The organism is endosymbiont of Riftia pachyptila (vent Ph05) (assembly GCF_000224455.1).
GTDB lineage: Bacteria > Pseudomonadota > Gammaproteobacteria > Chromatiales > Chromatiaceae > Endoriftia > Endoriftia persephonae.
Genome location: NZ_AFOC01000020.1, coordinates 1 through 40962 on the forward strand (window position 1 = coordinate 1; position 40962 = coordinate 40962).

Below are 40962 nucleotides of genomic sequence, written 5' to 3' on the forward strand. Positions count from 1 at the left end.
GTGATGTCACGCATGGTGCCATCTTTATAGCGCGAGAGTTCTGCCACGCGAGGGCGCATACTACGCATGATAAACAGCATGATCGAGAGGATTACACCCACCAGAATGCCGTACTCGATATGCGGTGCAATATAGAGGGTCAGGGCAAACGTAATGACCGCCACGACGGCATCCTGGGGCTCAGCCTTCCAGGCATGAATAATCGGCCCGACCTTCACCAGATTGGCCACTGCCAAGATGATTACCGCAGCAAGGGTCGCCAGCGGCAAATGGTAGAGCAGTGGGGTCAGAAACAGCAGGGCCAGACCCACCATCAGGCCGGTGACCACAGAGGAGAAACCGGTCACTGCACCAGCATTGATGTTGACTGCAGAACGAGAAAAGGAGCCGGAGACCGGATAGCCAGAGAACAGGCCGGCCGTGATGTTCGACAGTCCCTGACCGATCAACTCCTGGTTGGCATCGAGTCGCTGACGGGTTTTGGCTGCCATCGCCTTGGCAATGGCGATCGCCTCCATGAAGCCCACCAGTGCGATAATAATCGCGTAAGTGGCGAGCTGGGCGAGAATCTCCAGATCAAAACCCGGCATGCTAATGCCCGGCAATCCCTCAGGGATCGCACCCACAACCTTGCCACCGCTCTCGCTAAAACCGGTGTACCAGGCAAGCAGTGTGGTGGTCACCACTGCCACCAGCACATTTGGTATCTTTGGGTAGAAACGCTTCAGACCGATCATGATCAGGATTGCTAAAGCCGCCATCCATAAGGTCGGCAAATGCGTATGATCGATCGCCGAGTTGATGATGTTGATCACCGTCTGGTAGTGGTGTTCACCAGCGACCTTCTCCACACCGAAGACCTTGTTCAGCTGGGATGTGGCGATGATCAGTGCACCGGCGTTGGTGAAGCCGACAACAACAGGGTGGGAGAGCAGGTCCACCAGCACACCAAGCCGCAACATGCCCAGCGCAATCTGGAACACACCTACCATCAGCGCCAGACCAAGAGCATAGGCGAGAAATCCATCGCCACCTTGGGTTGCCAATGGCTCCAACGCGGTGGCTGTCATCAATGAGACCATCGCCACCGGCCCTGTGGCCAGCTGGCGGGAAGAGCCGAAGATAGCGGCAACCATCGGCGGCAGGAAGGAGGCGTAGAGGCCGTAGTAGGCGGGCAGTCCAGCGAGCTGTGCGTACGCCATTGATTGGGGAACCAACACCAGTGCAACCGTGATGCCCGCGATGATATCGGCTTTTACGACCTTGCCGTCTCGCAACTCGCCGATCCACCCCAAGAAGGGAAGAAAACACTGCCTAAGATAATCGACAACCTGTTTTGCCCCAAACACGGAAACCCCCTTAACTTAGAATGCGTTATGTAACTGCCCGGCAGCATGCAAAGAGACTTCAATGACAAGAAGCGCCAACTTTGGTGCCTCTTGCACACCGGCTGCCCTGCGAAAATACCGCCCATTTACAGCGCATGACAAAGACCAACCACCATCTTGTCCAAGCCGCAAAAGAAAACCGAATGAGCTTATCCTAATCTACTTCTTAATTCGACCCTCTCTGCCCCTCCCCCAAATAGAACTAAAGTGGTATAAACGACAGCCGTTACTCTAGATAAATACGCACTCTTCGGCATCTGCTGTCATGATGTCATGACTCATCCACCTTGATTGAATCTTGTTCACCTTAGGAGTTCCAGATGGCGAGTAGACTTATCCCTCTGCTGATGTTGTTGCTGGTACCAGGCCTTGCCCTTGCCACCGGCAACGACCAACACAGCTTGGACCTGACAGACCACTGGGTCGGCTTTACCGCCATCGCAATCTTCGTCCTGGCCTATGCGCTGGTGATGGCGGAGGAGTTCACCCACCTGCGCAAATCAAAACCGGTAATCCTCGCCGCCGGTCTCATCTGGGGCATCGTCGCCTGGTACTACCAGAGCCACGGCCTGCCTGATGCCGCGGAACTCGCGGTACGGCACAACCTTCTGGAATATGCAGAGCTGATGCTCTTCCTGCTGGTGGCGATGACCTATATCAACGCCATGGATGAACGCAACGTCTTCGAGGCGCTGCGCTCCTGGCTGATCAAAAAAGGCTTCGGCTTCCGCCAGCTGTTCTGGATCACCGGCACACTCGCATTTTTTATCTCCCCCATCGCCGACAATCTAACCACCGCTCTGCTGATGTGCGCGGTAGTGCTGGCAGTTGGCGGCGCAAATACCAAATTCATCCTGCTCGCCTGTATCAACATCGTGGTGGCAGCCAATGCCGGCGGCGCCTTCAGCCCCTTCGGCGACATCACCACACTGATGGTCTGGCAGAAGAACATCGACACCCCTCAAGGCACTGTGGACTTCTTCCAGTTCTTCTACCTGTTTCTCCCTGCGATCATCAACTGGGTGGTGCCGGCAATCATCATGAGCTTCGCCGTGCCCAATGAGAAACCCCAGGGCGGCGGTAAAAGTGTGAGCATGAAACGTGGCGCCAGACGCATCATCACCCTGTTCCTGCTGACCATCATTACCGCTGTCAGCTTCCACAACTTCATCCACCTGCCTCCGGTGATCGGCATGCTCACCGGCCTCGCCTACCTGCAGTTCTTCGGCTACTACCTGAAGAAGACCTATCACCGGGAGCTGGCCAACACCAATGGCGAAGCCAATACCGAGTTGGAGCACGATGGCCAGATGGGCGACCCCATCGCTTTCGATGTATTCAGTAAGATCGCCCGCGCAGAGTGGGATACCCTGCTGTTCTTCTACGGTGTGGTGCTCTGTGTCGGTGGCCTTGGCTTCATCGGTTATCTGGCCCTGGCCTCTGAGGTAATGTACACCGAATGGGGCACGTTGCTGGGCCTCAGCGCCGAGATGAGCGCCACCCCAGCCAACGTGGCGGTGGGGCTGCTCTCTGCTGTCGTCGATAACATCCCTGTCATGTTCGCAGTGCTCACAATGATGCCCAACATGTCGGAGGGCCAATGGCTGCTGGCCACCCTCACCGCTGGTGTCGGCGGCAGCATGCTCTCCATCGGCTCTGCGGCCGGTGTCGCGCTGATGGGCCAGGCCCGTGGCAAGTACACCTTCTTTGGCCATCTGAAGTGGGCCCCGGTGATCGCGCTAGGCTATATCGCCAGCATCCTTACCCACCTCTGGCTCAACAGCAACCTCTTCTGACAGGGCTTGATCCCCGACAGACCCGCCAGCGGCTCTCCGCCGCGGCGGGTTTTTGTTTGCCATAACAAGCCACCAGCTCTCGACCTGCAAACCCTCCCATCTCGTTGCCACTGCGCTAGAATGGCACGAACCGCGAATCTTCAACGCTGGAGGTCGATACCGATGCGGTTCAATGCAGTACCCATCACTCTGGCTGTTATCAGCTTGCTCCCGCTTGCTGTCCACGCATCCACTCCTGTCCACTCCACTGCCACCCCCACTTTCGATTGGCCCAGCTGGCTGGCCCTGATCATCTTCTGCGGAGCCATGCTTCTGGCGATCCTTGAGGAGAAGACCGACCTGCACAAATCGAAGCCGCTGCTGCTGGCAGCCGGTCTGATCTGGGCCCTCATTGCCTGGCACTATCAGGGCAACCCCCAGATGCCTGATGCGGAATCGGTGGTGAGAAACCACCTGCTGCAGTTTGCCGAACTAATGCTGTTTCTGCTGGTGGTGATGACCTACATCAACGCCATGAATGAGCGCCGCCTGTTCCTTGCACTGCATCACTGGATGGTCTTCAAAGGATTCAGCTATCGCCAGCTTTTCTGGTTGAGCGGCGCCATCAGCTTCTTTGCTTCACCCTTTCTTGACAACCTGAGCACCCCCCTGCTGGTCGGCACCGCCATCCTAACCCTGGCACGGGAGCACAACCGGTTTGTCGGTCTGGCCTGTATCAATATTGTGGTCGCCACTAACGCCGGGGGGGTCTTCACCCCTTCTGGGGATCTCTCAACACTGATGGTCTGGCAACACAGAATCCTGACCCCGCAAGGGATGCTCGACTTCCCCAACCTACTGAGCCTCGCGCTACCTGCCCTGCTGGCCTGGCTGGTACCAACTCTGCTGATGCACCCCTTCGTTCCCCGGGGAAGACTCCCCCAACAACACCCCGAGCCCTGCCTGCGGCGAGGCGCATTTATCGTTCTACTACTGCTGCTTGCCACCATCGCCACAGGCATCACCTTCGCCCACTATCTCGACCTACCCGCCGCAATCGGCATGATGACCGGCCTCGCCTACCTGCAATTCTATGGTTACTACCTGAAACGCACCCACCAGTTACCTGAGCACAACGGTGATCTACAATCCGGACCGATCGACTCACCCGATCCATTCGACTTTTTTCACGGCGTCGCTCGCAGCCAGTGGGACAGTCTGTTGTTCCTGGCCGGACTGGTACTGTGTATCGGCGGCCTCGCCCACCTCGGCTGGCTTGCCAGCGCGGAGTCACTACTCTACGGCAATTTCGGACCGACCACCGCCAACATCATGATCGGTCTCTATTCTGCAGCCATCGAAAACGTCACCACCATGCTTGGCGTGCTGGCGATGGAACCACAGATGTCGCTTGGCCAATGGCAATTGATCACCCTCACCACCGGCACCGGTGGCAGCCTGTTGGCCATAGGTTCGGTCGCCGGTGTGGTGCTGATGGCCCAGGCAGGAGAGCGCTACACATTTTTCAGCCACCTCAAGTGGACCCCCGCCATCGCTCTCGGCTATTTCATCGCTATTGCCGCCCATGTTTGGCTCAACGCCGCACTCTTTTGAGCGCGCTGGACCAGTCCGAGGGGTTGAGCTGAATGCCACCACTATTCCATCTGGTTCGCTGGAAAAGCGGAATCGCCGTGGTATAGTTGGCCCCATTCTTTCAGCCGCCCTCCGGTAGTTACCGGGAGATCGGGCATAAATTCGGATTATTCCGGGACTATTCAGAACGAATACCAAGGGGAGTTATTCATGTCTAAAAAGCATCCGATCGTAGCGGTGACCGGCTCTTCCGGTGCCGGCACCACCACCGTCAAGCGTGCCTTTGAGCACATCTTCTTTCGCGACGGGATTACCCCTGCAGTCATCGAAGGTGACAGCTTTCACCGTTACGATCGCGCCCAGATGCGCGAAAAAATTGCAGAGGGCATGAGCCACTTTGGCCCCGAAGCCAACCGCTTCGACAAAATCGAGGAGCTGTTCAAAACCTACGGCGAAACCGGTTTGGGCCAGAAGCGCTACTACCTGCACAGCGCGGAAGAGGCCGCCGAACACAATGCACGCCTTGGCATCGACAAAAAACCTGGCGAATTCACCCCCTGGGAGTCGGTTCCAGAGGGCACCGACCTGCTCTTCTACGAAGGTCTGCACGGCTTGGCGGTGGACGGCGATGACGATGTCGCCCAGCATGTTGACCTGGGTGTCGGCGTAGTACCGATCGTCAACCTGGAGTGGATCCAGAAGATCTTTCGCGACAACGCCGAGCGTGGTTACAGCGAGGAGGCAATCGTCGACACCATCCTGCGTCGCATGCCCGACTACATCAACCACATCACGCCACAGTTCTCGCGCACCGACATCAACTTCCAGCGCGTTCCCACCGTGGATACATCCAACCCCTTTATCGCCCGTGATATCCCAACTCCGGACGAGAGCTTCGTGGTGATCCGCTTCAAGGATCCAAAAAAGTTTGACACCGACTTCCGCTACCTGCTCTCGATGATCGACGGCTCCTTCATGTCTCGTCGTAATTCCATCGTGGTGCCCGGCGGCAAGATGGGCTTCGCCATGGAGATCATCCTGCAGCCGATCATCGAGCAGATGATGGACTCACGTCACGTCTGAGCACTCACTTCAGACTAGCAAGAAGCCGCGGCTGCGTAGGCACCGCGGCTTTTTTGTGCCCGTCATCTGGGGATGACATGCCACATCCAGACAAACAGTCATAGCAAACAACACACAAAGAGATGTGACAGCCTCCGCAAAAAACGATTTATTTTCCTAACACAATGCGCTAGTTTACGGAACGCACCCGCATCGACAGACCACAGCCCCAGCAGAAGTAGAAGCAGGAGAGAGGCCATGGGTTACGGCTTGAGCATTGTTAAACCACCAATTCCACTCGATAGTGACGCGGCTTGGGACGTCTATGACGAGATCCTGGATGAGATGGATCAGCTGCCAGGCGACCCGGCAGAGGAGTTTCTCAGCCTGATCAACGAACTCACCAGCTACTACCCCGAACAGACCAAAGGGAGAACAGAGACCGCCGAACGTTGCCCATGGGTCTCCCTCCCAATAGAACGCTATGCCGGCTGGGATATGCTCGACCTCACCATCTCCTTCTCCATGGCCTCCGAAGTCGTCCCATTCGTCATCAAAAAAGCCAACCAACAAGGGCTGGTGGTATTCGACAGGCTGAGCGAAAAGGTGCACCACCCCTGAACCGCTCCCGGAGCACGCCGCTCTCAAGGCTTTTGGCAAACCAGGCCCTACCAAACTCACCCGGCACACTATCTCAGCAAGACCCGCTATCGAAGGATAGCTGCGTGGCTTACTCTGGTTGATGGCCGTAGTATTGGTCGCTCGGTTTTTCTCACATAGACAGAGAGGAGTGAGTCATGCAGATCTGGGTCGATGCCGATGCCTGCCCCAAAGTGATCAAAGAGATCCTGTTCCGCGCCGCAGAGCGCACCGGCACCAGCTTGACGCTGGTCGCCAACCAGCCAATGCAGACACCACCCTCGCGGCTGATTCGCTCGATCCAGGTCTCCGCCGGCTTCGACGTGGCCGATGACGAGATCGTCAGGCTGGTCAACAGTGGCGATCTGGTGATCACCGCCGATATCCCACTAGCTGCCGAGGTGATCGAAAAGGGAGGGTGCGCCCTCAGCCCCCGCGGGGAACGCTTCACCCCCGAGAACATCAGACCACGCCTCAACATGCGCGACTTCATGGACACCATGCGCGCCAGCGGCGTCAATACCGGCGGACCACCGCCCCTCAGCCAGAGCGATCGCCAGGCCTTCGCCAACCACCTCGACCGGCTACTGGCAGAAATGGCCAAGGGTTGAGTTCAGCCCAGCCGGGACTCGAACCAGGGAAGCAACTCATCAATGCCCGTAGCGGCTACTGGCGCCGCCTTCGGCAGTTGCCAGAGCCGCTCCAGAGTATCCCCGATTGCCCCCCGCAGCAGCGCTTGCGGTTCAATATCCAGCACCCTGCCGTGACGCCGCAGCCACTGCAACAGGTAGGGCTGCTCCGGCCAGTCGCCGCGCGACATGCAGAGCACCGGCAAACGGTTGATTACCGCCTCACTAATCATGCCGTAGCCTGGCTTAAGGATCACCGCATCACAACTGCCAAGCACCGAACCAAAACGCTGTTCAAGCGCCTCCCACACCAGCACATCGCGGCGACGGACCTGCCAGCTCTGCGGCACGATCCAGCGAATCCCCTCGCGTTCCGGCCAGTGCTGAAAATCAATCCGAGTGTCAAAGCCGCCCAGACTCACCAACACCAGCCGGGTCTGATCAGACAGGTCACATGCCTTGAAGAGTTGCCGTCGAACTGAGGCGTGTGGCACCACTAGCGGCCCCACGTCGACACCATTCTCAAGCCAGGGCATCGGCATCGACGGCGTGAAACGAAAGAAGATATCAGCCTGCTGATAGCTCTCCTCAATCTGCCCCCGGATCACCTGACCACCCGGCTTACGGCCGCAGAAGTGACCGTAGATATCCGCCCAGTTGAGAGAGCACCCAGCGGCACAGGGTAGCCCTTCCAGGCGTGCTGCACTGAGCACCGTATAAGGCGCATCGGCAAACACTAGATCGGGGCGCTGTCTGCGCAGCAGTGCACGCCAGCTCTGCAAGTGACTCTGCCAGTCGCGATGGTACTCACGATAGGCGTAATGCGCCGCGTCAACATCAACCTGCAGAGCAGAGTGCATCGGCATGCCAGGATCACAAGCGATGCGCAGCAGTTCGAAGTGGCCGGCAAACCGACGCCGCAGGAACGGCTCGGGAAGGTCGGTGGCAAGGGTCAGTCGCAGTCGGGGCAGCCGCTGCCGCAGTGCATTCACCAGCACCGAGGTCTGTGCCGCATGTCCAAAGCCATGACCGGAGATAGCCGCAAGCAGATGTACCATGCTGCTCAGCCTGGCAAAGCCGCTTGCGCTTCAGCCATCACCCGACACCATCCAACTCGACCTGCCATCTTGCCAGACTCCTCCCTTGTAACTTCTTAATATTCGATTAGATTTCTAGAAACAGGCCGCATCAAGACGGCAACAAAAAACATCACAAAGCGTTGCTTGGGGAGGCCCCATGGATATCTCACTCGATAGTGTACTCTTCTGGAGCGGACTGGGACTGCTGCTGGTCGGACTGTTTGTCTTTCTCACCGGCAAAAGCACGGCAGACGGAAAGAAAAAGAACAACAACCGCTTCGAGGCATTTGGCATCAAGGTCGATGTCAACAACCCTTCGCTGGTGCTGATCATCCTCGGCGGCGTGATGATGCTCGCCCCGATCATGATGCAGCAGGAGAGAGCGGAGACCACGCAGTACAGTCCCCCACCCCTGGAGCCTGTCAGCCAGACAGAACAGGCCCTTGCCGAGGCCCCACCGCCGCCGACCATAGCAGCCCCACCACAGCAAACCGCCCCCCAAGCCAGGCAGAAAACCACTGATAAGATCAGCCCCCCAGCCGAACCAAAACCCGCCAAACTGGAGAGCAACAAGCCGCTGGATGAAGCAACAGCCAGCGCCATCTCGGCCCATCCAAACAACCACCAAGCCCGTCAAAAAAATAGCGACACCGCCCCCAGCCTCACCCTCGATCGCCAGCGCGAGCGCACAGAGAGCGAAATCCAGCGCCGCCAAACTGCCGGCGAGCACCCCACCCGCCATACCGGTTCCAGCGCCTGCACCCAAGATGATGCTGGTGCTGGTCCAGGCCGATGTCAGTTACGAGGCCGGCATCCGTGATGAGACGCCCAACAGCTACGCAAACAAGATCGCAGCGGAACTGGCGGCACGGGTCGAGCAGCAGATCGATGCCCCACTACGCATCAAGTCGATGGCACGTGATCAGCTGAGATCGCAGCTGCGCGGAGGTAAAAAGCCTACCGGCAACTCTGCCGCTCCCATCAGAGCGACCTGCTCTACTCGGAGATCTAGAGGTGCCGTTCGGCTGGTCCGACATCGAATCCGCCTACTGGCCCGACCTGACGCTGCATCTGGTCAACTGCGACAGCACGCGCAACCGCAAGCGCAAGCATGCCCATCTCAATCCCGCACATAACGACCGCTTCCCATTTCAGGTGGAGCTGAGCAGGTACACAAATGAGTTTCTGGCAGACAACCGCTCGATGCTGGAGCGCTGAGCCGGGAGAGGACGACCGAATCAGTCGTACTCGCGATCTTTCCAGTTGCGCAGCGCGGTGAAGATCGCCTCTTGGCTCGTCAAGGCGTGCCCCGCGTAGCGTCCGGCAGCGGTCCGCACCTGCGCCTGATCGCCGCGCAGGAAGGGGTTGGTGGCAAGCTCCAGCTGTAGCGTCGAGGGCAGTGTCGGCAGACCTCGCTCTCGACGCGCCTGCTCATCGCTGATGCGCTGTTTTATCGCCTCATTCTGAGGTTCCACCCATTCGGCAAATCCCAGGTTGGCCAGGGTGTACTCATGAGCGCAGTAGATACGCGTTTCGGCGGGCAGCGCAGCGATCCGCAACAGGGAGTGGGCCAACTGCTCGTGGGTACCATCGAAGACCCGGCCGCAGCCGGCGGCAAACAGAGTATCGCCGCAAAATAGCGCCCCTTCACCCAGATAGGCGATATGGGTAGCGGTGTGGCCAGGCACATCCATCACCTCAAGCGTCACACCCAACCCGGGCAGTTCGAGCCGATCCGCCTCGCGCAGCGGGTGATCGAGGGCATTGATCGACGCCCCAGCCGGCCCATAAACCGGGATGCCGGGATAGGCCTGCAGCAGCTCTGGCACGCCACCGATGTGGTCGTAGTGATGGTGGGTGAGGAGGATCGCCCCCAGCTGCAGGCCATCGGCCTGCAGCCGCTCCAGCACCGGCGTCTCATCACCGGGATCAACCAGCGTGACCAGCGCCGAATCCTCTGAGCTGAGCATCCAGATGTAGTTATCATCAAAGGCGGGAATCGGTTCTATCTGCAGCATTGCGCGAGAGAATCCTGGAATCAGGCGGAGGTCTGATAGACGCTGGCGGGTAACTCTTTCAGCGCCCCGCTCACCGAATCGAGCACACCCCGCAGATCGAGGCCACACTCGGCCAGTTGCTGCTGTTGGGTGGCATGGTGGATAAATCGGTCGGGCAGCCCCAGGTTGAGCAGCCGCACACTATGGCCGATGTGCGCCAGATATTCGTTGACCGCGGAGCCGGCACCGCCCTGGACCTNGATTCTCCTCCAGCGTCACTAGCAATTCGTGGCGGCTGGCCAGATCCAGGACCAGTGCCTCGTCCAGGGGTTTGACGAAGCGCATGTCGGCGACTGTCGCATCGAGCTGCTCGGCCGCCGCCAGCGCGGTCTGCAGCAGACTACCGAAGCTGAGCAGCGCTACCCGGCAGCCCTCGCGGCGCAGCCGCCCCTGTCCCAGCTCGAGGGGCTTGGCCGGCTGCTCCACTTCCGCCCCGGTACCACCGCCACGCGGATAGCGCACCATTGCCGGCCCCGGATAGTCGTAGGCGGTCTGCAGCATGCGGCTGCACTCGTTCTCATCTGAGGGCGCCATGATCAGCATGTTGGGCAGCACCCGCGCATAGCTAAGATCAAAACTCCCCGCATGGGTCGCCCCGTCCGCGCCCACCTGGCCGGCCCGATCCACCGCCAGGGTGACATCCAGGTTCTGCAGCACGACATCGTGGATCAACTGATCGTAGGCGCGCTGTAGAAAACTAGAGTAGATCGCCACCACCGGCTTGGCCCCCTCGCAAGCCATGCCCGCCGCCAGAGTCAGGGCATGCTGCTCAGCGATGCCGACATCGAAATAGCGTTTCGGAAAGCGCCGTGCAAACTCCACCATACCGGAGCCCTCGCACATCGCCGGGGTGATCGCCAGCAGGCGCTCGTCCTTTTCCGCCGTGGCGCAGAGCCAATCGCCAAAGATCTGCGTATAGCTGGGGCCGCCACCACCCTTTGTCATCTCGCCAGTGGCCGGATTGAAGGGGGTCACGCCATGGTAGGCAATCGGGCTCTCCTCTGCCGGCTCATAACCGCGCCCCTTCTGGGTCACCACGTGCAGCAAGCAGGGCCCGCTCAGTTTGCTCATGTTGCGCAGGGTCGGCACCAAAGTATCCAGGTCGTGGCCATCGATCGGGCCGATGTAGTTGAAGCCCAGCTCCTCGAACATGGTGCCCGGCAGTACCATGCCCTTCATGTGCTCCTCCCAGCGTCCCATCAGTTCACTGACTTGGGAGGGCAAATGGCTCAGTAGTGATTTGCCACCCTCACGCATGCCGGTGTAGAGCGTGCCGGAGAGCAACCGCGAGAGGTGATTGCTGAACGCACCCACCGGTTTAGATATCGACATCTTGTTGTCGTTGAGCACCACCAACAGATCCTGATCCAGCACCCCGGCATGATTTAACGCCTCAAATGCCATGCCGGCGCCGATCGAACCATCGCCGATCACCGCTACCACCTTGCGCGACTCACCCTTGCGCCGGGCTGCCACCGCCATCCCCAAAGCGGCGCTGATGGAGGTGCTGGAGTGGCCAGTGCCGAAGGTGTCATAGTCACTTTCGGAACGTTTTGGAAAGCCGGATGGCCCGCCCTGCTGGCGCAGTTTCGCCATCTGCTCACGTCGACCGGTGAGGATCTTGTGTGGATAGGCTTGGTGACCCACATCCCAGATCAGGCGATCCTGCGGGGTGTTGAAGACGTAGTGGAGGGCGATGGTCAACTCAACCACGCCGAGCCCGGCCGCCAGATGACCGCCGGTGCGGGAGACGCTTTCGATCAGGAAGCGGCGCAGTTCCAGGGCCAGCAGAGGCAACTGCTTGGGTTCGAGCCGTCGCAGATCCTGCGGCAGATCGACCTGTTCAAGCAGGCTGTAGCTCCCCTGCTCCGTATCGCTGTGATGATTGGACACGCCAACCCCGCTCCTGAATTGATGGTGTGATCCCGCCCGCCGACTGAGCCGAAACCAGGCAGATGGTAATGACCCAGTTTAACCCAGTGGAAAGAGATAAGCATTCACACCGGATCAGATCGGGCTCTCACTGATCTGTTTTGCCTGGGCGAGCACAAAATCGTGGAACGCCGTCGCCGCCGGCGAAAGCCGCTTGCCGCGCCGGTAAACCATGTACCACTGCCGCTGGATTGGAAAGCCCTCCACATCGAGCACCAGCAGACGACCGGTCTCGAGTTCCAATTCAATGGTGTGCCGCGACACGACCCCCAGCCCCATGCCAGCCCGCACCGCCTGTTTGATCGCCTCGTTACGGGTCATCTGCATGCCACCACGCAGCACCAGACCACGATCATTAAAAAAACGTTCCAGCGCCAGGCGGGTACCCGATCCCGCCTCACGCATCACGAAGGTCTGTTCAGCCAGCCGTTCAAGCGGGATCGGCTGCTGAGACTCCAGCGGATGGCTGGGTGGCGCAACCACCACCAGCGGGTTCTCCATAAACGGCTCAGACTCCAGATCAAGCGCCTCCGGCGGGCTTCCCATCAGTACAATATCGGTCTCGTTGGCCTCCAGCAGCTCCATCAGACACTTGCGATTAGTCACGTTGAGGCGCAGTTCGATGCCGGGATAGTGGCGGTGAAACGCCGCCAGCAGGCGTGGTGCAAAATAGTTGACGGTACTCGCCACCGCGATATCAAGATGGCCGGTCTCCGCCCCTTTCAGCGCATCCAGCACCTCCTCCATCTCCTCAAAAGTCTGAAAGATGGTGCGGGCATATTGGGAGACCTCGTGGCCCGCCTCGGTGAGCTGGATCTTTTTCCCCATCTGCTCAAACAGCGGCAGCCCCACCGACTCTTCCAACTGCTTGACCTGCATCGACACCGCCGGCTGGCTGAGGTGGAGGGAGCGAGCCGCCTGGGTATAGTTAAGGTGCTGCGCCACCGCCTGAAACACTTTTAGCTGACGCAAGGTTAGATGCATCATCGTCCTGCTCCTGTCTAGATAAACCGCCCTGCCACCAGCCAACAAGACAAGCAGGGATGGTCAGACCAAGCACTCCAGTCTAACCATAAGATTTACCTTATCATGCTGATCAAAACATTTTAGTTTATTTATATGTGCACCGAGGGTAAGGTCACACCCCAGTTCCCACCATGATGTGGAATCGATAGGCAGAGACCTCGCGGTTTCGCCGACAATCAACACAATCGACTCGATATGGAGTAGATCAACATGGCATTAGACCAAACCAATCGTTATTCAGACCTGAGTCTGAAAGAAGACGAGCTGATCGCAAGCGGTGACTACGTACTTTGCGCCTACCTGATGAAGCCAAAGTCCGGCTACGGTTACCTGGAAGCTGCTGCTCACTTTGCAGCTGAGTCCTCCACCGGCACCAACGTGGAAGTCTCTACCACTGATGACTTCACCAAGGGTGTTGACGCGCTGGTCTATGAGATCGATGAAGCCAAAGAGCTGATGAAGATCGCCTACCCCGTTGACTTATTCGATATCAACATCATCGACGGGCGTGCCATGCTGGCATCGTTCCTGACCCTGACCATCGGTAACAACCAGGGTATGGGCGATATCGAATACGCCAAGATGCTCGACTTCTACATGCCACCCAAATACCTGCGCCTGTACGACGGTCCTGCGGTCAACATCCAGGATATGTGGCGCATTCTGGGGCGTCCAATTGAGAATGGTGGTTACATCGCCGGCACCATCATCAAACCCAAACTGGGCCTGCGTCCCGAGCCCTTTGCTGAAGCGGCATACCAGTTCTGGCTGGGCGGTGACTTCATTAAGAACGACGAGCCCCAGGGTAACCAGCCCTTCTCCCCCATGAAGAAGACCATCCCGCTGGTGGCAGACGCCATGCGTCGCGCCCAGGATGAGACTGGCGAAGCCAAGCTCTTCTCCGCCAACATCACCGCTGATGATCCAGCCGAGATGATTGCCCGTGGTGAGTTCGTCCTCGAGACCTTCGGTTTTGAGGCCTCTCAGGTTGCCTTCCTGGTTGATGGTTACGTAGCCGGTCCTACCGCTGTTGCCACCGCCCGTCGCAACTTCCCCAACCAGTTCCTGCACTTCCATCGTGCCGGTCACGGTGCGGTCACCTCTCCCCAGAGCAAGCGTGGTTACACCGCTTTCGTACACATCAAGATGACCCGTCTGCTGGGTGCATCCGGTATGCACGTCGGCACCATGGGCTACGGCAAGATGGAAGGCGAAGCCAGCGACAAACTGATTGCCTACATGATCGAGCGTGACAGCGCCGATGGTCCTTTCTACCATCAGGAGTGGGCTGGCATGAAACCCACCACCCCGATCATCTCCGGCGGCATGAACGCCCTGCGTCTACCCGGCTTCTTCGAGAACCTGGGCCACGGCAACGTGATCAACACCGCAGGTGGTGGTGCTTACGGTCACATCGACAGCCCGGCGGCTGGTGCTGTCTCCCTGCGTCAGGCCTACGAGTGCTGGAAAGAGGGTGCAGACCCGGTCGAGTACGCGAAAGAGCACAAAGAGTTCGCTCGCGCCTTCGAGTCCTTTCCGCACGATGCGGACGCTATCTTCCCCGGATGGCGCGACAAGCTGGGCGTACACAAGTAATCGAACGGTTACTGTACATCCAGTGCAAAAAAGCCCCGCTTCGGCGGGGCTTTTTTTATCCCCTGACTTTACTCGCGCGCGCCCAGCCACACATCTGCTACCCTTTCTTCCCCAAACACAGGGCGGCCAAGCAGCACATTGAGCACAGACCACAAAAGCAACCAACGCATCCTCCGGGCGGGTGAACGCGCCGCTCACTATTTCACCGAGGGTTACTGCTGTTCCGAAGCGATCATGCTCGCCATGAGCGACGTTTATCCCAACGGCGCCAAGGCCGAGATTGCCGGCGTTGGCAGCGGATTGTGTGGTGGCATGGGCAACAAAAAGGCCACCTGCGGCGTCTTCACTGGCGGGGCGGCGGCACTCGGGCTAGTGGCGGGAAAAGCTCCGCAGAAAGGCGGCAACAAACAGATCCGGGAATTGGCCTCGCGCTACCACGAGACACTAGAACAGGAGGCCGGAGGGCAGATCTGCGAAGAGATCCTCAAGCAGATGGGCATACGTAACCTGAACAAACGCCTGTGCAGAAAACTGACCCGCCGCGGCAGCGAACTACTGGCCCAACTGATCGAACAGAGCGAGCTATCAACGCGCCCCAATTCAGGTAAATAAAAACCTGCCGGCAGACAATGCCCAAAAGAAATAATTTATAGCTGTGATAAAAAAGTCTTGCTAATTTAGTATTTGCTTATATACTACTCATCCATCGGATCACTGAGACCAACAACCTAAACAACAAGCTTTTTAACCTTACTTAACAGGTAATCAATCATGAAAAAAATCATCGCTATCGCTGCTCTGATCGCTTCCACCCAGGCCAACGCTTTCTGGGGTTTCAACGACAACAACGGCATGTTCGACGGCATGGGTGACGGAGACATGGCCTTCAACATGAGCTTCTCCGGTAACACTCGCGGCAACGCCAACAACAGCTACCGTGGTTACGGCTACAACGCTCCCTACGGTTACGGCTACGCCCCCTACTACGCACCTGTCGCTCCGATGGCTCCGACTGCACAGCCTGAAGCTGTAAAATAAGATCGGGGCTCCTCCCTCCTGATCGAAAGGGCGCTCATTGCGAGCGCCCTTTTTTATTGCCTCCAGCCCATCACCAAGCTACACGCTTTTTCACGCCTGCTTCACTGAGTGAATCCGAACGTCTTGAGCACCAAGGGCCATTCAGTTCGATTTTTTAACGAACTTGGTCAGAATGACGATCTGCTGTCCATTCACACGCCCCTCAATCTGCTCCGGATTATCCGCCACCAGAGAGATACCACGCACAGCCGTGCCGCGTTTGGCGGTAAAGTTCGCCCCTTTTACGTTCAGATCCTTGGTCAGGGTTACCGTGTCACCCGCCTCCAGCAGCGCACCGTTGCTATCGAGATGTCTGACGCCAGACTCGTCGCTCTCACCTTCGCCCGTCGCCTGCCCCCAGGCCAGGGTCTCCTCATCCAGATAGAGCATATCGAGCAGCTCCTGGGGCCAGCCCTCGCCACTCAGGCGGGTCAGCATCCGCCAGGCCATCACCTGCACTGCCGGCACCTGGCTCCACATGCTGTCATTCAGACAACGCCAGTGATGCACATCGACCCTATCCGGGTTTTCGATCTGCTCACGACAACTGTTGCAGATCAGCACACACTCATCGACACCACCAGTTGAGGTAGGCGGCACGGCATAGACCCCCAGCCCCTCCGTTGCGCCACACAATTCACATTTCGATTCGCTACGCGCGTGTAATGCCTTCTCTGTACTCATCTATTTCGACCGTTCAAAAGGAAAAACCCATTATGCCAAAAGGGCGCGGAGCTGGCTGGAATGACCTGGAATGGCTGTCAGGGAACAATGCGGTTCAGTCTTCGCCAAGCGTCTGGTCGATCAGTTCGATCCAATGCTGCACCGGCTGTTCAGAGGCAGAGCCGAGATGGAGCTGACACCCCACGTTGGCGGTGACGACCCGCTCGGGATCGTCGCCGCAGAGTGCCGCCAGCTTGTTATCACGCAGGCGTCTGCTCATCTCCGGCTGGAGGATCGAATAGGTGCCTGCCGAGCCGCAGCAGAGGTGGCTATCCTTTGTGGTCGCCAGATCGACACCAAGACGGGTCAGAATCCCCTCCACCACGCCAGATAGCTGCTGGGCGTGCTGCAGAGTACAGGGGCAATGCACTGCCACCTTACCTGGATCGACCTGCAGCTTGAGTAGTGTGAGATCCTCAGCCTGCACCACCTCGCTCAGATCCTTTGCCAGCGCAGCAACCCGTACTGCCCGCTCCGCATAGTGCGGATCGTTGACCAGCAGCTCACCATACTCCTTGATCATCGCACCGCAGCCAGAGGCGGAGATGACGATCGCCTCGGCGCCTGCCTCGATCTGCGGCCACCAGGCGTCAACATTGCTGCGCACCTGGTCAAGGCTATCCCGGTGGGCACCCAGATGGTAGTCGACCGCGCCGCAGCAACCCGCCGCTGGCGCCACAACCAGCGAGATGCCGAGCCGGTCGAGCACCCGGGCGGCGGCGGCATTGGTATTTGGTGTCGTCACCGACTGGACGCACCCCTCCAGCAACAGCATGCGGCGCGGATGGCGTAGCGCAGGACGAAGTCCGGCTGACTGTTTGACTGGCACCTGCCGCTGCAGCCCGACGGGCAGTAGCGGACGCAGCCACTGGGCGGGGCGCAGCAGAGCGGCAAACCGTTTCGGATAGGGCAATACTCTACGCAACCCCCAGCGCTTCAGGCGATCAATCACACCACGTCCGACCCGCTTTTCGGTGATCTCCCTGCCGATCTCCAGCAGCCGTCCATAGCGCACCCCGGAGGGACAGGTGGTTTCACAGGCGCGACAGGTGAGGCAGCGGTCGAGGTGAAGCAGGGTGCATTCACTGACCGGCTCCCCCTCCAGCAGCTGTTTGATCAGATAGATACGCCCGCGCGGGCTATCCAGCTCATCCCCCAGTAGTTGATAGGTGGGACAGGTGGCGGTGCAGAAACCGCAGTGGACGCAGGCACGCAGGATCTGCTCTGCCTCCTGGCCCTCAGGGGTTGCCAAAAAGGTGCTAAGAAGAGAGGTCTGCATCAGAGTTCCCGGTAGAGCCGGCCTGGGTTGAAGATGCCTTGAGGATCGAAACCCCGCTTCAGATGACGCTGGAGTTGCATCACCGCCGGAGGCAGCGGATGGAATACCTCGCCACTGCGATCACCACCACGGAACAGACTGGCGTGGCCTCCAGCCTGACTCGCCATCTGCCGAATCGATACGGCATCCGCATCAGCGCGCAGCCAGCGCTGCGCCCCACCCCAGTCGATCAGCTGCTTGCCGGGCAACGCCTGAGGCGGTGCAGCAGACGACAGGGAGAGGCGCCACAGCGGCAGCGTCGACTGGAAGAAGCCGTAACGCTGCTCGCGCATCTGGGTCCAAAAATCGACGCCCTCAAGCCGCTCCCCACCAAGCCGATCAGCGCCAGCACGCACCACCGCCGATGCGCCGGAGAGACGCAGATAGAGCTGCAATCCATCATGGCAGGCGGCGCTGATCGGCAGCGGCTGAGCCGCCCACTGGTTCATCAATCGGATCGCCTGCTGCGGTGTCTGCTCCTGCACCAGGGTGATCTCCTGTTCCGGACGCGGCAGCACCTTGAGGCTGACATCGAGGATCAGTCCGAGAGTGCCCATGGCACCGCACATCAGCCTCGAGATGTCGTAACCAGCAACATTTTTCATTACCTCGCCACCAAAACGCAGCCGCTCACCCCGGCCGTTGATGATGCGAGTACCGAGAACAAAATCGCGGGCCGCCCCGGCGAAGGGACGACGCGGCCCGGAGAGACCACAGGCGATGGTGCCGCCGAGGGTGGCGGTCTCGCCAAAACGGGGCGGCTCGAAGCCGAGCATCTGCTCCTGCTCCGCCAGCGCCGCCTCGAGCTCGACCAGCGGAGTGCCGGCGCGGGCGGTAACCACCAACTCCTTCGGCTCATAGTTGATGATACCGCTGTGGCCACTGATCTCCAGCGGGGTACCGCTCGGCTCACGACCATAGAAGCGCTTGCTGCCACCGCCGCGCAGCTCCAGCGGGGTGCCGTTCGCAATCGCCTCGCACACCGCCTGCACCAACGTTTGAGTCAGATCGCTCATCTCACCCCCCCCCGCCGGCTCGGGGCAGTCAGGGTGTCGCTGCCGAGGCTCTTGTATTCGGAGCAGTGGCGTGGCTGGGGGATCGCCTTGCCGGGATTGAGCAGCCCATCAGGGTCGAAAGCACGCTTCACGGCGCGGAACTGCTCCAGCTCCGCCGGGCTGAACTGCACGCACATCTGATGCAGTTTCTCGTGACCCACCCCGTGCTCGCCAGTGATGGTGCCGCCGACCCGCACGCTCAGTTCGAGGATCTCAGCCCCCAGATCCTCTGCCCGTTTGAGCTCGCCAGGCTGGTTGGCATCGAATAGGATCAACGGGTGCAGATTACCGTCGCCGGCGTGGAAGACGTTGGCCACCGCTAAGCCGTAGTGTTCGGAGAGGCGGCTGATGCCAGTCAGCACCTCCGCCAGGCGTTTGCGCGGCACAGTGCCGTCCATGCAGTAGTAGTCGGGAGAGAGTCGTCCCACCGCCGGGAAGGCCGACTTGCGCCCCTTCCAGAAGAGCTGCCGTTCCGCCTCATCACGGGCAGTACGCACCTCGGTTGCCCCGACCTGCAGCAACAGATCGTGGACCAGTTTGAGGTGCACCGAGACCTCTTCGTTGATCCCATCCAGCTCGCAGAGCAGGATCGCCGCTGCATCTTTTGGATAACCGGCATGGGCAAACGCCTCGGCGGCACGAATCGCCAGGCCATCCATCATCTCCAAGCCGGCCGGGATGATGCCGGCGGCGATGATCTCCCCCACCGCATCGGCGGCCAGGGCCAGATCGTCGAAGGCGGCTAGCAGCACCTGGGCCCGCTCGGGGGCCGGCAGCAACTTCACCACCACCTCCACGACGATGCCAAGCATCCCCTCGGAACCGTTCAGCAGCGCCAACAGATCGTATCCGGGAGTGTCAAGCGCACCACTGCCAAGAGTGATCAGCTCGCCCTCGGCGGTGACCAGCTTCAGCTCCAGGATATTGTGTACGGTAAGACCGTACTTCAGGCAGTGGACCCCACCGGAATTCTCCGCCACATTGCCGCCGATGGTACAGGCGATCTGCGATGAGGGATCGGGGGCGTAGTAGAGGCCGTGCGGGGCAACCGCCTGGGAGATCGCCAGGTTCCGCACCCCCGGCTCGACCCGTGCGGTACGTGCCAGCGGGTCGATCTCGAGGATTCGGTTGAACTTCGCCAACCCCAGCAGCACCCCGTCAGCCAGCGGCAATGCCCCACCGGAGAGCCCGGTGGCAGCCCCCCGCGCCACCACAGGCACCCGCTGTTGGTGACACAATCGCACCACCTGTTGCAGCTGCTCCAGCGTCTCCGGCAGCACCACCAGCAACGGCATCTGCCGGTAAGTGGGCAAGCCGTCGCACTCATAGGGATGCAGCGCCTCAGGCTCATGGATTAGCGCCTCGGCGGGCAGCAACGTCTTCAGTGCAGCCAGCAACGGCGCCTTTTTTTGTTCTCTCTGTTCAGCACTCATCGCACATTGCTGTCACTCTTCCTGGGGACTCGTATTAGGTCGGGCTGCACCCGACATTAGCCTTGGTTTCAATCAATGACACCAAGCGGCCACGGACCGTCCTAAAGCCCAACCTATAATAAATGAGTGATAAGGATACCGTTTTGCCCTTACAGAGCGGGAGCACAACACCCCAACAGTTCTCAGGGTCTTATCCCTCCCTGCCACTTCGGGCGCCTCCCCCCATCGGCACAGCTATAACCTTTTATTTAACCTATGATCACAAAAAATTAGTTCAGCTTATGGTTGTGATTGGCTATGCTGCCAACCATCCGACAGCGAACAGAGACCGCACTGGAGTCATCATGAGCGCCAATACCGATCAGTATCTCATTACCGAAGAACCCTACTACCAGCCCCAGGGGGACGAGGTCGCCCTCTATCAGGCGGCCTACGAGGAACGCCTGCCAGTGATGGTGAAAGGCCCCACCGGCTGCGGCAAGTCCCGCTTTATCGAGCACATGGCCTGGAAGTTGGGCAGGCCGCTGATCACTGTCGCCTGTAACGAGGACATGACCGCCTCCGACCTGGTCGGCCGCTATCTGCTCGACGCCGACGGCACCCGCTGGCTCGACGGCCCGCTCACCGTGGCCGCCCGCATCGGCGCCATCTGCTATCTGGATGAGGTGGTTGAGGCGCGCCAGGACACCACCGTGGTGATCCATCCCCTCACCGACCACCGCCGCACCTTGCCGCTCGACAAGAAGGGCGAGGTAGTCACCGCCCACCCCGACTTTCAGCTGGTGATCTCCTACAATCCCGGCTATCAGTCGCTGATGAAAGACCTCAAGCAGTCCACCAAGCAGCGCTTCTCCGCCCTCGACTTCGACTACGCCCCGGCCTCGCTGGAAGTCGGCATAGTGACCAAGGAGACCGGCATCGATGAAGCGACCGCAGGCAAGCTGGTGAAGATCGGTGAGACCGCCCGCAACCTGAAGGGCCACGGCCTCGATGAGGGCATCTCCACCCGTCTGCTGGTCTACGCCGCCCAGCTGATCAAGCGCGGCATCGAGCCGATCGCCGCCTGCCGCATGACCCTGGTGCGCCCGATCACCGACGACGCCGACATCATCGCCACCCTGGACCATGCTATCGACGCGGTCTTCGGCTGATTTTCTATTCAAGAAACGAATAAAAATATAGCCACGCATTAATGCACATCACCGCAAAAAGAACGCGAATAGACCATTTATTTTCCCGTTTGCGAAAATTTGCGGTAATTAGCGTCTATTCGCGGCTTAATCAAGCCCAGATGGTGGGGTAATGAACGCATGAGCATCAGCGAAGTCGAACTTAAAGATTACCGCGATCAACTCGGCTGCGGCTTCGAGCAGCTGGACCCGGTCTTCGGCGACTGCATGGAGGAGGCCCAAGCCCTGCTGAGCCCGGAAGGGGTCGATGCCTACCTGGAAGGCGCTTCGATGGCCTGTAAGATCGGCCGCGGCGTGGAACCGGTGATCGTATTCTTGGAGGAGATGCCCCAGGTCGCCGCCAGGGTTGGCGAGGCGGTCCTGCCGCTGATCTCCCAGACCGTCTGGAAGATATCTCGCACTCCCAACGGCAAGTCGATCCTGCCATTTCTGCAGGTGTTGCCAGAGGCGAGCCGCCGCCTCGGCAGCCGGGAACTGCTGACCAGTTTCATCGAACTGCTGCTCGACACAATGGACCGCACCACCGGTTCGATCCACGGCTTCCACACCACCATCCCCAGCCCTTCGCTGCCCGACCTGCTGAAAAAGATCCCCTATCTGCTCAGCCAGCTCTCCTTCGAGGGGCTCCACAACTGGATCGACTACGGGGTACGCAACTACACCAGCCATCCGCAGCGCCAGATCGACTACTTCAGCCTGCAGTCCGCCGACAGCCGTGCCATTCTGCAGCGGGAGCGTCACGGCACCCTGTTCTACGACAACGAACGCAAGCTCGACTACTACATGAAGGCGCTGTGGGAGCGCAAGGCCCAGCTCGTCCCCTACTCCGAGGGCTTCGACGAACTGCGCAAGCCGATGCCCTACTACGACCCGCTGGGCATTCGCGTCCCCGACGTCTATGACGACCTCAACGGCGTCAGTGGCATCAACCGCTATCGAGCCCTGCTCGCCCACGTCGCCGCCCACCAGACTTGGACCCGCCAGGTGGTGGCCGACAACTACAGTCCGTTCCAGCGCGTCGCCATCGAGATGTTTGAAGACTCGCGGGTGGAGTATCTGGCGATGCGGCGCTACCCCGGACTGCGCCGATTCTGGCAAGCGCTGCATCCGAAACCGATCGAGGACGACTGCGAGCCGGAGAAGGAGTCCTGCATCCGCCACCGTCTGGCAATGTTCTCCTACGCCCTACTCGACCCCGACCACGGCTATCAGAACCCCGACCTGCTAGAGTTCGTGCAGCGCTTCCACGAGATCATGGCCCAAGGTGAATCGAGCACCAAGGAGATCGCCGGCCTGGCCATCTCCTACATCGCCCGCACCCGTCGCCAGGCCGATCTCGCCGCCAACGTCTACTTCACCGACACCGAGGTCAGCTACCGCGACGACAACCGCCACATGTGGATCTTCATCGAAGAGGGCGATGAGGAGGAGATGTTCGACGCCGAGTCGAAGCGCAAGCAGTCGGAGGAAGAACTGGAAGGTCTACCGCCCCGCCACTACCCGGAGTGGGACTACAAGGCCAAGACCTACAACCCCGATTACGTCAGCCTCTACGAGAGCCTGCACCCCGGTGGCGCTGCCACCGAGATCGACGCCCTGCTGGAGAAACACAAAAGCCTGGCCAAGCAGCTGAAGCGCCTGCTCGACCTGCTCAAGCCCCAGCAGTACGTGCGCATCCGCTACCAGGAGGAGGGCTCAGAACTCGACCTCGACGTGGCGATCCGCTCCCTGATCGACTTCAAAGGCGGCGCCCAGCCCGACACCCGCATCAACATGAGCCACCGCCACGACGGTCGCGACCTAGCGGTGATGCTGTTGATCGATCTCTCCGAATCGGTGGACCAGATCCCCGCCGGCTGCGACCAGTCGATCCTGGCGCTGAGCAAGGAGGCAGTGACCCTGCTCGGCTGGGCCATCGAACAGCTCGGCGACGCCTTCGCCATTGCCGGCTTCTCCTCCAACACCCGCCACGAGGTGCGCTACCAGCACATCAAGGGCTACGGTGAAAAGTGGGACGAGCAGGTCAAGGGCCGCTTGGCCGCCATGCAGGCGGGCTGGTCGACCCGCATGGGTGCAGCGATCCGCCACGCCAGCCACTATCTGGCGGCGCGCAAGGCCGACAAAAAACTGATGCTGGTGCTCACCGACGGCGAGCCTTCCGACATCGATGTGCAGGACGACCGCCAGCTCATCGAGGATACCCGCAAAGCGGTACAGGAAGCAGACCGGGAGGGGATCTACACCTACTGCATCAACCTCGACCCCAAGGCCGATGAGTATGTAAAAGACATCTTTGGCAACCAGTACACCGTCATCGACCACGTCGACCGGCTGCCCGAACAACTGCCCAAGCTATTCATGGCGCTGACCAAATAGATTCTGCGTAGCCACTCCCGACGGAACATTCGTCGGATCGCCTTTGTCCACCCTCCCCCGTAGCAGTACCGCCAGCGGCGCTGCTACAAACGGAGTGCTGATTTCATACGGCAATCGCCCCGGAGTGTGTATAATCGGCGGCTTTCCATTTCAGAAGTCGACCTTGGTCAAGCTGTCGCATGCAACACGAAACAGACGATCTACGCATCATTGCGATCAAGGAGCTGAGCACACCGGCCCAGGTCCACGAAGAGCTGCCGATCACCGAAACCGCCGCCGAGACCGCCTTTGCGGCGCGCCAGGCGATTCATAAAATCCTGCACGATGAAGACGACCGCCTGCTGGTGGTGGTCGGCCCCTGTTCGGTGCACGATCCGGCCGCGGCGGTGGATTACGCCCGGCGCCTGCAGCCGCTGCGCGAAGAGCTGAAGGATGATCTAGAGATCGTGATGCGGGTCTACTTCGAAAAGCCCCGCACCACCGTGGGCTGGAAGGGACTGATCAACGATCCGACCCTGGACGATCGTTTCGAGATCAACACCGGGCTGCGCCTGGCGCGCAAGCTGCTGCTGGAGATCAACGAGATGGGGATCCCGGCGGGTACCGAGTACCTCGATCTGATCAGCCCGCAATATCTTGCCGACCTGATCAGCTGGGGCGCGATCGGCGCGCGCACTACCGAGAGCCAGGCCCACCGCGAACTCGCCTCCGGCCTCTCCTGCCCGGTCGGTTTCAAGAATGCCACCAACGGCAGCATGAAGGTGGCGCTGGATGCGATCCGCTCCTCGTCACGACCGCACCACTTCCTGTCAGTCACCAAAGACGGGCGCTCCGCAATTTTCTCCACCAAGGGCAACGAAGACTGTCACGTGATCCTGCGCGGTGGCAGCCGTCCCAACTACGACTCGGAGAGCATCAATATCGCCTCCGACGAGATGGAGGCGGCTGGCCTGAAGCCACGCATGATGGTCGACTTCAGCCATGCCAACAGCCGCAAACAGCATGAGCGTCAACTGTTGGTAGGACGCGACGTGGCGAGCCAGATCAGCCGTGGCGACAGCCGTATCATGGGTGCAATGATCGAGAGTTTCCTGGTCGGCGGCCGGCAGGAGCGGGACAGCACCCGCGAGCTGACCTATGGTCAAAGCATTACCGACGCCTGCATCAGCTGGGACGAGAGTGAACCGTTGCTGCGGGAACTCGCCGCAGCGGTGCAACAGCGGAGGCAAGTCGTGAAGAGGGTCTGAGAAAAGCGGCTGGAGTCGAGGGACAATAGGCCTATAATCAGAACAGACCCCTTCCGTTGCGATCAGCACGCAAGACTGGCTGACTCCAAGCGTAACAACCTCGGCCAAGCTCCGTGTTACAGGGAAGGTATTAACCATAGGATCCCTTAAGAATGCCTGACCAAGCGATCGAGATGTTGATCGTATCGAATGCGATGTCTGAAGCGGAGAGCTACCTCTCCGCCCTGCGCAATGCAGGTATGGCCGTTCATCTGACACGTATCGATCAGGATACCAAGGCCTTCCGCAAGACCATCGACTCCGACACACCCTTCGACCTGCTACTGCTGACCACCGGGGGCAGCAGTCCCGATATCGACGTTGCCATCGGCATGATCAAAGAGGCATCGCGCGAACTTCCGCTGATCGTCCTGCAAGATGTAGAGTCCTCTGAGCCAAAGGCCACCCTGCTAGCCCAGGGCGCACGGGACGTGGTGAACCGTAAGGATACCGAGCACCTGACACTGGTGGTGCAGCGGGAGTTCGACAGCCTCACAATAGGTCGCCAACTGCAGACGCTTCGGCAACAGTTGAAGGAGACCGAGGCGCGCTGTGAAACCCTGACAGCCAATTCACGCGACGCCATCGCCTACATCTATGAAGGCATGCACGTCAAAGCCAACTCTGCTTACCTGGAGATGTTCGGCCAGCTCGGAGAGGAAGAGATCGAGGGCATGCCGATTCTCGACATGATCGCCCCCGCCAACATCAAGAAGTTCAAAAAGCTGCTGCGCCAGCTCTCCAGCGACGCCCGCCTCTCAACCAAGCTGGAGTTCAACTGCTTACACGGCGACGGCACCACATTCAATGCCCTGCTCGAGTTTTCACCGGCCAGCATCGATGGCGAACCCTGCACCCAGCTACTGATCCGCGACCAAACCAACAGCAAAGAGCTGGAAGAGAAGCTGCGCCTGCTTACCACCCAGGATCTGCAGACCGGGCTGAGCAACCGCCAACACTTCATGGACCTGCTCGAAGAGACCGCACGCCACTTCGCACAGGAAGAGGCCGCGCAGACCCTGCTCTACATCACCCTCGACAATTACCAGGATATCCGCAGCAAGGTCGGCATCGCCTCCTGTGACCAGATCCTCGGCGAGGCCGCCGAGATTCTCCGAGAGAACATCAACCAGGGCGACTTACTCGCCCGCTTTGGCGACCACACCTTCACCCTGCTAACCCAGGAAACCGATCCGCAAAAGATAGAGGCCCTCTCGCGGCAGATCTGCCAAGCGATCAAGGCCCACAAGTTTCAAGGCAGTGAGCACTACTCAGGCCCCACCAGCAGCATCGGCATCGCCTACGCCTCCCCGGAGATCAGCGGCGGGCACGATTTCCTCAATGTCGCCTACCACGCCTGTGAACAGGCCCGGTTGAATGGCGGCAACCAGTTCTACTCGGTCGAAACCCCGGCGGAAGATGATCTGGATGATGACCTGAACGGTAACGAGGCAGACCTCAGTCACCTGATCGAATATGCCCTGAGCAACGATCAGTTCCGCCTGGTCTATCAGCCCATCGTCAGCCTACAGGGCGACACCCGCGAGAACTATGCGGTACTGATCCGCCTGCTGGACCAGAATGGCGAGGAGATCCAGCCCAACTACTTCCTGAAACAGGCTGAGGAGATGGGCAAACTGCCGGAGGTGGATCGTTGGGTGATACGCAATGCAATTGCAGAGCTGGCACGACAGCGTCGCCAGGGGCACAAGATCAACTTTTTCATCAACATCTCCGGCGTCACCCTCGCTGACGACACCCTGTTGCTGTGGATCTGCGACTGTCTGCGTGAATTCGAGGCGAAAGGCCCTTGGGTGGTGTTTCAGATTAAAGACGAGGAGGCCCGCGCCCATCTCGCCCAGGTGCAGAAACTGAGTGAGGGGTTGCAGAAGATCAAGTGCCAACTCTCCATTGACCACTTTGGTCTGGCGCCAAAACCGGAGATGCTACTGCGCAACCTGCCCGTCAACTATATCCAGTTCGATCCGATGTTTGTTCATAACATCGCCAGCGACCAGAAAAAACAGGATTCGCTCAACGAGGTCAACAAGCTTGGCCAGCAGTTTGATATCAAGACCGTAGCCACCGGAGTGGAGGATGCCAACAGCCTGGCGGTGCTCTGGTCGATCGGTGTCAACTACATCCGCGGCTACTTCCTGCAGGAACCTGATCAGTCAATCAACTACGACTTCTCCTCCCACTAAGGAGCCTCTGAATAAATCTTAGCCGTACAGATTGCTGATGAAAATGCGCTGATTGGAGGCGCAAATCGCACGTAAAGCTACCACTCCCTGCTCACGCACCTCTCCTACATCCCTGTAGAGGGTCGTCAGCTATTGCGAAGGTTTACAACGAAAAAGCAGCGTATTTTGGCAGCACGATGTAGGTCCATGACTTATTCAGAGGTTCCCTAACAAAAAACCCCGCGATCCTTTCGGAAGCGGGGCTCTTCTGCGCATTACAGACAACCATTCACCAGGGCATGAAGGAGTTCCAGAAGGTCATGGGCCGGGCGGCATCGTTGATGCTGTAGTTCATCGAGCGCATGTCACGCTGCATGTTGTAGGTGCTCGATGTCATTGACTTCATCGACTCATCCATCGAGTCCATGCTGGTCAGTATCGGCTCCAGGGTGCGGACGTCCTCAGCCATCGAGTCGATACTCACCGTCATAGTGCGTACATTGGCCGATAATTGTCCGACACTGTCACTCATCGACTGCACATTGCTGGCAATGATACTCATGTTGGAATCGACACTGAGCGCCAGAAAATGCACATCCTTGGCCAGACTGAAGATCAGATAGAAGCCGTAGGCGGCCAGCAGGATGAAGGCGAACAGTGATGGATAGACGATCAGCTCCCAGCGGCGAGCGCTGGTCTCAAAGGCCATCGAGAGACGATCCATCGAGTAGCGGGGATCCGGTCCGGCGACCACCTCACTGCCCGCCTGCTGCTGCGGACTGGTCGCTGTATCCCGCTTAGCTTCTGATTCAGCCATACAACTCTTCTATCGACACATTAAGGGACCAATAGTCTAGCATAACTGCCAAGCGCCTCGACAACCCTCGTCTGAAATCTGCCAACCAAGCGATGCTTAGCAGGATTTCCCCAGCAGGATAAGTTGCCATTGGCGAGCCTCAGTATCCCAGCTCGATCAGCGAATTCAACGGTGCTGGACGACCAACTGCATAGCCCTGGGCAAAATCAACCTGTAGATTCTGCAACGCGATCATTAGCGCTTCGCTCTCCACATATTCCGCAATCACCTTCTTGCCCATCATCTGCGCAATCTCGGTGATCCCCTTGACCATCGCCCGGCTCGACTCATCATCCAGCAGATCCTTCACAAACACCCCGTCGATCTTGACATAGTCGACCTTCAGCTCTTTCAGATAGGAGAAAGAGGAGTAACCCGAGCCAAAGTCATCCAGCAGGAACTTGCAGCCTGTCTGTTTAATTTCATCGATGACCCGATTGGCCGCTTCGATGTCTTTCACCAGCGCCGTCTCGGTGATCTCGAACCCGATTCGGTCAAGCGGGCATGAAGCCGCCATCAGGCGATCTTTGACAAACCCCATGAAGTTGGCATCGGAGAGTGATTGTCCAGACAGATTGACGCTGAACAGCCCCACCCTGTCGACTCTTTCGGCATACTTCTCGTACCAATCGAAGAAGCTGTTGACCACCCAGCGGTCCACCGAGCGGATCCGGTTGAACTCCTCGGCCGCCTTGATGAAACTCACCGGGTTCTGTGGATCACCGTTCTCGTCTTTGATCCTGAGCAGGATTTCGTAGTGGTCCTGCTCCCCTTCGGCGAGAAACAACGGACTAATCAACTGACAGTAGAGCTGCAGGCGATCGCCCTCCAGTGCCTCCTCGATCAGCGGCACCGAACGGGTCAGCTCCCGGTGGCGTTCAATTTTGCGCCTCGATGCCTGGTAGACTCGCGAGCAGTTCTGGCCCTCGCTCTTGGCCAGCGAGCAAGCGTAACCCGCCTCTGCCATCAGCTCTTCAGGGGAACCACTAGTATCGTCGATGACGACGATGCCGAGGCTGGCGGTGATATTGATTGAATGCCCATTCCAGCTGAACTTGAAGTTTTCGATCGCCCGCCGCTGGGTCTCGGCCACCTGAAAGCCCTTTTCCACGGTACTCTGTGGCAGCAGGATAGTGAATTCGTTATCGCCAGTGCGCGCCAACTGTGCATCCCCCGACAGATAGGTACGGAAGATCCCCGACACCTTCTGCAGCAGATGATCCCCGCCCTCGATACCGCACACCTCATTGGCGATACGAAACTTGTCCAAATCAAGCAGAATCAGGCTGTGGTGGCTGCCCTCATCCCGGGCCAGCTGTAGCAGGGATTTCAGTTCACGCATCAGGGCGCGTCGATTCATCAGGCCGGTCAGGCGGTCCTGATCGCTCTCTTGGCGCAGCTGTTCGAAGCTCTTCTCCAGGGCGCTGCGCACCGCCCGCTCCACCAGCGGTAACTCCTTGTCTTCAAGCAGCGCATAGAGCCCCTGTTGCAGCCCCTGCCCAAGCCTGACCGCATTGGTCTCCAGCGATTTGACACCGCTGCCGTCAACAAACACCAACCACTCACCATCGGAGCTCTTCCAGGCCAGGTTCATCAGGCGCGCCTGCCCCTTCTGCCGATGCTCGGTCAGCCAGTCATCCAACTCCATCTGGTAGACCTGATTGAGCCAGAGATCATGCTCACCCTGCCTATCAGACCTTGCCATCTGGTCTCGGCTCTCCGGCAGCAGTGAATCGAGATAGATCTCATCCATCTGCTCACTACTCTGCGAGAGCTGCTGCTGCACCGCCGTGTCACCGTTCAGCGCATGTTCAATCTGCTGGATTAGTTCCGCCGCCTTCTCCTGGAATACCGGATATATACTGAACCCCTTGTGCAGCACCAGAACGATATCCTCCGCCACGGCCGGTTCAATCGCTGGCAACTCCTTGCCATCGACAAACAGCTTTGACAACACATCGAGCATACGCAGATAGACCCGCCAGGCATTACTATCCTCCCCCTGGGTCGTCAGGGTCTGCACCAGAAGCTCTGCCCAGCCGTTGATCAACAGACGGTCGAGCAGATTTGAGATCGACTGGTTGCCGAACTTCCCTTCCAGCAGCCGCCGCACACTCCTTTGCGCCTCCAGCTGCGCCGCATCCTCACGGCAGCTGCGCACCGCCAGATCACGATTACCTTCAAATGCCTGCCGTCGCTCATCGAGCAACGACTGGATGCGCTGGTGCAACTGCGGGGTCTCGAGGATATCCCCCTTCAGGGCGGCCTCACCGATCTCTCTAAATTGTGCATCGATCTTCTCCGCCCCCGGTCGCCCCTGGGCCAGCATCCCACTATAGAGGGAGAGCTCGCCAATCACATCGAGCAACCGGCGTGACGGATGCGCAGGATCATCAATCACCTGCGGATTTTCCAGTGCCTGTTTCAGGAACGGCAGCCGCAGCCGGTGGACCAGATCGAGCATCGCAGGGCCGATGACCCGATCCTCCTCGATCGAAGCAAACAGTTTTTCTGTTGCCTCCACCCTACCCAGCACCTCGGGTTCGATCACTACCTCCGGCCCCCAACCCTGGGCGACATGGTTGCGGATCTGCTCACCCAGGCTCAGATAGTGGCTGTAGGGAATCCGATCGAGCAGCTGCATGACCTCTTGCTGCCCCACCCGCGGCGCATCCTGCGCCGGTCTTGCACCAGCGATTGTCTGCTTCTGACGCCCCACCATGGAGGAGAGTCGACCAAACAGGGTGCGCCTTTGCCGCTTTCCGACCGATGCCTGTTTGCGGACCTCGCCAGGTGGGGGGGAATCACTCTCCGGGTTGCAGCTCTGTGTTTCGATGCCGGTCGCCTTGATCAGCCCGATCCACTCAGCAAACAGCCCCGAAAACTCATCGATCAGGGCGAAGCGGATCGCCTCATAGACGATCCGTTTGGCCATCAACCCAACCCCCAGCTGTTCGAGCTGGGTTTTCATCGTCCAGAGCACAAAATAGGGTGACAGGGGGTTGGTCTCCGGGTTGATCCGCTGGCGCAGCAGGCAGGCCAGGCCGCGCTCCAGCTGGACTCCTTCGGCAGCCAGGTCCACATCCGCCATGCGCGACACTCGCACCACCTCGATCCACTCGTCGAAGTCATCCCGCGCCACCAACGCCATCTCATCCGACTGCTCTGCCGGAGAGTGGACGACAGCGCTATCCGGCACCGATTTCAGCGTCTCAAAGGCCCTCTCCAACTGCTTGAGAAACCCCTGGCTGAGCGACTCGTGATGCCGTTGGATGGCATGCAGCGCATCCAGCAACTCCCGTTCCGCCTCACTGTCGGCGACTGCCTCGCTGGCGCTCTGCAGGTCGCGCTCAACCCGTGTGAGAAAAGCGGGAAACTTGTTACTGAAGTAGTCTCGGGTGAGAGACGCACCACGCTGCAGGGTGCGAATCAGCTTGTGCGCAGGCAGACTGGGGATATCTGGAGAGCCACCAGTCTGCCCAGTTGGCGTCTCCCGCTGCTTTTTGATCGAGGTGAGGTAGCTGAGCAACTCCGGCTCATCCATCAAAAACGAGACGCCAAAACCGGAGCGCGACAGGAAGGCCACCTTGGCGCCAACCGAAAAGGGATGAAAACCGTTGCTGCTGGTATCGATCTTGATCTGGATGCGATCGAGGCTCTCTGCCGATTTGTGAGCGCAACAGCCCTCCCGCCAGAGGCCCTTACCCTTGCACTGGATATAGAGCCCACCCTGGGAGTAATTCAGAATAGTGCAATCAAACTGCTGGCCACCGGAAAAGCTGACAATCGCCGGATGAACCAGATCGACTCGTGGGTATTGCCTACGTTCCATCGCTCCCCCTTATACACCGCATCAGCAAGATGCTCACTCTCAATTTATAGAGGAAACGGTAATAGAAAGGGAAGCTATAAAACGGATTCTCTTGGGTTTTTTCGCCAGAAACTGCGTTGGCTCAGAAAAAAGCCAGTTGCCTCACACCTCATCCAGGCAGCAGCGACCACGGATAACGAACAGGAATCCCATGGTGCGATGTCTCGGTTTGAGGCACCGCACCCTGGGAACAGTTCGACCATCAGCTCACAAGCGCTGTAAAACTCTAACCAGCAACTGACCATCTACAGGATTGAGCTGATGTGAGGTGGGCTGGGTGATCTGCTCTGCTCTACCCGCCAGGGCCGCCACGCTGTTCATATCCTGACTGAAAGCGGGCACCAGCTCGTCGCCCAAACCGACCGGCCCCGGACGGATGATCGAGATGTAAGCCATCTCGGGATGTGGCTGGACGTTCAACCAGTACAGCAGACTGCCTGGCCGCGCCGGGGCCAGATCGATCAGCACGCCCCGGGAGTCTCGCACCAGGTCGTAGATATCGCCGACCATGAACGACTTCATCCAGCTCAGTGGAAACGGATCATCGGTCTCATCCAACGCCTGTACCGCCCGCATCGTACCCAGATGAGGCGCAGCGATGGTGATCAGCGCCTTCGCTTGAGGCGCCCGGCCCAGCACTAGCGCCAGGCGCGCCACCACCCCGCCGGCGGAGTGGCCGATCAGGACCATAGGCTCACCAGGGTATCTCGCCGCCAGCAGCGCCAGCTCCCGCGCCAACAGCTCTGCCTGCAGCGCCAGCGGCGCCAGGGAGGGCAGATCCACTGCATATTGCAGATCACCCTTTGCCGGCCCAACAGCACCATAGATCCCTTCAGGCCTGACAACTCCACCCGGTTGCCAGCCATGCTGCGCCAGCACCGCGCTCACGCCGCTGCGCTGCCATGAGGCGGCACTGCCCAGATAGCCGTGCACCAACACCAGTAAATCCGCGTTGACCGGAATGCTCTGCAGCCCCAGCAACATCAGGGTAAAGATCTGAATCAGTCGTCTCATTGTCTTTCTCCTTCGATCAGTAACAGCTGAGCCGCCTCAGGCCATGCTCTGGTAGTAGAGATTCTGTGGGTGCTGCGCCTCGGTAAAGAAGTGGTAGCGCTCTAGGATCAGCCCCAGGTACTGCACAGCAAAAGCCGCCAGCGGCAGGGTCGCCGACTCTATTGCATAGGAGAGCACTATCAATACCACCGGCATCACAAACACCATCAACAGAAAGGCGTAGCGAATCACCTTCAGGGTCGCCGGCGACTTGCCGTGGAAAAACTCCCGTGTATTGAAAGAGCCACCCATAAAGCCTTGGGATTGCTGCTTCAGATTGGAGTGATGCACGCCGATGCCCGACTGCAGATCGACCTTGCACTTTAAGCGACCATTGCGATAGAGACTAACACCGCGGCTAATCGCCCCCAGCAGGGTGGCAATCACCGCCCAGGTGGCATAGAAACCGACCAGCGCGGTCCCCTCATAGGCAGAGAAGGCCGCCGCCAACATGAAGCCCGAACCCAGTCCGAGAAACAGGAAGTTAGCCACCGTCAGCGGATGGTGCCAGGCCTTGATGAACTTGAGGCTGGCATAGATCATCGCGGTACAGAGGAACAGCGCAAAAGTAACCAGGGTGCCAAGCGCGCCGATAATCAGCGAGAGATCCAGCGGCAGGGCGCCGGAGATCACAAACAGCGGCGAGGTCCACTCGAACCAGTGCACCAGGCCATAGAGAAAGACCAGCCCCATCGCCATCGGCAACACAATCACCTCGCGTGAGAGCCAGGAGGTGCGCCACTGGGTTGCCGCCCGCCAGGCCCGCTCCGGGCGTCCCAGATGAAAGATCGAGGCGATCAATCCGGCGATCAACAGCACCAACGCCACCAGGCTGCCCAGCGCATAGAACTGGCTGCTCTGGGCCGGCAGCAGATTGGCCAGGGCATAGAGCTGGCCGGTGTAGAGCGCCAGGAACAGCCCCTGACCGACACCGATCAGGGTAGTCAAAAATATCACTGAAAATGCGGGATGCATCTGTTTCTCCGAAGAATCTCAATCACTGTTGATGGCCGTGAGAGCAGTGCCCCGCCGCGAAATTGCCGCCGATCGCAGCGAGGCGTCGCTCCCACCACCCAGCAGAATCACCAGGCCACGTCGTCCACCGTATCCACGATATCCGGCAACTTCGGCAACTCCTCCTTGTTGAGCGGATTGTCGGCGCGCACCAGCTCATCCTCGTGGATCTGGATGCGGGTCTTGCGCCGCGGCAGATAGTGGTTGGATGGTTTGGTGCCCCACTCCGGCTGCAACGCATAACCGCCCTGCTCACGGATCGCCACCGAGACCTCCGACTGCGGATCGTGCACATCGCCGAACAGCCGTGCGCTGGTCGGGCAGGCCAGCACACAGGCTGGCTGACGCTCCGCCTCCGGCAACGACATGTCGGTGATGCGGTCGATGCAGAGGGTACACTTCTTCATCACCCGTTCCTTCTCGTCGAACTCGCGCACCCCGTAGGGGCAAGCCCAGGAGCAATATTTGCAGCCGATGCACTTGTCGTAGTCGACCAGCACCACGCCGTTGTCCTCACGTTTGTAGGAGGCGCCAGTGGGGCAGACCGGCACACAGGGCGGATCTTCACAATGCAGGCAGGACTTGGGGAAATGGTAGGTCTCCGTATTCGGAAACTCACCCGCCTCATAGGTCTGCACCCGATTGAAGAAGGTGCCGGTGGGATCGGCATCGTAGGGACGCTGATCGGTCATCGGACCGGCCCAACCGGAGCTGTTCCACTCCTTGCAGCTGGTCACGCAGGCGTGGCAGCCGACGCAAACGTTGAGGTCGATGACGAGCGCGAGTTGTGTCATGGTTAATTTCTCTGTTTCTGCAGGAGCACAGCTCCTACGAATCAATCCTGGATCTTGGCCTTGCGGCGAAACGCGCCCGCGACAAACGCCTGCCACTTGCCACGCTTCGGATCCTGCCCCGGAACCCGCTTCTGCGGCTTGAACTGGGGCGAGGTGACTGCCGGCTCGTCCAGTCCGGCCGGATAGACCTTGACCTTGACATCGAACCAGGCGGCCTGCCCCGTTACCGGATCAGCGTTGGAAATATGCTTGCCTGATTCACAGGGCGGCAGTTCCTCCGAGATCAGATGGTTGAGCAGGAAGCCCTTCTGCGACTCGTTGGCCTTGGGCGACAGCCCCCAGGCACCGGCAGCCTTGCCGATGGCGTTCCAGGTCCAGACCGTGCCCGGCTCCACCGCCTCGGAGAAACGCGCCATGCAGCGCACCTTGTTGGTGGGCGACTCGACCCAGATCCAATCGCCGTCATCAAAACCCTGAGCCTTACCCAGCAGCGGATTGACGAACAGATAGTTATGGGTGTGGATCTGCCGCAGCCAGGCGTTCTGACTGTCCCAGGAGTGGTACATTGCCATCGGCCGCTGGGTCAACGCGTTGAGCGGGAACTCATGGTTGTCCACCAGCTTCTGCTCCAGCGGCGCGGTGAAGAACGGCAGCGGATCGAAGTGCTCCTCGACCCGTTTGCGCAGCCGCTCGGGAGGCTGCCTGCCCGGCCACTTGCCCTGGGCCGCAAGGCGAAACCGCTGCAGCACTTCGGAGTAGAGGTGCAGGGTGATCGGCTCAGCGTAACGGGTCATGCCGTGGGCCCGCGCCCACTCTAGGTAGCCACGATTCCAGTTACGCATGTACTGGTAAGACCTGGGCAGCTTGTAGTGGTAGTGGCAGTCGTTCTTCTGATACATCTCCCACTGCCGCGGGTTGGGCTCACCCTTGAGAAACTTCTCGCCCCCCTTACCACGCCAGCCGGCGAGGAAACCAATCCCGGAGCCCGGCGAGGTCTCATAGTTGGTGATGAAGTCGGGGTAGTCGCGATACTTGCGCGAGCCATCCTGTTTGACGAAGGCGGGCAGACCCAGCCGCGAACCCAGCTCGATCAGCACCTCCTGAAACGGCTTGCAGTCGCCCTTCGGCGGCACCACCGGGATACGCACCGAATCGACCGGACCGTCGAACTCGGAGATCGGCCGGTCCAGCATCGACATCGCATCATGGCGCTCCAGATAGGTGGTATCGGGCAGCACCAGATCGGCAAACGCCACTGTCTCCGACTGAAAGGCATCGGCGACGATCAGGAACGGGATCTTATACTCACCGTTCTCATCCTTGTCGGTGAGCATCTCGCGCACGTTCTCAGTGTTCATCGAGCTGTTCCAGGCCATGTTGGCCATGAACAACAGCAGGGTGTCGATCTTGTAGGGGTCGCCGCGCCAGGCGTTGGTGATGACATTGTGCATCAGGCCATGCACCGAGAGCGGATACTCCCAGGAGAAGGCCTTGTCGAGGCGCACCGCCTCACCCGCCTCATCGACGAACAGATCGTCCGGCTTGCCCGGCCAGCCCAACGGCATACCATCCAGCGGGGTGTTAGGCTGCACCCCTTCCGGCCCGTTTGGCGGCTTCGGGCAAGGCGGAATCGGCCGCGGAAAGGGCGCCTTGTGGCGGAAACCACCGGGTCGATCGATGGTGCCCAGAATCGTCATCAGGATGCCCAGGGCGCGGATCGACTGAAAGCCGTTGGAGTGGGCCGCCATGCCGCGCATCGCATGGAACGAAACCGGGTTACCGGTCACCGAGTTGTGGTCGTTGCCCCAGGCATCGGTCCAGGCGATCGGCAGCTCGATCTTCTGGTCGCGGGCCACCACGCCCATCTCGTGAGCCAATCGCGTGATGGTCTCGGCGGGGATGCCGGTGATGCCCGCGGCCCACTCCGGGGTGTACTGCTCGACCCGCTCCTTGAGCAGCTGGAAGGCGGGTTTCACCGGAGTACCGTCCTCCAGCCGGAACTCGCCAAGCAGGCGCGGATCAGAGCCGGGGGTCTGGGTAGAGATCTCACGATCCAACTCGCGATCCCACCAGAGCTTGTTCTCGGGATCGAAGCAGCCCTCCTCGATGTGCATCTCGAAACGTTTGAACAGGCCGTGGTCGTCGCGGTTCTCATCATCCACCACCAGCTCCGCAGAGTTGGTGTATTTGATCAGGAAGTCGCGGTCGTAGAGGCCCTGCTTGATCAGCTCATTGATGATGGCGAGGATCAACGCGCCGTCGGTGCCGGGCTTGATCGGCACCCACTCATCGGCGATCGCCGAATAGCCGGTGCGGATCGGATTGATCGAGATGAAACGGCCACCGCGTCGCTTAAACTTGGCCAGCTCGATCTTCATCGGGTTGGAGTGATGATCCTCCGCGGTGCCGATCATGATGAAGAGCTTGGAGCGCTCCAGGTCGGGCCCACCGAACTCCCAGAAGGAACCACCGATAGTGTAGATCAGCCCAGCCGCCATGTTGACCGAGCAGAAGCCGCCGTGGGCCGCATAGTTCGGCGTGCCGAACTGCTTGGCGAACATGCCGGTGAGTGCCTGCATCTGATCGCGGCCGGTGAACAGAGCGAACTTCTTCGGATCCTCGGCACGGATCTTCGAGAGACGCCGCTCGATGATCTCGAAGGCACGCTCCCAGGAGATCTCCTCGAAATCCGAGTTGCCACGTTTCGACCCCGCCTTACGCAACAGCGGCTTGGAGAGGCGCGCCGGCGAGTACTGCTTCATGATCCCCGAGGCGCCCTTAGCGCAGATCACCCCCTTGTTGAGCGGATGCTTAGGGTTGCCCTCGATGTGGCGCACCTCACCATCGCGCAAGGTCACCCGAATGCCGCAGCGGCAGGCGCACATGTAGCAGGTGGTTTCTTTGACTTCGACGCGTCCCTCATCCTGGTCGGAATGCGTAGTGGGATCCTGCATGGCGAAGGCCCTACTTTAGAGTATTAACGATCAGTAATTTTGAAGCCTTCTATATTAGTCTTAACTAATTCTTATTGCCAGACAGAAGGGAGATGTCGGCGGTAGCCCGTAGGCTAGGTTGAGTGAAACGAAACCCAGCATGGATCTTCGCCCCCCCCCCGGGACGATTGCATTCGTGCCCCTCCGCTGGTGCTGATCCTAGGTGCCGGAGTCGCAGCGGGGTTGGCACTGCATCTAGGACCGGCCGAACTTTGCGCCCTGGCGCTCTTTTCGCTGGCGGTGATCGTGCTAGTTGCCACCCGTTCACCAAGCCGCGGTCTGATCAGTCTCGCCCTCGGGCTGCTGCTTGCGACAATCGGCCAAGACCTCTTCTCGGCAACCGATCGTCTCGCCTTCGGCCAGCCAGAGCTGCTGCCCGGCATCAACCTGATTCCGCTGATGGTCGGCCTATTTGTGCTGCCAGAGGCGTTTCAGCGGATCATCGCCGGACGCCCGGCAAGCACCCCAGCGAGCGCCCCCAGGCAGCGGCCGGAGGGGCTGACCCGGCAGGAGTACCGCGCTGCCCTTGGCAACATCACCCAGGGTGGTTTGGTCGGGGTGGTGCTGGGAATCATCCCCGGCATCGGCGTCGCTCCGGCCGCCTTACGGCCTGGCCGCCGCCGAGGCAGGCAACAGCGGCGTCTGCGGCGCCACCCTAATCCCGCTGATGGAGCTGGGCATCCCCGGCGATGTGATCACCGCAGTCATCCTCGGCACCTTTACCCTGCATGGTCTGCCGCCTGGCCCACTGCTGTTCACCCAACATCAGTCCGAGCTGGCGCCGCTGTTCTGGGGGCTGATCCTCTCCACCCCGTTGCTGTTCGGCCTGGTCGCGATTCGTGGCTTCAGCCGTCTCAGCCTGCTGCCCGAATGGGCGCTCTACCCGGCGATCGTCACCACCGCGCTGTTTGGCGTCTACAGCCTGCAGGCCTCGGTCTTTGATATCCAGCTGGCCCTGATCACCGGTCTTGCCGGCCTAACGATGCGCCAGATCGATCTACCCACCACGCCCCTGCTGATCGCCTTCATTCTCGGCCCGTTGATCGAAGAGAACCTGCGGCGGGCGCTGCTGCTCTCCCAGGGCACGCTCGAGATCTTTATCCACTCCCCCTTTGTCTGGGGCTGTGTGGCAGCCACCCTGCTGCTCTGTTTTTGGCTGGCAATCCAGCATCACCCCTGGCTGGGGAAACGCCCAGCCATGCATTCCGGCGATCGACTGGGAAGCGCGGCAGAAAAAAAACAAACAATGTAGAAAAAGGAAAGGAACCAAGGAAAAACCTATCCCCTTGATCGCGCCCGCATCCGGCTCACCCCCGGCAGCCGTGACATGTCCAACATCCACATGGGCATGCTGGTCAACGGCGAAATCGCGAACGATAAATACATCGACGGCGATGAGAGGCGATGAGAGCAGTTACGACGGCAGCGCCCTGCCCAACCGCTGGACTAGCCTGTTCGGCGTCAATCAGACGAACTTCCAGCCCGGCGACCAGGCCCAGCTCCAACACCACCCCCTATAACAAATCTCCGGAGTTCTTCACCCAGGATCTGCGCAACGAGTTTCCACTGGAGTTTTTCGACGAGGCAACCGGGCAGTTCACCGTGCCAATAAACACCGGCGAGTATGGCGTCGAGGTGGAATCGGAGTTGGATGACCCCGATCAGAGTAACAACGAGACGAGCAAACATTTCCGCGTGAGATAGTTGCCAACCAGGCCGCAAGGACGCGGCCGTCTTATCTCTAGAGTCAGGCGCAATGTCCTTTGGTTATTGCGCACTACACGAACCAGAAGAGTACCCATTGATACGAGATCACCTCATGCAGTACTCATTAAACACCATCCGAACCAGCAGCAATTGCGCTTGGTCAAGGCAGACCACAGCCACTCAGGCAGGATGGTGAGGGTACCTCTCAATATCCAAGCAGAACAATGGATATCGCAATAACCGCTGCCCCTGCGCAGACGCGCAGCACTAACGACGCTCCTACCCTGCCCACAGCCAGCAGGGTGCCGGGAGGCTGGCCTATCTGGGTTGGCATTTTCTCTGAGATGAGCGAGTTTGCGATGATGTTCATCATCTACTTCATCGCCAAGGCGCACTACCCAGAGCTGTTTAACGATGGCCCGACAAAACTCAACACCCTGGCAGGCGTACTCAACACCCTGGTCCTGCTCACCAGCAGCTACTGCGTCGCCAAGTCGATGCAGGCTATCAAGCGGGACGACAGCACAGCCTGTGTGCGCTGGCTATGGCTGGCCATCCTAGCCGGAGCCGCCTATCTGCTGATCAAGAGCTGGGAATACCACTGGAATGAAAGCGTGGGTATCACAAAGGATACCAACACCTTCTTTACCGTCTACTACTACACCACCTTCAATCACATGCTGCATGTCGGCTGGGGCAGCGCTGCGGTGCTATGGGCGATCATGGGTGTCAAACGCGGTAGCTTCACTGCGCAGAATCACGGTGGATTGGAAGCGGTTGCCTGTTACTGGCACATGATCGATCTTGCCTGGATCGTCATCTTTCCACTGCTCTATGTCTTGCGCTAACGGGATACATCATGCTCAGCAACAAGAACATCGACTTTGTCTGGATACAGCTGATGCTGCTGACACTGCTCAGTGCCTTTATCGCAGAGACCGCTGATACCAGCTTGGCGGTGATCATCATCGTCGCAGTGACCATCGGCTACAAGGGACGCATGATCGTGGATCACTTCATGGAACTGATCAATGCCAACCAATATATCCGCACTACGATGAGACTCTACTTCTATGTTATCCCCCTGATGATCGTCCTGGCTTACCTATTTCCTGATACACTGGTTCGTATGACAACGCTGCAGTAGCAGAAGGCATCCGTCGCGATTTATGCGGTGAAGAGTGAACCGCATCCTACGGCACAACAACCCACCGTGCACCACGACCTCCCTAGACATTCTCCTTTACCAAGCTCATC

The 40962-nt window shown here is 59.4% G+C and carries 31 protein-coding genes and 2 pseudogenes; 18 read left to right on the forward strand and 15 right to left on the reverse strand.

Going from position 1 to position 40962, the window contains the following annotated elements; all coding sequences use genetic code 11:
* Positions 1–1277 (reverse strand): SulP family inorganic anion transporter (locus RIFP1SYM_RS04725; RefSeq protein ID WP_240992015.1); only part of this gene is annotated, 1277 nt, incomplete at its 3' end.
* A 431-nt stretch (positions 1278–1708) separates the two neighbouring features.
* Here RIFP1SYM_RS04725 and nhaD (RIFP1SYM_RS04730) point away from each other — a divergent pair.
* The 5 genes from nhaD (RIFP1SYM_RS04730) to RIFP1SYM_RS04750 all read left to right on the forward strand — a co-directional run bounded on the left by nhaD (RIFP1SYM_RS04730) (position 1709) and on the right by RIFP1SYM_RS04750 (position 7068).
* On the forward strand, positions 1709–3184 hold the full coding sequence (gene nhaD / locus RIFP1SYM_RS04730; protein ID WP_005959988.1) for a sodium:proton antiporter NhaD: 1476 nt from the start codon (positions 1709–1711) through the stop codon (positions 3182–3184).
* 162 nt (positions 3185–3346) lie between these two features.
* A complete protein-coding gene (nhaD, locus tag RIFP1SYM_RS04735; protein ID WP_240992016.1) occupies positions 3347–4777 on the forward strand; it encodes a sodium:proton antiporter NhaD in 1431 nt (476 codons plus the stop codon).
* 189 nt (positions 4778–4966) lie between these two features.
* Complete coding sequence (locus RIFP1SYM_RS04740; protein WP_005959990.1) at positions 4967–5839, forward strand: phosphoribulokinase; 873 nt, start codon at positions 4967–4969, stop codon at positions 5837–5839.
* A gap of 237 nt (positions 5840–6076) precedes the next feature.
* Positions 6077–6439, forward strand: a complete 363-nt coding sequence (locus RIFP1SYM_RS04745; RefSeq protein ID WP_006474576.1) for a hypothetical protein — start codon at positions 6077–6079, stop codon at positions 6437–6439.
* A 176-nt stretch (positions 6440–6615) separates the two neighbouring features.
* A complete protein-coding gene (locus RIFP1SYM_RS04750; RefSeq protein WP_005959993.1) occupies positions 6616–7068 on the forward strand; it encodes a YaiI/YqxD family protein in 453 nt (150 codons plus the stop codon).
* 2 nt (positions 7069–7070) lie between these two features.
* Here the strand turns inward: RIFP1SYM_RS04750 and RIFP1SYM_RS04755 are convergent, their stop codons facing one another.
* Positions 7071–8144, reverse strand: coding sequence for a hypothetical protein (locus RIFP1SYM_RS04755; RefSeq protein ID WP_005959994.1), 1074 nt, complete (start codon positions 8142–8144; stop codon positions 7071–7073).
* Positions 8145–8322: 178 nt separating this feature from the next.
* Between RIFP1SYM_RS04755 and RIFP1SYM_RS04760 the strand changes: the two genes are divergently transcribed.
* Together RIFP1SYM_RS04760 and RIFP1SYM_RS04765 are read left to right on the forward strand one after the other, a co-directional pair.
* Entirely contained in the window at positions 8323–8985 is a 663-nt protein-coding gene (locus RIFP1SYM_RS04760) for a hypothetical protein (RefSeq protein WP_005959995.1), read from the forward strand.
* A gap of 194 nt (positions 8986–9179) precedes the next feature.
* Positions 9180–9383 (forward strand): hypothetical protein, encoded by a 204-nt coding sequence (locus RIFP1SYM_RS04765; RefSeq protein WP_005959996.1) that lies wholly within the window; start codon positions 9180–9182, stop codon positions 9381–9383.
* A 20-nt stretch (positions 9384–9403) separates the two neighbouring features.
* On the opposite strand, the gene gloB is transcribed toward RIFP1SYM_RS04765, so the two are convergent.
* The 3 genes and pseudogenes from gloB to RIFP1SYM_RS04780 all read right to left on the reverse strand — a co-directional run bounded on the left by gloB (position 9404) and on the right by RIFP1SYM_RS04780 (position 13138).
* Positions 9404–10183: a hydroxyacylglutathione hydrolase gene (gloB, locus tag RIFP1SYM_RS04770; RefSeq protein ID WP_005959997.1), complete on the reverse strand. Its 780-nt coding sequence runs from the start codon at positions 10181–10183 to the stop codon at positions 9404–9406.
* A gap of 20 nt (positions 10184–10203) precedes the next feature.
* Positions 10204–12115, reverse strand: a pseudogene (gene dxs, locus RIFP1SYM_RS04775) (1-deoxy-D-xylulose-5-phosphate synthase).
* Positions 12116–12229: 114 nt separating this feature from the next.
* Positions 12230–13138 (reverse strand): LysR family transcriptional regulator, encoded by a 909-nt coding sequence (locus RIFP1SYM_RS04780; protein WP_039959748.1) that lies wholly within the window; start codon positions 13136–13138, stop codon positions 12230–12232.
* A 252-nt stretch (positions 13139–13390) separates the two neighbouring features.
* Here RIFP1SYM_RS04780 and RIFP1SYM_RS04785 point away from each other — a divergent pair, with 252 nt between their 5' ends.
* The 3 genes from RIFP1SYM_RS04785 to RIFP1SYM_RS04795 all read left to right on the forward strand — a co-directional run bounded on the left by RIFP1SYM_RS04785 (position 13391) and on the right by RIFP1SYM_RS04795 (position 15814).
* Positions 13391–14776 carry a ribulose-bisphosphate carboxylase gene (locus tag RIFP1SYM_RS04785; RefSeq protein ID WP_005960001.1) on the forward strand — a complete coding sequence of 462 codons (1386 nt, stop codon included), beginning with the start codon at positions 13391–13393 and terminating at the stop codon, positions 14774–14776.
* Between the two features lie 138 nt (positions 14777–14914).
* Positions 14915–15388: a C-GCAxxG-C-C family protein gene (locus RIFP1SYM_RS04790; RefSeq protein WP_005960002.1), complete on the forward strand. Its 474-nt coding sequence runs from the start codon at positions 14915–14917 to the stop codon at positions 15386–15388.
* Between the two features lie 159 nt (positions 15389–15547).
* Positions 15548–15814, forward strand: a complete 267-nt coding sequence (locus RIFP1SYM_RS04795; RefSeq protein WP_005960004.1) for a sulfur globule family protein — start codon at positions 15548–15550, stop codon at positions 15812–15814.
* Between the two features lie 141 nt (positions 15815–15955).
* Here RIFP1SYM_RS04795 and RIFP1SYM_RS04800 read toward each other — a convergent pair whose 3' ends face one another.
* The 4 genes from RIFP1SYM_RS04800 to RIFP1SYM_RS04815 form a co-directional block, all read right to left on the reverse strand.
* Positions 15956–16537: a PhnA domain-containing protein gene (locus tag RIFP1SYM_RS04800; RefSeq protein ID WP_005960006.1), complete on the reverse strand. Its 582-nt coding sequence runs from the start codon at positions 16535–16537 to the stop codon at positions 15956–15958.
* 94 nt (positions 16538–16631) lie between these two features.
* Complete coding sequence (gene glcF / locus RIFP1SYM_RS04805) at positions 16632–17855, reverse strand: glycolate oxidase subunit GlcF (RefSeq protein WP_005960008.1); 1224 nt, start codon at positions 17853–17855, stop codon at positions 16632–16634.
* Positions 17855–18910, reverse strand: a complete 1056-nt coding sequence (glcE, locus tag RIFP1SYM_RS04810; RefSeq protein ID WP_005960009.1) for a glycolate oxidase subunit GlcE — start codon at positions 18908–18910, stop codon at positions 17855–17857. The genes glcF and glcE overlap by 1 nt, the downstream gene beginning before the upstream one ends.
* Positions 18907–20382 carry an FAD-linked oxidase C-terminal domain-containing protein gene (locus tag RIFP1SYM_RS04815; protein ID WP_005960011.1) on the reverse strand — a complete coding sequence of 492 codons (1476 nt, stop codon included), beginning with the start codon at positions 20380–20382 and terminating at the stop codon, positions 18907–18909. The genes glcE and RIFP1SYM_RS04815 overlap by 4 nt, the downstream gene beginning before the upstream one ends.
* Before the next feature lie 344 nt (positions 20383–20726).
* Between RIFP1SYM_RS04815 and RIFP1SYM_RS04820 the strand changes: the two genes are divergently transcribed.
* From RIFP1SYM_RS04820 to RIFP1SYM_RS04835, 4 genes are all read left to right on the forward strand, one after another.
* Positions 20727–21533 carry a CbbQ/NirQ/NorQ/GpvN family protein gene (locus RIFP1SYM_RS04820; protein ID WP_005960013.1) on the forward strand — a complete coding sequence of 269 codons (807 nt, stop codon included), beginning with the start codon at positions 20727–20729 and terminating at the stop codon, positions 21531–21533.
* 159 nt (positions 21534–21692) lie between these two features.
* Positions 21693–23948, forward strand: a complete 2256-nt coding sequence (locus RIFP1SYM_RS04825; protein WP_005960015.1) for a nitric oxide reductase activation protein NorD — start codon at positions 21693–21695, stop codon at positions 23946–23948.
* Positions 23949–24127: 179 nt separating this feature from the next.
* The gene (gene aroG / locus RIFP1SYM_RS04830) at positions 24128–25195 is read left to right on the forward strand and encodes a 3-deoxy-7-phosphoheptulonate synthase AroG (RefSeq protein WP_005960017.1); all 1068 of its coding nucleotides are present in this window, start codon (positions 24128–24130) and stop codon (positions 25193–25195) included.
* Between the two features lie 152 nt (positions 25196–25347).
* Complete coding sequence (locus RIFP1SYM_RS04835; protein WP_005960018.1) at positions 25348–27438, forward strand: EAL domain-containing protein; 2091 nt, start codon at positions 25348–25350, stop codon at positions 27436–27438.
* A gap of 268 nt (positions 27439–27706) precedes the next feature.
* Here the strand turns inward: RIFP1SYM_RS04835 and RIFP1SYM_RS04840 are convergent, their stop codons facing one another.
* The 6 genes from RIFP1SYM_RS04840 to soeA all read right to left on the reverse strand — a co-directional run bounded on the left by RIFP1SYM_RS04840 (position 27707) and on the right by soeA (position 37959).
* The gene (locus RIFP1SYM_RS04840) at positions 27707–28234 is read right to left on the reverse strand and encodes a hypothetical protein (protein ID WP_005960020.1); all 528 of its coding nucleotides are present in this window, start codon (positions 28232–28234) and stop codon (positions 27707–27709) included.
* Positions 28235–28373: 139 nt separating this feature from the next.
* The gene (locus tag RIFP1SYM_RS04845; protein ID WP_005960022.1) at positions 28374–32105 is read right to left on the reverse strand and encodes a DUF1631 family protein; all 3732 of its coding nucleotides are present in this window, start codon (positions 32103–32105) and stop codon (positions 28374–28376) included.
* A gap of 246 nt (positions 32106–32351) precedes the next feature.
* A complete protein-coding gene (locus tag RIFP1SYM_RS04850; protein WP_005960024.1) occupies positions 32352–33158 on the reverse strand; it encodes an esterase/lipase family protein in 807 nt (268 codons plus the stop codon).
* Between the two features lie 36 nt (positions 33159–33194).
* Positions 33195–34172 (reverse strand): sulfite dehydrogenase subunit SoeC, encoded by a 978-nt coding sequence (gene soeC, locus RIFP1SYM_RS04855; RefSeq protein WP_005960026.1) that lies wholly within the window; start codon positions 34170–34172, stop codon positions 33195–33197.
* 107 nt (positions 34173–34279) lie between these two features.
* The gene (locus RIFP1SYM_RS04860) at positions 34280–35005 is read right to left on the reverse strand and encodes a 4Fe-4S dicluster domain-containing protein (RefSeq protein ID WP_006474590.1); all 726 of its coding nucleotides are present in this window, start codon (positions 35003–35005) and stop codon (positions 34280–34282) included.
* Positions 35006–35046: 41 nt separating this feature from the next.
* On the reverse strand, positions 35047–37959 hold the full coding sequence (gene soeA, locus RIFP1SYM_RS04865) for a sulfite dehydrogenase subunit SoeA (protein WP_005960029.1): 2913 nt from the start codon (positions 37957–37959) through the stop codon (positions 35047–35049).
* 189 nt (positions 37960–38148) lie between these two features.
* Between soeA and RIFP1SYM_RS17860 the strand changes: the two are divergent.
* The 4 genes and pseudogenes from RIFP1SYM_RS17860 to RIFP1SYM_RS04885 all read left to right on the forward strand — a co-directional run bounded on the left by RIFP1SYM_RS17860 (position 38149) and on the right by RIFP1SYM_RS04885 (position 40852).
* Positions 38149–39250, forward strand: a pseudogene (locus RIFP1SYM_RS17860) (tripartite tricarboxylate transporter permease).
* A 152-nt stretch (positions 39251–39402) separates the two neighbouring features.
* Positions 39403–39702, forward strand: coding sequence for a hypothetical protein (locus RIFP1SYM_RS04875; protein WP_010084488.1), 300 nt, complete (start codon positions 39403–39405; stop codon positions 39700–39702).
* Between the two features lie 227 nt (positions 39703–39929).
* Positions 39930–40553 carry a cytochrome c oxidase subunit 3 family protein gene (locus RIFP1SYM_RS04880; RefSeq protein WP_005960033.1) on the forward strand — a complete coding sequence of 208 codons (624 nt, stop codon included), beginning with the start codon at positions 39930–39932 and terminating at the stop codon, positions 40551–40553.
* An 11-nt stretch (positions 40554–40564) separates the two neighbouring features.
* Positions 40565–40852, forward strand: a complete 288-nt coding sequence (locus tag RIFP1SYM_RS04885; protein ID WP_005960035.1) for a cytochrome C oxidase subunit IV family protein — start codon at positions 40565–40567, stop codon at positions 40850–40852.
* The last annotated feature ends 110 nt before the right edge of the window (positions 40853–40962 follow it).

Coding starts and splice junctions, on each gene's coding strand:
- nhaD (WP_005959988.1), top strand. CDS start 1,709: ATGGCGAGTAGACTTATCCCTCTGCTGATGTTGTTGCTGGTACCAGGC.
- nhaD (WP_240992016.1), top strand. CDS start 3,347: ATGCGGTTCAATGCAGTACCCATCACTCTGGCTGTTATCAGCTTGCTC.
- RIFP1SYM_RS04740 (WP_005959990.1), top strand. CDS start 4,967: ATGTCTAAAAAGCATCCGATCGTAGCGGTGACCGGCTCTTCCGGTGCC.
- RIFP1SYM_RS04745 (WP_006474576.1), top strand. CDS start 6,077: ATGGGTTACGGCTTGAGCATTGTTAAACCACCAATTCCACTCGATAGT.
- RIFP1SYM_RS04750 (WP_005959993.1), top strand. CDS start 6,616: ATGCAGATCTGGGTCGATGCCGATGCCTGCCCCAAAGTGATCAAAGAG.
- RIFP1SYM_RS04755 (WP_005959994.1), bottom strand. CDS start 8,144: ATGGTACATCTGCTTGCGGCTATCTCCGGTCATGGCTTTGGACATGCG.
- RIFP1SYM_RS04760 (WP_005959995.1), top strand. CDS start 8,323: ATGGATATCTCACTCGATAGTGTACTCTTCTGGAGCGGACTGGGACTG.
- gloB (WP_005959997.1), bottom strand. CDS start 10,183: ATGCTGCAGATAGAACCGATTCCCGCCTTTGATGATAACTACATCTGG.
- RIFP1SYM_RS04780 (WP_039959748.1), bottom strand. CDS start 13,138: ATGCATCTAACCTTGCGTCAGCTAAAAGTGTTTCAGGCGGTGGCGCAG.
- RIFP1SYM_RS04785 (WP_005960001.1), top strand. CDS start 13,391: ATGGCATTAGACCAAACCAATCGTTATTCAGACCTGAGTCTGAAAGAA.
- RIFP1SYM_RS04795 (WP_005960004.1), top strand. CDS start 15,548: ATGAAAAAAATCATCGCTATCGCTGCTCTGATCGCTTCCACCCAGGCC.
- RIFP1SYM_RS04800 (WP_005960006.1), bottom strand. CDS start 16,537: ATGAGTACAGAGAAGGCATTACACGCGCGTAGCGAATCGAAATGTGAA.
- glcF (WP_005960008.1), bottom strand. CDS start 17,855: ATGCAGACCTCTCTTCTTAGCACCTTTTTGGCAACCCCTGAGGGCCAG.
- glcE (WP_005960009.1), bottom strand. CDS start 18,910: ATGAGCGATCTGACTCAAACGTTGGTGCAGGCGGTGTGCGAGGCGATT.
- RIFP1SYM_RS04815 (WP_005960011.1), bottom strand. CDS start 20,382: ATGAGTGCTGAACAGAGAGAACAAAAAAAGGCGCCGTTGCTGGCTGCA.
- RIFP1SYM_RS04820 (WP_005960013.1), top strand. CDS start 20,727: ATGAGCGCCAATACCGATCAGTATCTCATTACCGAAGAACCCTACTAC.
- RIFP1SYM_RS04825 (WP_005960015.1), top strand. CDS start 21,693: ATGAGCATCAGCGAAGTCGAACTTAAAGATTACCGCGATCAACTCGGC.
- aroG (WP_005960017.1), top strand. CDS start 24,128: ATGCAACACGAAACAGACGATCTACGCATCATTGCGATCAAGGAGCTG.
- RIFP1SYM_RS04835 (WP_005960018.1), top strand. CDS start 25,348: ATGCCTGACCAAGCGATCGAGATGTTGATCGTATCGAATGCGATGTCT.
- RIFP1SYM_RS04840 (WP_005960020.1), bottom strand. CDS start 28,234: ATGGCTGAATCAGAAGCTAAGCGGGATACAGCGACCAGTCCGCAGCAG.
- RIFP1SYM_RS04845 (WP_005960022.1), bottom strand. CDS start 32,105: ATGGAACGTAGGCAATACCCACGAGTCGATCTGGTTCATCCGGCGATT.
- RIFP1SYM_RS04850 (WP_005960024.1), bottom strand. CDS start 33,158: ATGAGACGACTGATTCAGATCTTTACCCTGATGTTGCTGGGGCTGCAG.
- soeC (WP_005960026.1), bottom strand. CDS start 34,172: ATGCATCCCGCATTTTCAGTGATATTTTTGACTACCCTGATCGGTGTC.
- RIFP1SYM_RS04860 (WP_006474590.1), bottom strand. CDS start 35,005: ATGACACAACTCGCGCTCGTCATCGACCTCAACGTTTGCGTCGGCTGC.
- soeA (WP_005960029.1), bottom strand. CDS start 37,959: ATGCAGGATCCCACTACGCATTCCGACCAGGATGAGGGACGCGTCGAA.
- RIFP1SYM_RS04875 (WP_010084488.1), top strand. CDS start 39,403: ATGAGAGCAGTTACGACGGCAGCGCCCTGCCCAACCGCTGGACTAGCC.
- RIFP1SYM_RS04880 (WP_005960033.1), top strand. CDS start 39,930: ATGGATATCGCAATAACCGCTGCCCCTGCGCAGACGCGCAGCACTAAC.
- RIFP1SYM_RS04885 (WP_005960035.1), top strand. CDS start 40,565: ATGCTCAGCAACAAGAACATCGACTTTGTCTGGATACAGCTGATGCTG.